Origin of the sequence: Bacillus sp. L_1B0_5 (assembly GCF_000836715.1) — a bacterium.
Taxonomy (GTDB): domain Bacteria; phylum Bacillota; class Bacilli; order Bacillales; family Bacillaceae_G; genus Bacillus_A; species Bacillus_A thuringiensis_S.
Window position 1 is genome coordinate 1 of record NZ_JXIS01000084.1, and the last position, 41,040, is coordinate 41,040.

The window sequence follows — 41,040 nt, forward strand, 5'->3', positions numbered from 1 at the left end:
AGGCTTCTAACCGCAAGGACTGCGGGGATAGCCTAATTAAGGAGGCCAATAGAACTTTTTAATTAGGAATCCCTCACTTCTAAATGAAGTGAAAGTGGGGGGAGTTCAAGGAATATGCAAATTACAAAGTGGTGATTTAACATATTTAATTCTAGGAGAACATGAAAATATGTCATCATGGTATCCAGCAGAATTATTTAAAAGATCAGATGCGCTATATCCTAGAACACAGACAAGTTAAAAGATATAACTATAGAATATATATGGGCATATAAAGAGTTAATTTTGGATGATATACATGCTCTTGCTTTAATAGCAAGAGAAAATAAAGATATGGAAAAATTTTTAAAGCGTAAAGATGAGGTTGATGAATTTGAGGAGTTGTAATAGTTAATGAATTGATTAACAGAGAAAACCCGTCAAATTTAGCTGTTTCTACGTTTTTTTGTACATAATATTCAAATAAATATCTTGTTTTTTGAAAAAGTTAAAGTATCATAAATTTATTCTCAATTGGGAAAGGATAAACAATCTAAAGAAAGGGTATATAATTTATTTGAAAAATATTACACCCAATCATTTCCAGTATGGCATAATTAAGAAAGTTATAGGATATATCCATATGGATATAGAGGTTTTAATAAAATCTCTTCAATCATAACAAACATGTGAAATATCCATTGCAATGTAAATGACAGATAAATTCTCAATTTGTGTAATGGTTCAAGGACTAATCAAAGAATAAAATGATTATAAGATCAAAATGTAAGAGAAAAAGAAGGAAATAAAGTATTTGCCCTTAGTAAAGAGACTTAGCAGTATAAATATCTGATGGAATAAAAATATAAGAACAAAACCTCATCTTTGATTGGTATAAACAGTTATTATAAAGTATGGGCTTAATAAAAAAGCAGGCAAGTTCATAAGGCAGATAGGGTGCACCTATGACTGCGCCCCTATGATTGACCTTTAACGATTATATTAAACAATTTTACTATCTCTATGCTGTGTAACTCAATCCTAAAAAAACTATTTTTTCATAAATTTTGACAATTTGTGTTGAATTTTTCTTAAAATTACATTATTATGAATTTATTCCATATATAAGGGGGTGGAAAAAATGAAAAGTATTCAAGATAAAATAGAAACATTAACTCCACGTTTAGATCATATGGTGCCAGATGAAAGAACGTCTGACGCAAAAAAATCTGAAGCTAACAAGTAATTTAAAAACAATTTGGTGTGAATTTAATCACACCAAATTGTTTTTATTACCTAATAGGAGGGAATAAAAGATGACTATTTCGGGTCTTATTGATATAAAGGTTCCTAAAGACACGTTTTTTGACTATAAGAATAATTTTATGATTAAAAATTGTAACGTAAATTTAAGTTCACTAGTACTTTTTTTAAAAATGAAAAAAGTAGAGGAATCTGAAATTGATATTTTTAATTCTATTAAAGGTGATAACATCGAGATAGGAGAGGATACATATTATTGGATACATAAGATTCCTACAAATATTTTGTATCATTTTCCATTAGAATCCCATGAAATAATTGTTCCAACTGAGAGAGAAAAAAAACTACTAGTTGATGCACTTAAGCATTTAAAAAATAATTTTTCTGAAGGCTATGCCATTGTTAAAGAATTTATTAAAGTTTTTATATGGGTGAAAATAAAAGATGAGTATAAAGGGAAGGATTCACAAATAACCTCTTCTTCATTCCCGATAATGCCATTTGCAATTTTTCTTTCTAATAAAGCGGAACACCATATTCCACCAAATAATATTTCTAAGAATAGTTCTTATCTTTTTTTAGCTGAAAATATATATCATGAAGCAATACATCAAGCTGTGAACATGAATATTCTATTGAATGATATTTTCATTGATACTTATGATAGTAAAACATCCCCAAAAATTGAAATTCCTTGGCGTAGTGAACATATGAAACGAAATCAATTTTGGGAAATAGATAGAACCTTCCATGCGACTGTAGTCTACAGTCAACTTATTAAATATCGTATATCTCAATTAAATAATGTGAATATTTCTGAAGAGGATAAATTATTTTTAGAAGAAGCCTCTTTAACAGGCATTGAGGCAGCAAAATATTTAAGTGAATCTTTATTAGAAAAAGAAGCTATCTTTACAGAACAAGGGGCAGCATTAATTAAAGAATTATTTGAAGATATAAGAAAATAATTGATATCTTATCTTCTTAGAAGGAGAGATTATCCATAAATACTAAAACTAATAAACTTGGAAGAAACTTCTATCTGCTTTGGAGTAGTTCTGTAATTAGTTCATTTGGCAATCAAATTACTATCATAGGGTTGCCCTTGATAGCCTTATATGTATTAAAGGCAAGCGTTTTTGAAATTAGTCTTATTACAACCTTTACTTTTTTGCCTAATTTTTTATTAGGCTTTCAAGCAGGTGCATACGTTGATAGATTGAGTAACAAAAAAGTAATGATAGTATCCCAAATGTTAAGTGCGATATTTTTAACAATTTTATCTTGTTTGATAATTTTTGAATATTTGAATTTATTTTCTTTGTATATTCTGGCTTTTTTATTGGGCTCTTGTAGTGTCTTTTTTTCATTGGCTTACTATTCTTATATGCCAATGATAGTTGATAAAAAAAATCTTCAAGATGGTAATTCTCGCTTAGAAATTACAAATGGGGCTATACAAATAGCTGGTCCTGGATTTGGCGGATTATTAATTCAAATGCTAACTATTCCTTTTGCTATCCTATTTGATGTTTTAAGTTTTATTATATCTCTTGTGTTAATATCTCTTATTCCAGAAAGAAAGGATATTAAAACAAATAGCACTATTAAGCAAAAAAAATCTATTTGGATTGATGTTATAGAAGGAATCAAATTTACTTTTAGTCATTCATTATTACGTCCGCTATTAATAAGTTATTTTTTAAGTGTTATTTTTATAGGGCTTTATCAGGCAATATCAGTAATTTATATGGTAAATATATTAGGCTTTACAGCTGCTACAATTGGGTTAATTTTAGGAATAGGTAATGTTGGATATATTTTAGGGGCATTAATTAGCAAAAAAGTTGCATCTATAATAGGGTTAGGTAAATCTATTATTTTTTCTTTAGGTCTTTATTCTGTGGGCTTTTTGATTATCGGATTTGCTCCTGAGAAAACTCCCTTTTATTTTGTTATTATAGGTCAGTTAGTCATTAGTATGGGGACTCCTATTTACAACGTTAATGCAATAAGTCTTAGACAAGCTCTTACCCCAAAACCTTTACTAGCTAGAGTTAGTTCTATGTGGAGAGTATTAGGAAGAGGATTTGTTCCTATAGGCGCTTTTGTTGGGGGAGGGTTAGCTAATTTTATGGGATTACGTGAAGTAATATTTATAGCTGCCATAGGAGGTTTTTTAGCATTACTACCTTCTGTTTTTTCAAAAGTCACAAAAGTTACAACTACAGATATTGATCTTTAAGATATCTAATTAAGGAGGATTATAATGACAAGTGTTAAAAATGATCAAGTAACTAATACGTATTTTTCGCGAGAAGATTATAAACCTAATTTCACAGAAAACTATGAAGAAGTTTGTGTGCATCTAAAAGGGATCAGTCAAAAACTTTATGATTTATTACCTGATATTTCGTTATCTCCTGATGAACGATTAGAAAGATTGGCGCGTGTTATTCCAAAAAGTATTTTAATTAGCGAAAATCACAAAACAGCAAGAACTAAGTTAAACAAATTAAGAAATAGATTAGACGAATTGGTTCCTGATGAAAATCTGGATTACTATCAAAAAATAGATTATTTAGTAGGCATAGCTAATAATATGGTACCCGAGGATATAAAGTTATATAAAAAATTGGAGAAAATTGATGATTATAGACTTTCAGATATTGGACGTAATTAAAGGTAGAAAGTATTTTTGATCTAGTATGTGGAAATGATAAAGGTGTTTAATTTCAATATAAAAAATAATAATCTTACTACATACTGTATGTAGTAAGATTATTTAAAATCGTCTTCTATTGATCTTAAATATAAAGAGAGGCAGCTGAGATATGTGTATTAACTATATTAAATAAAACCATAGTTCTTATAGTTCTTTAAGTAAGGTATATGGTTTCTATTTAATTAGAATATTATTAAAAACCCTCACTACTCATCTTAATCTGAGTAGTGAGGGTTTTTAAGATTTTATGATGAATATCTTTCATTCGGCAGTATAAGAAATGAGTTTTTTAATTTGGCTAGGCCACTTTTTAATATCCAGACCATATTGGGATAGGAATGCAAAAATCCACCTTTCTAAGCCGAAAGCTAAACAACCAGTAGATACATAATTATTTCCCTTTTTTATTGAAAACGCTTGTCCAAATACATTACCGTGATAGTTGGAAGAGCTGACTGAAATTGTATTTTTGAGATAGGGGATTTTAAACTTCACTTCATATTTCATTTCCATATCTCTTTGGAAGAACGATTTCACTTGATAATCGTCTGTAAAGAAAGGATCATTTGCATTTTCAATCAACGCATCAATTTCCCATAGAGAAAGGAAATCTTTTAGTAGCTCAATTGATTTTGAACGCATTTTCTTTACAAATTCATCTTCACCTACAAAAATAATTTCTCTCATAGAAAAGTCAAGTAATCTACCAAAATCTGAGTGGTTGTTAGATTCATATCTGCTACATTTCCCCATAGATGTTACGACATAGCCTTCTCCTTGAACTTCAGTATTCTCTAAGGATTTATAACAGTGATAGCATACAGCAGGATTTTTAACTAAGCTGGTTGTTTTTACATCACTGGGTTGTATCATATCTTTGTGTAGACCATCGCTCTCTTGCACTTTACGGGTAAAAGAGTCAATTATGGAAAGGTCTTCTTTTAAGTGTTGAGTAAACAAGACATGATGAGGGAAAGATGTAAAGTGATTAGTTTTATTTAGTGTATCCATTGAAATGAGACTAGGATACTGCTCGTTTAATGCACCTAAAGGTTTAGCGATATTATCAATGATAAGTTGGTCTAGGAGCAGAAGTAAATCTGAAAAGGGAGGGCGAAAACTAAAAAGACCGTTACCATTATCTGTGATAATATTTTTCGCCAGTAGCTCGTCTAAGATGTTATTATTTAAAGGAGTTTCTACAGAAGTTTCATAATAAGTTTCGTTTTTAAATGGTAAGCTTCTGGTTCCAGATACTCTTTTTAAAATATCCAAAATTTGTGTTTTTAGGCTATCCTCTTCATTTATATTATGTTTAATAATAATTTCATTGTTGTTAAGAGAACAAGAGTTAACTTTTTTATTTATAAATCGTAATAGATATTGAAATTGCTGAAATTCCTCTTCAGTTTTTAAAGTATTTTCAATAATTAGTTGCTTCATGATAGGCTAACTCCCTTAGTTTTAATTTGGGTGAAATCTAAGATTTTTTTTACTGTATTGAAGTTATCTAGTGTTAATTCTTCATCTAATACCTCAATCTCAAATCTCATTTCTAAATCAACAATAAAGTGCATAAATAAAATAGAGTTTAAACCTAAAAAGAATAAATTCTCATTCTCATCAATATCATCAGAAATATTAATTTGATTTCTTAATAATTCAATAACAGATTCTCGCATCTATAATCACCTCTTATGTTAAAGTCATTCATTTCTTTTTTGTTTAGAATGCTTTGTACAATTTTTATACCGTGAAAACGGCCATCAGAAATCGTAACAGTATTAACGTCAGATCCACCAGCTACTACACCACAGCAGTAAACGCCTTTAACATTTGTTTCAAAGCTGTTTTTGTCAAATTTTGGAATATTATTTACTGAGTCAAAGTTTACCCCTAATGCTTTAAGAGGTTCGTAGTTTGGTTGGAATCCAATTAATCTTAATACAAAGTCATTTTCAATTTCTTTTACACCATCTAGGGTTTCGATTGTTACTTTTTTGGATGTAATTTCACGTACAGTTGAATTAAAATGGGCAGTGATTTTCCCTTCATCAATAGCTTTACGAACATTAGCCATCATCCATCTTTTCGGAGTGTAACTTAGATTACTACCACGATGTACTAATGTAACTTGTGCATTAACTTTTACTAGATCACAAATCGCCTCTAACCCTGAATGCCCCGTACCTACAACTATTACTTTTTGGTTTGCGTAATAATGAGCTTCTGTAAACATAGGTTTGACTTTATCTAACTCCTCTCCTGGAACATTAAATTTTCTAGGGTTATCCACAAATCCAGTAGCAAAGACTACATTTTTCGTTTCATATTCGCCTTTATTTGTAGAAACCTTAAAACCAGTTTGTTGTTTTGGATTTAACTTAGAGACATTAAGGACTTCTTCATATTGATGGACACTTAAACCGAAATATTCTGTTATCTTATAGTAATATTTCATCATATCATTTTTATCTGGGAGTCCATATGGTAAAGAGAAAGGGATAGAGTCTATTTCAAAATCTTCAATTTCACCAAAAAGTCGAACGTAAGTTGGGAATTTTGTAATATTGTTAACGATACAACCTTTTTCAATTACAATATAATCCAAATTATTTTTTTGGGCTTCTACTGCTGCAGCAAGACCACAAGGTCCAGCTCCAATTATAATTAGGTCTTTCATAATCGATGAACTCCTTTGAATAGGTTTTTGTAAAGCGGTAATAAATCAGTCTCCATTTTAATAATTTCTTGTAAGTGATTTAAAGAATTATCAATTAGTTTTTCTTTTTTTGTAAGGTGAGCTTTTAATAAATAATTTGCAACCATTTTCCATTTTATGTCTAAATCGTTAAAAGCTTGTTTTAATATAGGTTGAGAAAAGTGTCTATTAATAAAATGTGCATGTTGTTGTCTATACGTTCCCATGTGCTTTAATTTGGAAAAAATATTAATAACTTTAATGTAATCGTCCAAATAAGAATCTCTATTTTCAATATCTGAATATAAACTATTTATCCCAGCTATACCAGAAGATAAGGAAGTACCTAATGTCATATGAATAACGTTTTGTTGGAGAATTTCTGAAAGAACACTGTCATCAAAATGATGTTGAATCTTCCCTAATTTTCCTATGATCATAGGGTGTTCTTTGCAAAAAGAATCTCTCATTGATTTTTCAAGAATTGTTCGTTTAACTGTTGCAAAAGAAGGAGTAGTAAAAAAGTCTACAATATGATATTCATCTTTAATTTCGTCGTAACCTTGAATAAGTACATAGTGATTTTCGTGAAATTTCTGAAAACAAATATTGTCGTAGGGCATATCATATCTATCAATAAAGATCATAGGAAGTTCTAGTTTTGTTATCGAGTTAATAATATGTTCATGATAACTTGAAACTGAATCCTCAATGGGATTTAATTGGATATCGAAATATTTTTTAAGCAGAAAATTTCTTTCTTGGGGCGAATTAAAAAGACTTAAAGAAAAGAATATTAACGGATCTTTTCTGTAATTAAAACGCCAGAAAGCTCCTGTAATTTCATCAAAATTTTTTTTACCACTTGCTTTTAAAGCGGCCATACAGTATACGGTAATACAGTCTGCTAGTTGTTCGTCCATTTGTGCTACTGTTAAAGTGTCCATTTGATGCCTCCTTATTAAATAGCTTTTATAACAGAAATATTAAGGTCATAAAAGCTATTTAGATTTTATAATTAGAACCTATTTATGATTGTTATGATTCTTATTAGAGAACGTTAGATAAATTCATTAAATATTTAACATGTATTTCTTCTTTTTCTTTTAATTTAGGTAGACGATTTAAAATTTTTTCTGCAGAGTATTGTTTACGGACCACATTTCGAAGCGCTAAGTTAGCACAAATCCTATATTCTTGAGCTGTTTCGGCAAGTGCTTTTCTTAGCTCAGTTGTTTGACCATTAGTATCATATTTCTCTAGAAATTCAGAGAAAATATTACGAGAATTTCCAATTGCAAGAAAATCATCATGTAAATCATCAAATATTTTTTCTTTAATCTTTTCATCAGATTCTTTTGAAACAGACTCTAGAGTTGAATAGATATCTTTAAACACATCTAACCCTTGCGATGAAATAAAAGAATCATCAAATATTGTATATGGGACGGGTTTTCCAATCTCTTTATTTGACAAAAATGAATTTAAATTAATATGGATAGCTTTTTTAAAATTTTCTGAGGCAAGAGATTTATAGTTTTTAGTATCGAGAGAATAAAATTGATAAGGAGCCAATGTTAAAATCTCTCTACATCCTTCAATAGCATTTTTCAGAATTTCTTCATTAATATCTCCAATGAAGTGGTAGTAATGATCAATTATTTTATATACTTTATCTTCTCTGTGAAAAACATGCGCCCAATGAAAATTGTGTTCCCTTTGATATTGAGGACAATAAGGGAGATAAAAGGTATCAATAGGTACCATTAATTGAATTGAGTTATCAAGTGTTTCATCTAAATTAGCTTTAAATGATTTATAGTCTGCAGAAGTATAGTGGTTAATTTCTAAGGTTGAAAATCTACAAGCTTCATCATTAAAAAAATTAATTTTTGGGGCAAATCGTATTTTGTTATCTGCCAGTCTAATACTATAAAGTTGGCTAAGGAACCACATGCCCTCAACTTCAACTTCTTGGTGAACTACCCCTGTAACTGTGACAGTCAAACAATTATGGTAGGGATGAGTATATAATTTTGGTTTATGCATAGTTATCACCTCTTAATGTAATTGAAAATATATGGATGAAGGGGTTGTCCCCTAATTTAATTTCATCAAATTCAATGTTAGAAGGTAAGGTTTCTTTATGACAATATAAACTCGCGGTATACTGATGTAAATCATGATTAATATTTCTTACAAATGGACACTCTAATACAGTAACATCATTAAAACGAGTGTTTTTTTCAATGAAATCTGTTAAGGCTAGTTCAAAGGAATAAACAATTTCTTTATTTAAATGAAGTTCAACTTTGTCATAGAAACTACCATTATTTGATGCTCCTAGTATATAAATTTCCTTAGTGTTACCTGAAGGAGCTTTAATAATTTGGTTATCTAGGACTAAGTTGTCGAAATTATTTTTATTTCTTTCGGGAAATAAAAATGAAGTATCATTCCATTTTAAAATTTTTCCATAATTAGGTAGATATTCTGATGGAAAATAGGATTCTACTAAACTAAAGCTGGTATTTTGATGATTAGGCTCTTTTTTTGCAAGTGAACCTTGATTATTGAATAGTGTATTCAAATTTAAATGGTAATCTTTTAATTGGTTCAAAATAACCCCTCACTTTACTTAGATTTACTGTAAGCTTATATTAACTTAACCTATCAAGACATAAACTATTTGTTAAGGAGATGTTAGTTAACAGACTTGCAAGTGTTTTTATGGAATATAAGGAAGAATATCGTAAATAAAAAAATGAAGGTTATTCCAAAATATATACTTCTTCAGTGTATTTACGTAGTCTATTTTTGTATAAGTTGATCTGTTGATGAAATTCGCTTGTATCTTGTTGGTTAAAAAGGCTTAAAGGAAATTTTAGATTGAGCAATCTGTTCGGTATTAATAGTCGTGTTAAACCTGGTGGAGTAATATAATGCTGGTTTTTTAATTCATTAAACTCTTCCAGGGTAAAAGGTTGGAATGTAATATATTGTTTGCCTGGATCTAGGAAGTCAGGGGATTCAGGCAATCTTTCTATTTCATCTTCTTTCAAATATTTAGAGGAGATATTATGCATAACTGCGAGCCTTTTTCTTAGGCATTTAGGTCCTAAAAAGGTTTTTACTTGATTTGATCGGTATAACGTGAACATCGGGACTTCTTTTGGGAAATCTTCATCGCTTATAATATTAATGTGATCAGGAATAACATGAGTCCAGGATAAAATTTTTAATTTAGGGTGATTTAAGTCCACTTGTTGAATAATAATTTTATTCATACCTAATTTATCTAAGGCCTTTGCGCGATGTAAACCATCTAAAATTAAATAAGTTCCATCATTACAGAGAGTCGCCATAGGAGGATTATTTAAATGTTTTGACTCATTAATATCTGCCACAATACGCTGAAGCCTGCAAGGGTCATGTTCTTCATGAAAACGCAGTAAGTTCATTGGAATTATTTCTAAATTATTTAAGATAGACAAAATCATCATCCTTTTCTTTTTTTAGTAGTACTAGTCCTATATGCGAAAGAGGACCTGCTTGTAGTAGTAAAATATTATCGTTAATTTTAAAGGCTTGTTTAGTCTCAGCATCTTTTAAAGAAACTAAACAGTCACTAGTCAAAAGATTGGATTCTCTTGCAATAAGCCTTTTAAATAAAGTACATTGTTTATTTAAAAGAAAATTCTCTAAGTTATTGACGAAATGTTCACTTAAGTTTTGTATAATTACCCATTGAATATTTTGTTTTAAAATCCAGTCAGTTAATAAATTATAAGTGTATGATAGAAGTTGTGTTTCAAAATTCATATAATCCAAATGAGTCCATTCTAGGGGGTTCCCTCTTATTGGAAATGAAAGTTTGGAATATTTTAGAATTTTGTATTTCCCAGTATCATGACTGAAAATACTAGAAGTGGAACAATCGCCTTTTGGATAAGTACCTGGAAAAAATCTGGTTTGAGGCATATAAACTTGATCAGTAGTTGTAATAATTGAATAGTTATTCGAATCTGTATTATGATAAAGATTTTCCAATAAACTGAGCGCTCCTGTGAAAGCGGCTGAACCTTGATAGCCTATAGAAAATGGAATAGTGCCTTTTAGTTTTAATAGTTTTTTTAACTTGAGTGCTGGAGTTAAATAAATGCTAGGTTCATTAGTTTCCTGACAGTAAGCTAAATATGTAGGTTTATTAATAGGCGTGATTTCTAATAGTTTTTTTAATGAATCAACTCCTAAATCGGATGACGTTTTTTCAAAAGATGCGGGTATCTTTTTTGAAAGAAGATCTAAGTCAATCCCTATAGAGGAATCTTTATTTATCCTATATTCTCTATTAAGGGCAAATAAAGGATACAATCGCTTTTGTTTCTCTGGATGCAAAGGTTGATTGAGTTTATCATGCAAAATAATTTTTGATACCTCTTGATCAGAAGGGATTGAAATAGAAATATTTGAAATAAACTTGATTGATTTCATAAATTTTACACCTCTTATCTAATGTTGAAAGAGAGTACAACCAAATGTACCGCCAATTCCAGCCGTCAGTGTTACAAAATAATCACCTTTCGATAATTTTTTTCTTCGAAGTGCGTACTGTAGATTTAGAATAGGATCAGAATTATGAGCATGTCCAACTTCTTTTAAAGTTGGGAAATAGATCTTTTCAATAGGTATTTTCAGTATTTTTCCTATATTATTCCAAGTCGGTACGTTTACATTGCTGGCCATAATTAAGCTAATATCGTTAATATTCATATTGGTTCTTTTTAATAAAGCACGAAAGTTTTTTATAATGCCTGTAGAAACACTTTTTAAAAACCAATCAAATTCCTTTGGACTAGATGCCTCACCATTAAAAATTGTAGCGTCTACATTAATTTGAGATTCAATTATTTTATTTTCCTTCGCAGATTTAGATATTAAAATAGCAGAAGCTGCATCTCCCATAACAGAACTTTCTTTTAAATATCTAAAGTCCTCAACAAACGTTTTATCACTCGTTAAAAGTAATACGCTTTTTTCATTTGGATTATTAGATAGCCATTTATGAGAAACGGAGAACAAAAAATCCATACCAGAACAATTTAAATTGGATATAGACATGCTTTGAGCGTTACAAAAACCGAATTTTTCTTTAATATGTAAAAAAGGATCTGATAAAAATGGAGAAAATTGTAATATGGTGTTAGTAAATAGTATTAATCCAACCTCATCTGGATTAATATCCTCATATAATAATAAATTTTCAATGGCTGTTACTAGCATTTCTTCAGCATTCTTTTCATCCTCAATAGCAATTTTACTGAGTTGATGCGTATGTAACAGTAGATCTAAGTCTGAATCCGATAATTGCAGTGTATTTGCTAATTGTTTTAAATGGACACGTTTTTTAGGCACATAAGTGCCAATTCCTTGAATACCAATATGCATCTATAACCTCCTGAAATACTTCATATTAAAAATAAATTACAATAGATTCTATTTGGTACTACATAATTTAGAAGTTAAACCTACGTTAAAAAGAAAGAAAATTCTAAAACAAACAATCACTTTCATGTATTATAAATGTAACTTTACATAGAGGTGGGGATTAAAGTGCATTTGAAAACAATTTCAACTTTTAGACCAGCTAATAGGGTAGATATAAAAGACATTCAAGAATCAATAGGATTAAATACTAAAGAATATGAACGTGTTACTGATTTTCATCAATTAAGATATATTATGGATTCAGGTGCAGAAACTTCATATGACATGGTTAGAAAAGCATTACAGGATTTATTTCAAAAGAATAGCATCAATTCCGATAATTTGGGTGGAATTATATATGGACATGCTATGCAAAGTCATCCTGATGGAAACGGATTTTTAGAAAAGTTAAAAGTTGAATTTTCTTTAGAAAAGGTTCCGTCTTTTACAATTTCAGATTTGAATTGTGTAACACCTATTACTGCAATTGAAATAGCTACAAAATTACTATCTAATTCTAGTAAAAAATATGTTTTACTATTGTTTGCAGAGAAAATGTATATTGACTCTATGCGGAAAATTGAAGATATGACAGTATTTTCAGATGGAGCTGTAGCGTGTTTAATTTCAGTAGAAGGAGAAAGTAATGAAATAATAAGTATTAACCAATTTGTTGATTCAAAAGTTTCTAATATTGGAAACTGGGATGAACAGTCGTACAGGTGGTTTCAAATGTCTTACTTTTTAGGTATTAAAAAATTATTAAAATTAACTCAACGGAAAACAGGAATTGATTTGAGGGATATTAAGCTAATTGTTCCGCATAATGTAAATTATGATACATGGGAATTGGCATCTCGTTCCCTGAATATCCCCATAGAGGATATTTATACAGAAAATATAGCAGAACTTGGGCATGTTAGTGGATGTGATATTTTCTTGAACCTTCAAGATGCTTTAAGTAATGGTAAATTGAAAAAAGGATCGTATTATCTATTATTAAGTGTAGGGTTAGGAGGCGCATATGGTTGTATTCTTATGAAACATTAAAAATAGTCTACTTTTAAAGAGCGTCTTTACCTAAATATGCTTTTTATGTAAAAGGTAGATATACTTTGTATTTATAGAGTATTTTATGCATAGATAGAAAGTGTAGTTATTTTAATATAACTGATATACTTTGAAAAAGACAAAGGTGAGAGATACCTTTGTCTTTTTTTTGTTGATGAATTTATTAGTGTCAATATTATTTGAAATTATTAATATAAATTTCACGTATAGTTAACAAATATTTTATGTATTTTAGGAAAATATTTACTTAAAATAATTTAGAATAGATCAAAAATAATAAATTTTCTATAAATTAAAAAAGGAGGGATCTTGTGGATTCAAAAGTTTCTAATAGAATCTTAAATTTACCTAACTATTTATTTGCAGATCTTGAAAATTTAAAACAAGAAAAAGAAAAAAATGGGTGTAGGGTAATTGATTTAAGTGTAGGTGATCCTAATTTCCCTACGGATGCTTATATTGTAGAGAAGATGAAGAACTCATTATCAGATTTTGAGACACATCGTTATCCGCCCTTTCGAGGGTATAAAGAATTAAAAGAAAGTGTTTCTAATTGGTACAAGCGCCGTTTTAATGTAGAAATTGATTCAGAAAAAGAAGTTTTGATTTTATTAGGATCTAAAGAAGGGTTATCACATATCTCACTATCGTATTTAGATCCGGGAGATATTGCTTTAGCGCCTAATCCGGGTTACCCAGCCTATGCAGGAGGGATAGCACTTGCTGGAGGAGTTTTAAAGGAACTACCTTTATTAGAAAAAAATAATTTTTTTCCCGATTTTTCTAATGTTTCTTCATCAATTGCTAAAAAGGCAAAGTTAATGTTTTTGAACTATCCGAATAACCCAACTGGAGCTGTAATTGACATTGAAAAATTTGAAGAAACGGTTAATTTTGCAAGAGAAAACAATATTATTGTGGCTCATGATGCTGCGTATTCAGAAGTTTCTTTTGGTGATTATGTTTCTCCAAGTTTTCTTCAGGTAAAAGGAGCGAAAGATGTTGGAGTAGAATTCCATTCATTTTCTAAAACTTTTTGTATGACTGGATGGCGTATTGGAATGGTTGTGGGAAATGCCGAAATAATTAACAATATCGCTAAAACAAAAGCCTTTGTGGATTCAGGTGTGTTTGGAGCAATTCAAAAAGCTGCGAGTTTTGCGCTTGATTCATATGGTGAAGTATCGAAAGAAATAAAAGAACGTTATACAGAAAGAATAAAGATTTTAAAAAATGGATTAAACCCTTTAGGATGGGAAATAAAAGAACCTAAAGCAGGATATTTTATTTGGACAAAGGTTCCAAATAATCTTTCTTCTATGGATTTTTGTGAAATGCTATTAGATAAGGCTGGAGTGTTAGTGACTCCAGGAGTTGGATTTGGTAGTCATGGAGAAGGCTATATAAGAATTTCTTTAAATGTAGAAGAAGAGGAATTGCATGCGGCAGTTCAAGCTATAAGTAAAAATTTTTATGTATATTAATCCCTAATATTGAAGCGGGAGATTGTAACTATAACTACAAATTAAAGGAGAAAAGATTATGAATATGATTGAAATTAATGAGATTTATCAGAAGTTATTTGGGTTTATTCCAGGTCCTACAAAAGCTAGGCATGAAATCACAAGTCAAGTTAGACCTGAAGAATTAGAATTACATGAGCTGTTCAGAAAAAATAGTATGGAATCTAAGCATATTCCAGAAAAGTATACACAATTAATGTTGTTTGGAATGCTTCTTATGCTTACAGCGCCAGGAGCAAAGGTTCATTTAATTGCTTCAAGGCGAGCTGGAGCAAGTTGGGATGAACTATTTGATGTAGCAAAATTAGCATTCTTATTTAGGGGTTTATCAGCGTTTAATTTTGGAATGACTTTAATTAAAGAAGTAATGGAAGAAGAAAATTAATTAGGAGCGACTAGAAGATGGATCTATTTATCTCAAATTTAGAGGCTCTTTATATAGAAGAGTATCAAACGGTAACTGAACATTTACAAGATTTGAAATGTGGAGCGGTGAATTCGGAGTTTAATTCAATGTTTGAAGCATATGGCCATGTGTCTAGTGTTGTAACTAAAAGTAAAGCCTTGGATTCATTTAAAAAGCACATGTACATTATCCCAATAAGTCAGAAAAATGTTGTAGAAATGTCTGGAGAAGTTGTCAATAAATCTTTAGAGGGAGTATCTACTGAGGATATTACGCATTTAATTTACTGTCATGAATTATTGAATCTCCCTCAACCTATTACGGTAGCAATGAATATTAAAAAACAAGGGAATTTATCTAGAGCATTGCCATATGCTATCAAAGATCAGGGTGCGTGTGTATCTTTAACAGGTATAAATATTGCTAATATGTTTATAGAAGGACATCAAAAGTTTCAAATTATTTGTGCGGATAAATGTAATTTACCGCAAAATAGACTAAATAACGAGGGCTTTCCATATGGGGATGGAGCAGTATCTTTTACTATTTCAAAAGATCATGGAAATTTTAAAATTATTTCATGGAAGTTACATACATGGTATCTGGAAGAATATGATAATTTTGAAGAGAGTATAAAAAGTAATATTGAGAAATATCTTTTTGATGTTGTAAAGGGGGATTCTAATAAAATCCCTGAGTATGTAATTCTACAAAATTACTCTCTAGGGATTATAAATTATTTAAAGGATAAATTTAATAATATTCATTTTTATCAACGCTCTTATCGGAATACTGCAAATTTAAGTACTTCTGATCCCTATTATTCCTTAAAAGAATTATACCAGGAGAATAAAATGTCTAAGGGGAAACAAGTACTGTTGATATTTGCTGGTTCTAAAGGAACAATAGGTGCTCTTCTTTTAGAATGTACCTAATCAAACTTTGATAAAGGAAAGAGAGGAAATGGGTAGATGCAATTATTAGATTACATATATGAATCTGCAGGCCGTTTTGGTAAAAAAGCCGCTTTAGTATACGAAGGAGATAAATTAACTTATCAAGAATTAGTTAATTGTTTTGATGATATAGGGGTTAAAATATCTAAAGATTTAATGAACTTTGATTACCCAATTGGTATTTATATTAAAAATCACCCTGATTTTATTATTGCCTATTATTCATTAATAAAAGCACAAAAAATAGCCCATTTAGTTGATCGAAAATGGGGAGCATTTGAGCTTGAAGGTTTAATCAATCATACCCATCTTGGTGGATTTATAATTCGAACAGAAGAATTTACTGATTTTCCGTTAAAAGAGAAGATTAAAAAGACGTTTAATTATGGAGATTTGTCACTAATTATTATTAAAGATGAATTTCTTTCTCCAGATATAAATCAAAAGAGATTAGAAGGTGTAATATCTTGTAGATATTCTTCAGGAACTACAGGAGTCCCAAAATGTATTATGTACAAGGAGCAAAATGTAATTGCAGCTTCTACGAATTGGTTAGAATCAATTGACCTTCAATCAAAAGATTTAGTTTATTGTGCAGCATATTTAACTCACGGCTTAGCATTTAATACCTCTATTCTAGCTCCATTACGAGTCGGGGCTACAATTTTACTTCATGGTGATCTCACTCCAAGAATAGTAATTGAAACCATATTAGATAATCAACCTACAATATTTGTTGCATTCCCTGTACTTTATGACTTAATGACAAAGGCAAAAAATGTACAGCTATTAGATGGTATTAGAATGTGTGTGTCATCCGGAACGGTTCTTCATGAGAGTATAAAAAGAAAGTTTAAACATTCTTTTGGAATACATATATCTGATTTATATGGCGTAGCAGAAACTGGTTTATCTATTTTAAACCAAGAGGAAGATTATAAAAGTGTCGGTTATCCATTAAAAAATGTTGATGTTAGAATTTTAGATCATAATTACCAACAGCTACAAGAAGGTCAAGTAGGTGAAGTGGCTTTGCTTACTGAGTCTAGGACGGTAGGTTATTATAATTATCCTGGTGAGTTAGAAAATAGAATCGTGGAAGGGTTTTATTTAACAGGGGATTTAGGTTCTATAGAAACAGATGGAAAGTTATATATTAGAGGTAGAAAAAGTGATGTTGTTGATATTTCTGGGAAAAAAGTTGATCCGGTTGAAGTAGAGGATGTTTTAAGAGCACATCCAGAAGTATATGATGTAGCTGTTTTTGGAAAAAAGAATATGGAAAATGGAACGGAAATTTTAGCTGCAGTTGTAGTGGCTAATGATTATATGAAGAGGGAACATGTAGTGAAATTTTGTAATGAGAGATTAGTTAGTTATAAGATTCCACAAATTGTGAAATTTGTTGTTGATATTCCTCGTAATAACAACGGTAAAGTACTTAGAAGAGAGTTACAGAATTTAATTTAGGAGGAGCATATATGGCTTTTTATGATGAATTAAAAAAATGTATCAGTAGACAAGACGAAAATTTTATCTGGTTAGGAAATGTTGAGGTAGAACAACACTGGGGTAAAGAGGACATTATCTCTTTACCTGGAAGTAACATTTCAAAATCACAACCACTAGTAAATAAAATTGGTGAGATGGGGCTTTTTTTGGCAGGTCAAAATGATATTGTTTGTTTAAAGGATAATATAGATGAAGATTATGCACAATATATTGAAGACATTCGAGGGTTTATTCCCGAAATTTTAAGTTTCCATGTAGATAATTCAGATATTAATATTTCTGAAACAATTTTATGTAATAAGGAAAGTACAAATTTGTTACAAAAAATAAATGTAGAAAATGAATATAGTTTATTACCTTACGGAACATCACGACTTGAAGAAGAGATATCTATTAAAACTTCAATACCGCTTAGTACCCCGAAGGTAAATGTATGCCAAGAAGTTAATAGTAAGCTATATAGTTGGGATCTTAGTGAAAAATTTGAACTTAGACAAGTGACAGGAAATACAAATCGAAGTATTGATGAGTTAGAAGAAAATTATAAAAAAATCAGAAAAAAAACAGGTGACAAACCCCTAGTATTAAAGGATTCTATGGGGGTTTCTGGAAAAGGGATGGTCTTAATAGATTCTGAGAACAAGTTCATTAACATTATGAACTTGTTGAGAAGATCTTCAAGGAAAAAAGGTCATACTAATATAGAAATGTTACTAGAAAGTTGGATTGAAAAAGAAAGAGATCTTAATTATCAATTTTTAATAGATAGAAGAGGAAATGTAAAATTTACCTCGGTTCGTGAGGCTCTAGTTTACAAAGGGGTGCACCTTGGTCATAAATTACCGGTTAATTTAACTCCTGTACAAGAATTTGAATTAGAAAGAGCATACAAGATTATTGGGAAACAATTAGCTGAAAGTGGATATTATGGGGTTGTAGGAGTAGACGCAATGATCGATACAAAAGGGTTATTGTATCCATGTGTCGAAATAAATGCTAGATTCAATATGGCAACTTATCAAAATGAAATTGTTGAAAAATTTGTCGAACCAGAGATGGTTTTTACTGCTATCCCTTTAGAAATTACACTGAAAAAATTAGTACCTTTTAATAAAATTAAGAAGGAACTAAAGGATATCTTGTACACTAAAGAAAAAGGATACGGTGTCATTATTAATGGTTTTTCCACGTTGAATCTAGGAATAAATAAAAAAGGGAGGTTATATACAATTATTTTAGGCCATTCAACGCAGCATTGTAAGGAAATGAATGAGAAATTAAAAGGTTTTTTAAGAGATTTCGGTGTTGAAAGATAAACATAAAAGGGGATTCACAATGAGGACAGTAATTGACTTTGAGTTGCAATCTTCGTATAAACCGATGGGGGATCAACCGCAAGCAATAAAAAAATTAATTAATGGAATTGAATCTGGTGAAGATAGGTTATTGCTAAAAGGAGCGACTGGTACTGGAAAAACTTTTACTATAGCAAATATAATTCAAAAACTTAACCGGCAGACTTTAATCATTGCGCATAATAAGACATTAGTAGCTCAGTTATGGAGTGAGCTGAAAGAATTATTTCCTAATAATGCCGTAGAATATTTTGTTAGTTACTATGATTATTATCAGCCAGAAGCGTATATACCTCATAAAGATTTGTTTATTGAAAAAGATTCTAAAATTAATGAGGAAATCGAACGGATGAGGCATTCTGTTATGAATAGTCTATTAAAACGTACAGACGTCATTGTAGTCGCAAGTATTTCATGTCTATATCCTATGAGTTCACCAGAAGATTTTAGTACCAGCTCTTTTGTCCTTTCCATTGAACCGGAAGGCTATTTTTCCTATAAGTATGAACAAGTTATTAAAATGCTTATTGATAATCAATATACAAGAAATGATATTGAGTTAAAACCAGGAAATTTTAGGTTAAGCGGCGGTGTCATAGATATATACCCGATGGGGAAAACAGAAGCAATTAGATTGACCTTTTTTGGAGATGAATTAGAAGAAATTTTAGCTATTCATCCTATTACTGAGGAAATTTTAGAAACTTTGGAAGAAGTGCATATTTTTGCTGCAAGTAGCTTTGTAGCTACATCAAAACAAATCGAGAATGCGGTCCCACTTATTGAAAAGGATTTACGAGAACAAATTAGCCATTTAAGAAATTTAGGTCATGTTATAGAAGCGGAAAGATTAGAGAAAAGAACACTTTATGATATAGAGATGTTAAAAAATACAGGATATTGTGTAGGGATTGAAAATTATTCTAGGTATATGCAGAACAGAGAGCAGGGCTCACGATGCTTTAATTTGACAGACTATTTCGATTCGAATTATTTAACAGTTATTGATGAATCTCACGTGTTATTACCACAACTGCGAGCTATGTATGCAGGGGATCAATCTCGAAAAAAAAGTCTAATAGATTATGGGTATCGATTACCATCTACTTTAGATAATAGGCCACCTACCTTTAATGAGTTCATGGAGCATACTAAAAGTTTGATATTTATGTCTGCCACTCCAGGGAACTATGAGTTAGAAACTAGTCGGATATTTGCCGAACAAATTATTCGTCCAACTGGTTTGGTCGATCCAAAAATAGAGTTGAAGAGTAGCGAAAATTATTTTCAGTATCTACTTCAAGAAATTAAAAAAACTATTAATAAAAACGAAAGAGTATTAGTCATTGCTCTAACAAAAAGACAGGCCGAAGAAATAACACAGGAGTTAAATGCTTTAAAGGTTAAATCCGCCTATCTACATTCTGAAATAGAAAATATTGAAAGGTCAGAGATTATACGTTCTTTTAGAATGGGAGAATTTGATGTGCTTGTAGGAATTAATCTTTTAAGAGAAGGATTAGATTTACCAGAAGTATCTTTGGTTAGTGTAATAGGATCTGATAAGAGAGGATTTTTAAGATCGAAAAGTGCCTTATTACAAATAATTGGGAGAGCATCGAGAAATATAAATGGTCGTGTCATTTTGTTTGCTGATAATAGAACAGAGAATATTAAAGAAGCAATGGAAGAAACAGAGAGAAGAAGAGAGATACAGAATACTTATAATAAAGAAAATGGTATTAAACCCAAAACAATCATAAAGAAAAATACAGGGACTTTACGAAGTTTATTAGGATTTAAAGAAAATATCTAACAATTAAATAAGGCGGTAACACTATGAAAAAAAGAAAAATAAAAGTAAGAGGTGCAAGAGCAAATAATCTTAAAAATGTTAGTTTAGACTTAGATTTTGATAGTTTTACTGTATTTTCGGGTGTAAGTGGATCGGGTAAATCATCTTTAGCTTTTGATACGATTTTTGCTGAAGGGCATCGGAGGTATGTGGATTCATTATCATCTTACGCAAGGCAGTTTTTAGGTCAGATAGAGAAGCCTGATGTTGATTCCATTGAAGGCCTTACTCCATCGGTATCTATAGAACAAAAAGTGATTCATAAAAATCCGAGGTCAACAGTAGGTACCGTCACTGAAATTTATGATTATATTAGAATACTATATTCCACAATAGGAATACCACATTGTCCTGAACATCATATTCCTATTCAACCACAATCAATTGATCAAATGATCGATAAATTAAAAGATTTAGAGGATGGGGTTGAATTATTTATTTATGCACCGCTCATTAAAGGAGAAAAAGGTGAGTTTAAAAGTTTAATTAATGATATATCTCAAAAAAGGTTTATAAGGGTACGAATTGATGAAGAACTTATTAAGCCAAGTGCAACAATTACTTTAGAAAAAAATAAGAAACACACTATTGAAGCTTTAATAGATAAAGTAACCTTTTTAAAAGAAAACAAAAGAAGGATTACAGATTCTATAAAAAAAGCAGCAAGAGAGGCCAAGGGTCAGGTGTTAGTGGAAGCTTTTAAAGGAAATGAAAAAAAAGAAAGTTATTTCTTTAATAGTTTACAGGCGTGTCCGACATGTGGCTACTCTATTGATAATTTATCACCTAGAAACTTTTCCTTTAATAGTCCATATGGTGCATGTAATGAGTGTCACGGCTTAGGGGCTACCTTACAAGTTAACCCGCGTTTACTAATAACGGATTGGAATAAATCCATTAATGATGGAGTATTTGATAATTGGGCTACAAGTACAGCTAAGTGGTATCACAATATAATTGATAGTGTTTGTCAACATTATGGGATTTTGAAAGATACGCCATTTAAAGATTTACCTCTAGAGCATAGAAATATTCTTTTGTATGGAAGTGGTAATGAAGAGATTCTATTTGATTATCAATCTGACCGGAAGCAACGCACTCATACTTCTCCGTTTGAAGGTGTAATTCCTAACATTAATAGAAGGTATAGTGCCAGTAATTCAACAACTGTTAAGGAAAAGCTTGAGGAAGTAATGTCGAGTATAAAATGTCAGGTATGTCAAGGGAAACGTTTAAAGATATCGAGTTTGTCTGTATTTATTGGTAATAAAAATATCTCACAATTATCTGAGATGTCGATAGAAGAGTTGTATGAATACTTTAAAGAAATTGAAAATCTGTTAGACAATAAACAATTAGAAATTTCGAGTAAGGTTTTGGAGGAAATTTCGAGTAGACTGCAATTCTTACTCGATGTGGGATTAGAATATTTAACCTTAGATAGGGAGGCTAAGACATTATCTGGAGGCGAAGCGCAAAGGATTAGATTAGCTACTCAAATAGGGTCTGCTTTATCTGGAGTTATTTATGTGTTAGATGAACCTAGCATCGGGCTACATCAAAGGGACAACTTACGATTAATAGATACATTAAAACGTTTAAAAGAACTTGGAAACATGGTTATAGTCGTAGAACATGATATAGATACCATGTTAGCGGCAGATTATATTGTAGAGTTAGGAAAAGGTGCTGGGAAAGAAGGCGGGGAAATTGTTGCTGCTGACACGCCAAAAGGGTTTATAAAAGGCAATTCCTCTTTAACAAGTCAATATTTATCTGGTGTTAAGAAGATAGAAATACCTAAAGTAAGAAGAAAACCGAATGGGAATTATTTGTCAATCGTTGGTGCTAGGGAAAATAATTTAAAAAATGTTAATGTTGATATTCCATTGGGAGTATTGACCTGTATTACGGGTGTCTCTGGTTCAGGGAAAAGTACCTTAATTAATGAGATCCTATATAAACATTTAGCGAGGGAAATTAATAGAGCATATAAATTATTGCCAGGACTGTTTGATGATATAAAAGGCTTGAATCATATTGATAGAGTAATTAATATTGATCAGTCTCCCATCGGGAAATCACCAAGATCTAATCCAGCAACTTATACTGGAATGTTTGATGAGATTCGAGATTTATTTGCCAAAACAACAGATGCAAAGGTAAGAGGTTTACTAAAAAAGGCATTTAGCTTTAATGTACCAGGTGGTAGATGTGATACATGTAAAGGTGATGGGGTTGTTAAAATTGAAATGCACTACTTGCCGGATGTTTATGTTGTTTGTGATGATTGCGAAGGAAATAGATATACACAAGAAACATTGAGTGTACAATTCAAAAACAAGAATATTTCTGATGTGCTAAATATGACGGTTTCTGATGCTATAGAATTCTTCAAAGATCATCCTAAAATAATGAAATATTTACAAAGCCTAAGTAATGTGGGATTAGGTTACATGAAAATTGGACAACCCGCAACTACATTATCTGGCGGGGAAGCACAACGTATTAAATTAGCTACTGAGTTAGCGAGGTCCGCTACAAATAAGACATTGTATATATTAGATGAACCCACTACAGGATTGCATTTGGAGGATATAAATAGGATATTAAAGGTTCTGCAACGTTTGGTAGATAAGGGATCGTCTGTATTGGTAATAGAACATAACTTAGACGTTATTAAAACTGCTGATTATATAATTGATTTAGGGCCAAATGGTGGTGAAAACGGTGGTGAGGTAGTTGCTGTAGGAACACCAGAAGATATATGCCAAGTAAATAGTTCAATAACCGGTATATTTTTAAAGAGCGTCTTAGATTTAACGTATAACTAATTTAATTGTATTTAATGAAGGGAGGTGATTGCTTGATTGATTTTCATGTTCATATAGGTAGATTACATGATGAGTATACAGAAGATTTTGCAAATCAGATGATGACTCCGTGTAATAAAAAAACTGAAAATATGGAAGTTGATATAGGAAGACTAATTCAGGAAATGAATAAAAATAATGTTCAAAAAGCGGTATTGTTAGGGTTCAATGCACAACGTACTTTAGGTGTTCACGTTACCAATGAATATGTATCCAGCATATGCAAAGAACATCCGAGACGTTTTATAGGGTTTGCTTCTTTTGATGGTATGGATAATACCTTATGTAAAGCAGAGTTAAAAAAAGAATTGGTAAACTATAATCTCCAAGGGTATAAATTAGCATATGGTTATTTGAATATTTCCCCTAATGATCAGGGGTGGAATCCAATTTACGAAGACGCCCTAGAGCGTGAGGTTCCAATTTTGGTACATATGGGATATACACCCATAAAACAAGCTAATCTACGTTACTGTCATCCTGCTTTACTAGATCAAGTACTTAGTAAGTACCCTAAATTAAAAATTGTAATTGCTCATATGGGATGGCCATGGATCGATGATACATTTGCTTTGTTAAAACGTTATGAAAATGTTTACACTGATTTATCAATAGTTTCCTCTTATCAGCCTATTAACACTATTGCTAACATACTTAGGTCGGCTAAAGAACATGGGGTCGTTAATAAACTGATTTGGGGTACGGATTATCCTATGTGTTCTATGACGGATAGCCTAAATCGTTTTAAGGACATTAAAAAATATCTAGATGATAATAAGGTTGTAATTGAGTCGGAAACTTGGAAGAGGATATTTCAAGGGAACGCTAATTATTTATTGGGTATTAAGGAGGTATTGATTTAGTTGAATAAAAATAAAAGAGTATTGAAAATAGGAAATATAGAATGTGACGATTTAGTTGAAAAAGTTGGTACACCTGCATATATATATGATGCAGATATTATTAAAAATCAGGTAGAGAGACTCAATAATCTACATAAAGATGTTCAATTATTTTATTCATTAAAAGCAAACCCCAATCCATCGATTGTAAATTTCATTTATAGTCTTGGAGCCAACTTGGAAATTTGTTCGTTGAAGGAATTGGAAATTGTGGAGAAAATAAATGCTTCACCAGAACGCGTTCTATATTTAGGTCCTGGAAAAACTGAAATAGAAATTAGAAGGGTACTAGAATACGGGGTGAAATATTTTATTGTTGAGTCGCTACAAGAAATGCAGAAAATTAATGAAATTGGAGAAGAAAAAGGTAGAGAAATTAAGGTAGGGGTACGACTAAATCCGAGTGTGTCGGCAAAAGGATCTAAATTAACTATGGGTGGAAAGCCTAGACAGTTTGGTATTGATGAGGAACAATTGTCAGAAATTTTCGCCCTGGAAACATCTTTAAGAAATATAAAAATAGTAGGGATACATGTATATAATGGTACCCGAATTCTCTCTAGTGATGTTTTTATAGAAAATACTTCTCATGTTTTAAAGCTAGCAAAGAAAGTTATTGAAGAGTATCGTGTAGATTTAGAGTTCATTGATATTGGCGGAGGTATGGGTATTCCATATTTTCCAAATGAAAATACACTTGATTTGGAAGATGTATCTAAGAAGTTATCAGAGTTAATTTCAACATTTTATGAAGCCGTTGGAGCCAAAATTTCCATATTTTTAGAATCAGGTAGATATGTGGTCGGTGAGAGCGGAGTATATGTAACAGAAGTGTTATATAAAAAGATATCTAAAAATTCCGAATTTTTAACCGTAGATGGTGGAACACATCATCATATGGCTGCAGGAGGTATGGGAAATGCATTAAAAAAGAATTTTCCAATAAAAGTTTTAAATAAATTTGATGAAGAGCCAGAAGTAGAATATTACATCTCAGGCCCTTTATGTACACCTAACGACCTAATTGCAAAAAAAATTAAACTTCCTCAAACAAAGACAGGTGACCTGATTGGTATCTTAAATGCTGGTGCATATGGATTAACGGCTAGTCCAGTTTTATTTTTAAGTCACTATCTCCCAGTAGAAGTCTTGGTACAGAGGGATAAGTATATGGTCATTCGAGAGAATACAGAATATGATTCTCCAGATATACGAACATTTGAGGAGGCGATGAATACATGAGTTTTACGTTAAGTATCAAGAGGTTTTCTGACAAAATTAATCAAATTATTGATAACGAACACGATAAAAGCCTTTATGATGAACTACTTGCTGTAGAACAAGAGTTGTCAAAAAAATTAGATATTTCTAATGTTAGTTTAGGTATAAAGGTAGATGATACGTTTTTGTTTCTAGACGGCTTAGCAGAGGATGTCATCTTTTATTTAGATAATAACGTTTGGTATAAGGTGCTTTATCATGAAAGTATACCAATTTTTAATAAGTGTTCTTACAGTCTAACATTAAGAAAAGTAGAAAATTATACAAAAATAGCACAAGCTTCAACACAAGAACAAAAAAATTTATGGCTATACGGATTGCATTATAAATTGATATTAGCATCCTATGTTTTGAAATCAATTAAAAATGTCTTACAATTATGTAAAGAATATGTAAAGGAAAGAAAGACATTTGGAGTTTCCATTGCTAAACATCAAATGGTCTATGATACATTTGTTACAGTTAGTAGCGAGTTTGAGGGTAATGTACTTTTCTTAAGAGAATTGTCAGATCAGATTGATTCAAATGGACTAGAGTATCAGAAGTATTTTAAACAAATTAACTTTATGTTGGAAAATAATAGTGAGTTGGTGGATAGGGTTCTACCATTATTTGGTGCTTATGGTTTGGAGAATAATTCGATTATTGATAGTTTCCTAAATATTCACCATTTATCTATACTTAAGGGGGTTTAAGGTATTGTTGGATTCACTTAGAAATGGATTAAAAGAGTACGCATTAGAGTTAAGGGGTTACGCTTTAGAAGCCGATAAGAATAGGGACTTACCTAAGAAATATCTTCAGCAATCTTCAATTTTTCAGCCACTATGGTGCTTAGGTGTCCCAAAAGAGTATGGGTACGGTGGAATTAAGACTCAAGATGGAACTCATTATGGAAGTTCATCTATTGAGCTAGCGGTATGTACAGAAGAACTAGCATATGGAGACCCTGCTATGATGTTATCAATGCCAGGGCCACAATTATTAGGTCCAATATTACAAGAGCTAGGTACGAAGGAACAACAAGATAAATTCTTCTCATCTTTTATGACTGCAGAACCAATTTGGACAGCATTTAATTTAACTGAGCCAAATGCTGGATCAGACATTGCGGCTCTAGAAACGGTTTCTGTTAAAAAAGATGATGAAACATATGTAATGAATGGAGAAAAGAAATATATAGCAAACGCAGAGAGAGCTCAATGGGCACTTACATTTACAAAAATGGGATCTAAAAATAATCAATTTGCTATTCAAAGCTTTTTAATCCATGAAGATCAATTCAAAGGCCATAATACTGTTGAGAGAGAATATGGACGAACGTTAGGTATGAGAGTTGCTAGACTAGGTCATACCATCTATCGTGGGTTAGAAGTAAATCGATCACAAATTATTGGTTTAACTAAACCGCCTCTCCAAAGAGGATTAAGAAGTGCAATGAAAGTGTTTTTTAGAATGCGTCCTTCCACATCTTCAATTGCAGTAGGAACATGTAGGGCAATATTAGATTATGTGAGGGATAATGTGAAAGTAAATGTAAGGCAAGAGCTTATTCTAGATGAGCTACAATGGAAAGTTGAAAGAACCAGAAGGCTAATTTACCGTGCAGCAAATGAAGTTGATCAGAATATTTTTAACCCAAAGACTTCTTCAATGGCGAAGTGGATGGCTAATAGTCTAGTTTATGAGGTATCTAGAAGAGTAACTCAATTGTTAGGCCCAATTGTTATTACTGAGCATCCATTATTAGAAAAATGGATGCGAGATGGACGGATGATTGAGTTTATGGAGGGATCAACTAATATTCATAAACGAGAAGTTGCACAGGAATTATTAGGGATAAACTAAAAAGGTATTAGGAGGTAATAACTATGAATACAATTAAAAACTTGAAGGATTTAGTGACAGGAATTGTAGCGAAGCAACTAGAGTTACAGAAACATGAGATTAAAGAGGATGCAAATATTTTTGAAGATTTAGGGTTAGATTCAACGGGTGTAATTGAGTTGTTATTAGCACTAGAAGAAGAATGTGAAATAGAATTTGATATGGAAGAGCTAGACCCTGCAAATTTAGAAAGTATCAATGCAATCACAGAATACATTCTAGAATTAAGATAGGTGTTGAATTTATAACAAGAATAGAAGATTTAGGAGTCGAGATTAAAGATGAATCAAAATACTGTAGCTCCATTTGTAACTAATTTATACGGTACAGGAATAGATATTCAAAGCATTAATGAATTAGAAGCTTCTATTGATAAATATGGTTTGAAATTTTTAAATAAAATTTTCACTTCAGAGGAAATTGCATACTGTAGCAATAAACACAAACCATCTCAGCATTTTGCCGCAAGATTTTCAGCAAAAGAAGCCTTTTTAAAAGCACTAGGTACCGGAATAGGGTCTGGATTTTGTTTAAAGGATGTTGTGGTATTAAATAAAGATTCTGGAGAACCATATCTCACATATTGTAACCAAGTTAATAGAGTGGTAATCGAGAAAAAATTGAAAGCTTTTGTATCGCTTTCACATTCTCTGGAATACTCAATAGCACAAGTGATATTGTTACGCGATTTAACATAATATAAAATTCGTAGGGGTGAGGATATGAAAGTTGCAGTTATTAGTACTGAACTATTTGTACTTAAATCAGCTAGAAAGATTGCATATCATGAAAATTGGGAAATAGTTCATGTAGGCGATATAACTTCTTTAAATTATATATTAAAAGACCAGCAGAGTTATTTTAATGGGATAGTATGGCATCTCAAAGATCTAGACTTTGAAGAAGTAAAGCAGTTTCGTAATTTTAAAAAGGGCTTAAAAAACATCCCTACGATGGTCCTTTTTGAACATAGTATTAATAAACAGCAAACAGAGGTAGAATTTTTGAAAAAAAATTCTACCATGTTCTTTGATATTTATATGGATCAACAGGTGAGCGAATACTTTGACTGTTTTTATAATTATATGATTCAGTTAAACAGACATGATACAAACTCTAAAAATATAATTAATATTTATCCTAATATATCCTTAAATATTGATATGAGATATTTAAATAATAACGGGAAAATATTACCTTTAGCTGGAAAAGAATTTGAGATGCTTATGTTCTTCATCGATACTAGAGATCGTTTTGTTACCACAGAAGAAATTTTACTTGCAATTTGGGATGAATATACTACAAATGAAACAGTTAGACAATATATATATAAGCTTCGTAAGAAACTGTATACTAACCAGAAAAACTTCAATTTGTTAATTCACCGAAAAAGTATTGGATACACTTTAATTGGTGAAGGTAATGAGTTCTTGGTAGGTCTTTAATGAAAATTAAATATACAATTTTCATAAACTGTATTTAATTAACGTTCTTTTATGATGTTAATAATTTTGATTTAGTAAAAAACGCATTTCTTCTTTTTACTATTTGGTGATGTTTAAGAAAATAACAGAGTTTTGTAATATGAATAGTGTTGAAAAGCATTAAATCCTTCTTAATATAAAAATTAAAATACTAAAAACACTATGTGTAATATTTTATTATCATATATTAAGCAATATGTTAAATTATTTGTTAGAGCAGGAACACGAAATTTGAATATATTTCAATTTCCATAGTGATGCCTTGTTGGAAAGCAATAAAGTGTAAATGCTCTTGTTTTTTTACAGATTATTCTATCAATTAATTAAATTCGACTTTATTATGAGTAATCCTTCTAATTTTATTTTATTTTATTTTTTAGTGTAACTAATTCAAGATTTTTTCTTGTAATTAAAAATTAGATGTTAAATATTAAAGTTATAAAAGAAAGTTCTCGGTTTTTAAAATATTGAAACAGTTTTAATATTTTAAGAATTCTAATTTATTATTCCTTATATAAGGAATAATAGATTAAAAATGTAGATAGTAAAGTATTAATAAAAGTTTTAATAAGTCTGTAGGAGAACAACCCAATTTTGTACTTTATATTTTATAAGTAAAAGTACAAAATTGGGTTGTTAATTTTAGCTATATAAGATACTGGAATTTTTTATAGAGAATTTATTATTCAGGAACTATACAATCTGCTTCAATTTCTACGAGCCATTCTTCTTTAATAAATCTGTTAACTTCAAAGACTGTGCATGCGGGTTTGATTTGATCAAAGTATTCTTTATGTGCTTTTGCAGCTTCATCTACATTTTTCATATCTGTTAGATAAATTTTTGTACGTACAATATTATCAAGGGAAAGGCCAATTTTCTCGACAGCATTTTTAATAATTTCAATACAACTTTTTGTTTGATCATAAACATTAGTAGCTACTTCTTTATTGTCAGGATCTATGGGGGCAGTACCAGCAATTGCAATAATATTTCCTACTTTAACAGCTCGAGATGAACCTAAATAATTTTCAAAAGGGGAATTTGAACTTACCACAGTTTTATTAGACATTGGATAACAGCTCCTTTTTTCTTTTATAATAGATCGAAATTACGATTTTTTACATGAGCTTTAAATTAAATTCAATGTTATTTGTGCGTTAACTACCAAGGGATTTTCAAGAGTTAGGTACTGTTAATTATTAATTAATGTTACTGTAACACCAAATTGATTTAAAAGAGGCGATATAAATGTAAAACTATAATAAAAAACAAAGGACGGGGTAAAGTGGGAAACAATCTACAGTTTTTTTTAGAAGATGCAATCTTTCAGTATGGAAATAGAACAGCCTATCAATTTCAGAAAAAGAGATACAGGTATAAAGATATTGATTTGTTATCAAATCAGCTAGCCAATGCTTTGAATTCTCATGATATCTTTTTGGGAGATAGAATAGGTGTTTTAACAAATAATCCTATTCATAATATAATAACGTATTTAGCGGCACTAAAGATTGGGGCAGTATGTGTGCCATTAAATCCAGGACAAGATCAAATGATAGTTAACGACATAAAAAAAGATTCAAAAATCAAAAGTTTTATAGTAGATGAAAAAATGTATGAATTTTATCAACCAAGCACATTTCAAGAGCAATCTGTTTTTTCATTAGAGTCCCTTCAAGATTCAAGTTCAGTTTGTGACTTGAAAGATATACAATGCTTTTCTACAGACTATATAAGTCTAGATATAGAAGATAATAATGAGTCTTTTATTTTCTTTACTTCAGGCTCAACAGGTGTTAAAAAAGGTGTTGTTTTACAAAGAAAAAGTTTATTGGAATTTATTAAATGGGGAGGTGATTTCTTAGAAGTTAAACCTAATGATAAATTTTTATGCCATGCGCCATTATATTTTGACATGTCTTTATTTTCACTGTTTATCCCATTTTTTTCAGGTGGAATGTGTGTACTTACATCTAATGATCAAAGAAATAATCCACGATATTTAAACCAACTAATTAAGGAGGAACAGGTAAGTATTTTACATTTGGTTCCCTCGTCATTGAAATTACTTCTAAATGAAAAAAATCAGGATTATAAATCTGTTCGCTTCTTAGGATTAGCTGGAGAGGCATTACCATCTGGTGATATACAAGGGGTTAGAGATTTATTTAAACATGCGGATATTGTGAATTTTTATGGGAGTACAGAGGTAAATGAAGCGTTAGCATTCTCTCTTCCAAAAGATGTGGAAGGCATGGAAAGCCTGCCAATTGGTAAACCATTAAAGCATGTAGAAGTGAGAGTATTAAATCAAGATTTATTTCCTTGTAAAGATGGTGAGGTAGGTGAATTATATGTAAATTCATCTACAATGTTAAAGTGTTATGTTAACAAATCAATAGATACGACCTTTAAATTTTTAGATGATAATTTAAAGTTGAAATATTTCCCAACTGGTGATTTAGTGAAGTTTGAAAATGATCTGTTTTATTATATGGGTAGAAAAGATGACATGGTAAAGATTCAAGGGAAAAGAGTGTATCTTTCAGAGGTACGGGATATAGTATCTAACCATAAAGCAATTAATGAGGTCTTTGTATGTATGTACGAAGGAAGTCTTATTTCAATTGTTAGTAGTAATACGGCCATTAACTCTTTAGAAATGAGAGTATATTGTTCTATATATTTAGAGCCTCATGCTATACCATCCAAGTTTATTTTTATGGAGGATCACTTGCCTAAAACTAGCACTGGTAAGATTGATAGAAAACTATTGCAGGAATGTTTAGGGGGATAATTATGTTAGCAAAATGTATAGAAGAGTTTATTAAAGATGAAATATTTATGGATGGGTCTATAGATTCTATCCCTGGAGATCTAGATTTAATAACTACAGGAGTGCTTAATTCGCTGGGGATTATGAAATTAATTGATTATATTGAGAATCTAAAGAAAGTTAAATTTAAAGGGGAAGATATTGTAATAGATAATTTTTCATCCATTAATAAAATTGTAAAATTTATTGATGGGTAAATAAATTTTATTGGTATTAATTTGGATACATCATAAATATTTTTATAAACGTTCGGAGGTATATATGGGTAATATTTATGGAGAATGGAAAGATTTAACGAGATTTAAAAGGAATACTGCTACATTATTGTTTTCAGGGGGATTAGATAGTTTATATACTGCATATCAATTGAAAATGAATGATATTGAAACACATGCAATTTTAATTGATGTTGGCCAAGAGATTCCCAAGAATTTATTTAATTTGTCTGAATTATTGAATATTAAACTTGTAATTATAGATGCAAAAGATAAATTGTGCGAAGAATATATTAAACTAGGGATAATGTCAAACGCTCTATATAATAATCATTTTCCTATTTCTTCAAGCTATACTCGACCATTGTTCTCAAAAATAGTATGTGAATATGCTAAAAAGGCTAATAGTTCATTGATTGTCCATAACTCAACACCTTATCAAAACTCAGCTATGCGTTTTAACCTTTCTATTATGGCAAAATATCCTCAGGCAAATATTTTTTGTCCAGCGATTGGGGAGTATGTAACACGAGAAGAAAAGAAGAGAATTATTGAAAAGGAGTTAGGAATATACGTAAGTGAGTATTCGAAGTACTCTGTCGATGAAAATTTGTGGTGCAGAGTAATTGAGAACGATACATTAGAATGCACTGAAATAGAAATAGCAAATGATGTATTTAAATGGACAAGCAATAAAAACAATATGGAGGATTATTACTTGGAGTTAACTTTTAAAAATGGTCTACCATATAAAATTAATAATCAAGTTCTAAGTTTAAAGGAGATTATTAATACTTTAAATAGTAGTCTCTCCGGTTACGGGATTGGAAGATATGCGGGTCTGGAAGATAGTAGTTTTGGGGTTAAGAATCCTGAAATAAGAGAAGCACCTGCAGCGATGTTGATTCACCAGTCACATTTATTGTTAGAAGAAATGATTTTAACAGATGAAGAATTAAGAGTTAAATCATTGCTTGATAGAGAATGGACAAATCTGGTCGTACAAGGCGGGTGGTTTAGTCCGTTAAAGTCATGCATGGAAGAAAGTATTAAATGCTTTAATAAATACATTAATGGACAAATTAAGTGGAAAATATCTGAAAATAATATTTTTTGTGTTGCTAAGGATTCTAAGAATAGTATGAGTTTCTCTAAATTCGATAATTTTATTAATGAATTTAGTCCTTACTCTATTAATAGTTTCTTTCAGCAAAGAGCACGTGAAATGAGAATAGGATTAGAAAGGGAGGAAGATTAATGAAAGATTACAATGAATGTTGGGAGTTTAAATTAGAAGAAAATGAGAAAAATCAGTTAAAAAAAATAATTGATGAGCTTCCACGTTTAAATAGGTTTGATGAAATAGATGATGCATTCTTAAATGAATTAGAAGTGGTGAAAAGTAAATTGCCAGTTAGGATTTTAAAAGAGCTGGTTTCATTTAAGCGGTCATCAAATTTATATGGAACAATTAAATTTTCTAATTTACCTACTGATGCTAGCTTGCCAATTACGCCTGAGAAAGGTGAGTTTGCTAAGGGAAAGGTGACAAATGTAAGTGAGTATATATTATTGTTATTTATGCTTTGCTTAGGGGAACCCCTAGCATATGAAGATGAAAAAGGTGGATTATTAATTCAAAATATCTGTCCAGTAAAGGGAGAGGAAAAGAAACAAGAAAATACAGGATCTGATTTATTAGAGTTTCACACAGAGGATGGCTTTCATCCATATAAACCAGATTTTTTAGCTTTGTATTGTGTTAAATCGGACAGAGATAATAAAGCTAAAACCATTACTTCTTCTATCAGAAGAGTTTTAAAGCATTTACCCAATGATGCAATAGAAATATTAAGAGAACCACTATATGCAATTAAACCTCCGTCTTCATTTGGAAATGACAATCAAGACGATTTGCTTCAAACAATACCAGTACTAAGTGGAACATTATTAGATCCGGAGATTTGTATGGATTTTTATTTGATGAAGCCTCAAAATGAATTAGCTGCTTGGGCATTAGATTGCTTAAAGAAAGAACTTTTAAATGCATCTATAGGCGTAATTCTTCAGAAAGGTGAATTATTAATAGTTGACAATAAAAAAGCAATACATGCTAGAACAGAATTTGTACCTAAATACGATGGAGAGGATCGTTGGCTACAAAGAATGTTTGTGGTTAGAGACATTCATGCTTCTGTGGCATCCCGGAGTTTTGGTAAACGCATATGTTCTCCAGTCAATGTGATACTTGGTCAAAAAAATCAAAGGTATAAGGAGTTAGTATTAAATGGTGAATAATTCCTATGAGCATTATAGAAGGGGAGTAAATTGTTATTGGAATAGCATGTCTCTTTTGTTAGAGCAGCATGGATTAGAGCATATGATTTTAAAGCATTTATCATTTGGGTATATTTATAGTAATTCTAAATTAGATATAACATTTGAACTTGAAGCTGAATCTTCAAACTCGCTTGGGTGGTTGGACCAATATATAAACATTAAAAGGTATAGATTGAGTGAAGAAGAATTATATGAGTTTTTAAAGCAAAATAAAGATCCATTTTTATTATGTGTTAATATTAAAGCCCTTGCAAGTGAATATCGATCTTTCCCTAATATTCATGATTATCATTATTTAAATGTTGTAAGTATAGAGGATGAAAGTGTAAGAGTTAAAGATCAATATTTTGGATATAGGGGTTTAATCCCTATAAATCTTATTTTAAAAGCTATCCAACCCGATACTATTGTACAAATTGGAGAAGTCATTCAATTGGAAGTAAATTATGATTACTTAAAGGAAAAATCTAAAGATATAATTAACCTTATAAGGAATGAACTATTGATGAGGTTTGATCAATATTTAGAGGGAACTTTTAAATTTGATGGTGTTTTAAATTATGTTGGAAAAAAAGCACTTGAAAAATTATCTGAAGAATTAGATACTGTGATTTTTTCAGCAATAGAGCGTGCAGAAAGTATACAAGATAATTGGAATTACTTATTAAGAAGGTTTAACACTTCCTTTATTTATAGTAGGGAAGGAATGATATTCTACTTAACTAAGTATAAAAATTTGTTTCCATTTGATATTAGTATTTTGGTTAATTGTATGGAGGAATCCCTTGCAATTACAAGACATATGTCTTTCCTTATTATACAAGCTAATTTAAAGAAAAAAGGTCCCGAGGATTTAATAAGATCTTTTAAACAAAAGTTAGAAGAAGTTATTAAAATTGAAGAGAAAATTTATGAACAAATTAACTTGTTACGTAGTGAATTAGATAAAATTTCTATTTAACACCTTTTATGGGGATTTTACGTAAATGTTATTTGGAAAGTCAATAATTTTATTACCTTGCTCAATTGGACTTACGATTAGTAAAAAACAAATTTTATTTTTTAGGTAATATATAAGTATTAATTATATAAATATACATGTTCTAAATAGCCAAGGGAGAGGATTAATATGCTAAATAATTGTATAGAACCGCAAATGCTTTATTTGAATAGAGATGATATTTTGAAATTGGGTAATAATAGTTCTAAAATTTATGTAGATGCAATTAGAAAGGCTTTAGTTTTGCATTCAGAAAAAAATTTTAGTCAGCCATTAAAACCGTATTTAAAAACGTATCAAAAAGATGAGCATATTGCAGATAGGATTATTGCAATGCCTGCATATTTGGGGGAACCGGCAGTTTCAGGGATTAAATGGATTGGAAGTAAATATAACAACCCAATAAAAAGAAACATGGAACGTGCTAGTGCACTAATTATTTTAAATAATCCTGAAACAAACTTCCCGGTTGCTATTCTAGAAGGTAGTGTAATTAGTTCAATGAGGACAGCAGCAGTTACTGTAGTAGCTTCACAACATTTAGCTAAGAAAAATTTTGGGGAATTATCAATTATAGGATGTGGGTTGATTGCTAAAAAACATTTGCAATCAATGCTGGAAAATTTCAATAATATAAAAAACGTATACTTATATGATTTATCTGTAGATAAAGCAAATGAGCTTGCAGATGTATTCAAACAAAATTACACTAATGTACATTTTGAAGTGTGCACAAACTTGAAAAATGTTGTTGAAGAAGCAGAAGTTTTAGTAACATGTACAGTTACAGATAAGCCTTATATTCAAGCGGAATGGTTAAAAAAAGGTGTATTTGTTAGTAATATTTCGATTATGGATTTAGAGAAAGATACTTTTTTAAAGGCTGATAAAGTAGTTGTAGATGATTGGGACCAAGCCAATCGGGAAAAGAAAATAATTAATCAATTAGTTGAAGAAGGTAAGTTTTCAAGAGATATGTTATATGCTGAATTAGGAGAGGTCGTTTCAGGAAAAAAAGTAGGAAGAGAAAGTGAAGATGAAATAATTATTTTAAATCCAATGGGAATGGCAATAGAAGATATTTCATGTGCATATGAATTATATGAAAAGGCACGTAATCAAAACATTGGGACAAAGTTAAGTCTGTATTAAAGGATACTTAAAGTATTGTTGCTTTGAGTAATATAATAATTGGTTATTATAGCATATTAAAGTATTTATACCTCCTTTTCTCTCAATTAACTTAATAGGAGAGAAAGGGAGGTGAACGATTTAATATTCTGATTTTATTAATTGTACATATTTAAAAGATTAATAGCATGTCTTTTTATTAAATCAACCATCTCGACAGGTTCTTGAACTTTCGCATTAGCACCGAGTCCAAAGAAGAATTCACTCATGTAAGGGATTTCTTCTTTATTTAAATGTGTATTAATGGTACCAGATCCATCTTTAGACATTTTAATATTTTCTCTAACCCAAGGATTAAAGTCACATTTTAATACACCTTCTCTAGTCAATGAAACCCGTAAATTCACTAATTCGGATGGTTTAGAGTCAATGGTGTTAAACCATCGATCTAATGATAAGTTAGTAAAGTCTTTTTTTTGATGGTATTCGTGTTTTATTTCAAAAGATACGATTCTATCTACTCTAAATAGTCTATTTTGTTTTCGCATAAAGCAATATGCTGGTAAATACCAATAACCATTACAACTATACACTCCTATTGGCTGAATAATTCTTTTTGATGTCCCTTTTTTCGATTCGTACTCAATTTTTATTACTTCTTGGTTTATTGCAGCATTCATTGTTTCTTTTAAAAATAAGTTTCTTTCTTTTCTTTTAGGAGTTAAAAAAATAATTCGTTTACTCATTGAATCTATTTGTTTTTTTAACTCCATTGGAAGGTAATGATAAAATTTATCCAATGCTGATTTTACGTCATTTTCAAAGGGTAAAGAATTATGATACTGTAAGGATTGACATGCAAAAAATATAGAGATTGCTTCATTATGAGAGAATGCAATAGAGGGTAATAGATTATTTTGGTTAATTAAACGAAACCCGCCATGCGGCCCTCTTTCTGAATAAAGGGGGATACCGAAGCTGCATAATTCATTTAGATCCCTAGAAATTGTACGAGTTGAGACATTAAATTCATCTGAGAGTTCTTTTATAGTAAACTGTTTCTTTGTGTTAATCTTTAATAATATATTAAAGAGTCGTTCTATTTTAGCCATATTTTTAACCTTCTTTTCTTAAAATATTTTTTGTATATATGACAAAAGGTGTCTTGTTCCCATGTTACGATTGAAATGTTCAAATAACGAAATGGAGGCGAAAGAATGTACGGTAAATTAATGATAACCACCCTAAAGAATGCCACGGTATATAAATTTAATGTACTAACTAAGGTGATTGCAACAATCATCGCAGTGTTTGCAGTAAGGCAAGTTTGGACAGTGTTATATGAAAATCCTCCTGCTAACGGAGTAAACGTTTCTTTAAGTAACATGCTAACCTATATGACTATTGCAATTATATTACAATCTTTATATACACCCACAATAGTTTGGGAAGTAAGTGAAAAAATTCAAAATGGTCAGATTGCACATGAATTTCAACGTCCTTGGAGCTTTGAATTTGCAATGCTATTTCGTTCTTTAGGAATGATCCTCGCTAATATACTTACGGTTGTTTTACCAATTGCAGTAATAACCTTGTTTATTTTTCCTATTCAAGTAAGCGGTTCGTGGCTTATGTGGTTATTTTTTATCATTAGTATTACATTTGGTATTATTATAAATTTTTGTATCCAGCTTTTTATTGCATTATTATCTTTTATTTTTGTAGAGGTTTGGGGATTTGAAATAGTTGTCAGCCTAGCAACCTCATTTTTGTCGGGACAGTTAATCCCTCTTTGGTTTTTTCCGGAATTTTTGCAAAAAATAGCAGAAATTTTACCTTTTAGGGGGATGTATGATATTCCTCTATCAATTATAACAGATAGGATAAATATTCAAAATACTCTGGAATTACTGGCTTTTCAGGGAGTTTGGGTTGCTGTTTTAGTACTTATGATTCGTGTTGTTGTTAAATATTTCCAGAAACTTCTGGTAGTAGCAGGAGGATAAGGAAGGGGAGCACAGATATGGAATATTTAAAATTATATTTTAAAATGCAAGGAGCAAATATTCGTTCAAGAATGGCGTATCCGTTTAACTTTTTTTTAGGGATTTTTTGTGTTACGTGTTTCGGAATTTTTTCCACGTTGTTTATTTGGGTACTTACAAGAAACTTCCCTAGTGTAGCAGGATGGAACTTTTATGAGATCCTATTCGTTTCATCTTTTAATATGCTTTCTTATTCTTTAGGGCTCCTTTTCTTTATTCATATTATGGAAATTGATCATTTTGTACGTAATGCAGAATTTGATAGGATACTTATTCGTCCGATGAACTCATTACTGCAATTTGCAAGTAAACAATTTAATATAAATAGTTTGGGGACGGTAATCTATGCCATTGGTGCTTTAATATACGCAGGGTTTCATATTGAAGGATGGACAATAGTAACAATTTTGTATACAGTACTATTAATTATATGTGGATCAATAGTATCTGTATCTATCCATCTTATTCTAGGATCCACATCATTTATTACCTTACAAAGTGGTGGTTTGTTCCAAATGTTGGATACGATTTATACTAATGTTGATAATTATCCTATTATTATCTTTCCGAAATGGATACAAGTATTTTTAACTTTTATATTACCAATCGGATTTATAGGTTATTATCCTAGTGCTGGTTTGCTAGGAAAGGGTTCATATTTGTTTAATGACTATATTATATTAGTTTGCATCGGTGTAACTGCTATATTAGCTATTTTAAGTTATATGTTCTGGAATTTTTGTATTAAATTTTATTCAGGAGCGGGTTCTTAATTATTTATATTTTGGAGGTGTATATTTTGATTATTCAAGCAAAAAACTTATCTAGAGAGTTTACTGTATATTCTAAAAATAACGATTCCTTTTTTATGCTAAATCAAATTATTGGTCGAAAAGGTACAAAGAAAAAAGTGGTAGATAATATAAATATGTATATAGAAGAAGGGGAAATAGTAGGATATCTAGGGCCTAATGGAGCAGGAAAATCAACAACTATAAAAATGCTTTCTGGTGTACTTACTCCAACATCGGGTGAACTTACTGTTTTAGGTAAAGAACCTAGTAAGAACAGAAAAGAACACGCGAAGAATATAGGAGTACTTTATGGACAAAGAACACAGTTATGGTGGGACTTACCATTAAAGGATTCTTTTGAATTATTGAAGGCGATTTATAAAATTGATTCTCAGTTATATAAGAAAAGATTATCTAATTTTATTGAAATTTTGGATATGGAGGATTTCTTAAATAGACCTGTACGTCAGTTATCTTTGGGACAAAGGATGAGAGGCGAAATGGTTGCAACCCTTCTACATTCACCTCCTATTCTTTTTTTAGACGAGCCTACAATAGGTTTAGACGTTTTAGCTAAGCTTAAAATACAAGAATTTCTTAAATTTTTAAATAAAGAAGAGGGAACTACAATCCTTATTACATCTCATAACATGGATGATATAGAAAAGTTATGTAACAGAATCGTACTAATAGATCAAGGGAAAATCATGTTTGATGGATCGAAAGAGAGTTTGAAAAGAAAAACAACTAGAAAAGATTTATTGATAATTGAAGTATCACCAGAAGATATGAATAAGACTTCTAGTATCATCCCAATAAGACGCGAAGAAAATACACTATATTTTGAAGTTAGTACACATGAAGAGGTTCCACAACTTATCAATGAATTATCCAAACAGTTTAGGATTTTAAAAATAGAGGTTGAAACTCCAGGAATCGAACAAGTATTAAGAGAGTTGTATGAAAAAAAACAATATGAGGTAATGCTTTAACAGTAAATTAACATTAAAATGAGTAAAGAATAATGGGAATATCATAGTAGTTATGAGATGATAATAGAGCCAAAAGGAAAGATAGAAGGTCCACTTTAAGCTAAGAGGAATTGTATATCTACTATAAAATATAGTGTCAATTTTGGTCTATAACAAATAATAAAATGACGTGTTGTTTCTTGCATCAGTTTTTCTTTTTACATTTGATAGCCTATCATTTGAATGTAAACCCCTGTAATATTTTTATTTAGTAGGTTACCTTTTAAGGATAAATTCCAAAAAGGTAACTTTTTTTTGGAAATATTCCATAATTTATTTTTAGGAAGGTAATGTTACGGTATTCATTTAGCATTATCTTTACATTGCATAAACCATGAAATTGAAAAAATTTGTGGTTTATTTTATCATTTTAGCCAAGAAGACT

Annotated in this window: 38 protein-coding genes and 1 pseudogene; 28 read left to right on the forward strand and 11 right to left on the reverse strand. The window is 30.6% G+C overall.

Annotated features, from left to right (window positions below):
- Nucleotides 1-103 precede the first annotated feature (103 nt).
- The 4 genes and pseudogenes from RT27_RS23770 to RT27_RS23785 all read left to right on the forward strand — a co-directional run.
- A pseudogene (locus RT27_RS23770) lies at nt 104-387 on the forward strand (hypothetical protein); the annotation flags it as partial.
- Nucleotides 388-1,295: 908 nt separating this feature from the next.
- The gene (locus tag RT27_RS23775; protein ID WP_043937760.1) at nt 1,296-2,210 is read left to right on the forward strand and encodes a hypothetical protein; all 915 of its coding nucleotides are present in this window, start codon (nt 1,296-1,298) and stop codon (nt 2,208-2,210) included.
- A 74-nt stretch (nt 2,211-2,284) separates the two neighbouring features.
- Complete coding sequence (locus RT27_RS23780) at nt 2,285-3,487, forward strand: MFS transporter (protein ID WP_082045000.1); 1,203 nt, start codon at nt 2,285-2,287, stop codon at nt 3,485-3,487.
- Between the two features lie 24 nt (nt 3,488-3,511).
- Nucleotides 3,512-3,925 (forward strand): hypothetical protein, encoded by a 414-nt coding sequence (locus RT27_RS23785; RefSeq protein ID WP_000204969.1) that lies wholly within the window; start codon nt 3,512-3,514, stop codon nt 3,923-3,925.
- A gap of 303 nt (nt 3,926-4,228) precedes the next feature.
- Here RT27_RS23785 and RT27_RS23790 read toward each other — a convergent pair whose 3' ends face one another.
- From RT27_RS23790 to RT27_RS23830, 9 genes are all read right to left on the reverse strand, one after another.
- Nucleotides 4,229-5,410 carry a hypothetical protein gene (locus tag RT27_RS23790; RefSeq protein WP_043937763.1) on the reverse strand — a complete coding sequence of 394 codons (1,182 nt, stop codon included), beginning with the start codon at nt 5,408-5,410 and terminating at the stop codon, nt 4,229-4,231.
- Nucleotides 5,407-5,649, reverse strand: a complete 243-nt coding sequence (locus RT27_RS23795; RefSeq protein WP_043937765.1) for an acyl carrier protein — start codon at nt 5,647-5,649, stop codon at nt 5,407-5,409. The genes RT27_RS23790 and RT27_RS23795 overlap by 4 nt, the downstream gene beginning before the upstream one ends.
- Nucleotides 5,622-6,650: a YpdA family putative bacillithiol disulfide reductase gene (locus RT27_RS23800; RefSeq protein ID WP_052497738.1), complete on the reverse strand. Its 1,029-nt coding sequence runs from the start codon at nt 6,648-6,650 to the stop codon at nt 5,622-5,624. Before RT27_RS23800 ends, RT27_RS23795 begins: the two co-directional genes overlap by 28 nt.
- A complete protein-coding gene (locus tag RT27_RS23805) occupies nt 6,647-7,615 on the reverse strand; it encodes a hypothetical protein (protein ID WP_043937767.1) in 969 nt (322 codons plus the stop codon). Before RT27_RS23805 ends, RT27_RS23800 begins: the two co-directional genes overlap by 4 nt.
- A gap of 103 nt (nt 7,616-7,718) precedes the next feature.
- Nucleotides 7,719-8,717: a BtrH N-terminal domain-containing protein gene (locus RT27_RS23810; protein WP_043937769.1), complete on the reverse strand. Its 999-nt coding sequence runs from the start codon at nt 8,715-8,717 to the stop codon at nt 7,719-7,721.
- A complete protein-coding gene (locus RT27_RS23815) occupies nt 8,710-9,288 on the reverse strand; it encodes a hypothetical protein (RefSeq protein WP_043937771.1) in 579 nt (192 codons plus the stop codon). The genes RT27_RS23810 and RT27_RS23815 overlap by 8 nt, the downstream gene beginning before the upstream one ends.
- A 151-nt stretch (nt 9,289-9,439) precedes the next feature.
- Entirely contained in the window at nt 9,440-10,162 is a 723-nt protein-coding gene (locus tag RT27_RS23820) for a ParB N-terminal domain-containing protein (protein WP_043937773.1), read from the reverse strand.
- Nucleotides 10,146-11,162, reverse strand: a complete 1,017-nt coding sequence (locus tag RT27_RS23825; protein WP_043937774.1) for a hypothetical protein — start codon at nt 11,160-11,162, stop codon at nt 10,146-10,148. Before RT27_RS23825 ends, RT27_RS23820 begins: the two co-directional genes overlap by 17 nt.
- Nucleotides 11,163-11,180: 18 nt before the next feature.
- A complete protein-coding gene (locus tag RT27_RS23830; protein ID WP_043937775.1) occupies nt 11,181-12,116 on the reverse strand; it encodes a 3-oxoacyl-[acyl-carrier-protein] synthase III C-terminal domain-containing protein in 936 nt (311 codons plus the stop codon).
- A gap of 165 nt (nt 12,117-12,281) precedes the next feature.
- Here RT27_RS23830 and RT27_RS23835 point away from each other — a divergent pair, with 165 nt between their 5' ends.
- The 15 genes from RT27_RS23835 (at nt 12,282) to RT27_RS32500 (ending at nt 29,221) form a co-directional block, all read left to right on the forward strand.
- On the forward strand, nt 12,282-13,205 hold the full coding sequence (locus RT27_RS23835; protein WP_043937777.1) for a 3-oxoacyl-[acyl-carrier-protein] synthase III C-terminal domain-containing protein: 924 nt from the start codon (nt 12,282-12,284) through the stop codon (nt 13,203-13,205).
- Between the two features lie 332 nt (nt 13,206-13,537).
- Nucleotides 13,538-14,710 (forward strand): LL-diaminopimelate aminotransferase, encoded by a 1,173-nt coding sequence (locus tag RT27_RS23840; RefSeq protein ID WP_043937779.1) that lies wholly within the window; start codon nt 13,538-13,540, stop codon nt 14,708-14,710.
- A 58-nt stretch (nt 14,711-14,768) separates the two neighbouring features.
- Nucleotides 14,769-15,134 (forward strand): hypothetical protein, encoded by a 366-nt coding sequence (locus tag RT27_RS23845; protein ID WP_001055954.1) that lies wholly within the window; start codon nt 14,769-14,771, stop codon nt 15,132-15,134.
- A gap of 17 nt (nt 15,135-15,151) precedes the next feature.
- On the forward strand, nt 15,152-16,090 hold the full coding sequence (locus tag RT27_RS23850; protein WP_000362898.1) for a hypothetical protein: 939 nt from the start codon (nt 15,152-15,154) through the stop codon (nt 16,088-16,090).
- A gap of 36 nt (nt 16,091-16,126) precedes the next feature.
- The gene (locus RT27_RS23855; protein ID WP_043937781.1) at nt 16,127-17,581 is read left to right on the forward strand and encodes a class I adenylate-forming enzyme family protein; all 1,455 of its coding nucleotides are present in this window, start codon (nt 16,127-16,129) and stop codon (nt 17,579-17,581) included.
- An 11-nt stretch (nt 17,582-17,592) separates the two neighbouring features.
- On the forward strand, nt 17,593-18,939 hold the full coding sequence (locus RT27_RS23860) for an ATP-grasp domain-containing protein (protein ID WP_043937783.1): 1,347 nt from the start codon (nt 17,593-17,595) through the stop codon (nt 18,937-18,939).
- A 19-nt stretch (nt 18,940-18,958) separates the two neighbouring features.
- Entirely contained in the window at nt 18,959-20,794 is a 1,836-nt protein-coding gene (uvrB, locus tag RT27_RS23865; RefSeq protein WP_043937785.1) for an excinuclease ABC subunit UvrB, read from the forward strand.
- Between the two features lie 23 nt (nt 20,795-20,817).
- Nucleotides 20,818-23,667, forward strand: coding sequence for an excinuclease ABC subunit UvrA (gene uvrA / locus RT27_RS23870; protein ID WP_043937787.1), 2,850 nt, complete (start codon nt 20,818-20,820; stop codon nt 23,665-23,667).
- 32 nt (nt 23,668-23,699) lie between these two features.
- A complete protein-coding gene (locus RT27_RS23875; RefSeq protein ID WP_043937788.1) occupies nt 23,700-24,569 on the forward strand; it encodes an amidohydrolase family protein in 870 nt (289 codons plus the stop codon).
- Complete coding sequence (lysA, locus tag RT27_RS23880) at nt 24,570-25,850, forward strand: diaminopimelate decarboxylase (RefSeq protein WP_052497739.1); 1,281 nt, start codon at nt 24,570-24,572, stop codon at nt 25,848-25,850. It abuts the gene before it with no gap.
- Nucleotides 25,847-26,584 carry an acyl-CoA dehydrogenase family protein gene (locus RT27_RS23885; protein ID WP_043937790.1) on the forward strand — a complete coding sequence of 246 codons (738 nt, stop codon included), beginning with the start codon at nt 25,847-25,849 and terminating at the stop codon, nt 26,582-26,584. The genes lysA and RT27_RS23885 overlap by 4 nt, the downstream gene beginning before the upstream one ends.
- A gap of 4 nt (nt 26,585-26,588) precedes the next feature.
- Entirely contained in the window at nt 26,589-27,737 is a 1,149-nt protein-coding gene (locus RT27_RS23890) for an acyl-CoA dehydrogenase family protein (RefSeq protein ID WP_043937792.1), read from the forward strand.
- 23 nt (nt 27,738-27,760) lie between these two features.
- Entirely contained in the window at nt 27,761-28,009 is a 249-nt protein-coding gene (locus RT27_RS23895) for a phosphopantetheine-binding protein (protein WP_001092165.1), read from the forward strand.
- A gap of 48 nt (nt 28,010-28,057) precedes the next feature.
- The gene (gene acpS, locus RT27_RS23900; protein ID WP_043937794.1) at nt 28,058-28,474 is read left to right on the forward strand and encodes a holo-ACP synthase; all 417 of its coding nucleotides are present in this window, start codon (nt 28,058-28,060) and stop codon (nt 28,472-28,474) included.
- Between the two features lie 24 nt (nt 28,475-28,498).
- Complete coding sequence (locus RT27_RS32500; RefSeq protein WP_052497740.1) at nt 28,499-29,221, forward strand: helix-turn-helix domain-containing protein; 723 nt, start codon at nt 28,499-28,501, stop codon at nt 29,219-29,221.
- Nucleotides 29,222-29,942: 721 nt separating this feature from the next.
- On the opposite strand, the gene RT27_RS23910 is transcribed toward RT27_RS32500, so the two are convergent.
- Entirely contained in the window at nt 29,943-30,332 is a 390-nt protein-coding gene (locus tag RT27_RS23910; protein ID WP_000066844.1) for a RidA family protein, read from the reverse strand.
- A gap of 216 nt (nt 30,333-30,548) precedes the next feature.
- Between RT27_RS23910 and RT27_RS23915 the strand changes: the two genes are divergently transcribed.
- From RT27_RS23915 to sbnB, 6 genes are all read left to right on the forward strand, one after another.
- The gene (locus RT27_RS23915; RefSeq protein ID WP_043937795.1) at nt 30,549-32,060 is read left to right on the forward strand and encodes an AMP-binding protein; all 1,512 of its coding nucleotides are present in this window, start codon (nt 30,549-30,551) and stop codon (nt 32,058-32,060) included.
- A 2-nt stretch (nt 32,061-32,062) separates the two neighbouring features.
- Nucleotides 32,063-32,296 (forward strand): hypothetical protein, encoded by a 234-nt coding sequence (locus RT27_RS23920; RefSeq protein ID WP_043937796.1) that lies wholly within the window; start codon nt 32,063-32,065, stop codon nt 32,294-32,296.
- Between the two features lie 64 nt (nt 32,297-32,360).
- On the forward strand, nt 32,361-33,572 hold the full coding sequence (locus RT27_RS23925) for an argininosuccinate synthase domain-containing protein (RefSeq protein ID WP_052497741.1): 1,212 nt from the start codon (nt 32,361-32,363) through the stop codon (nt 33,570-33,572).
- Nucleotides 33,572-34,612 carry a TauD/TfdA family dioxygenase gene (locus RT27_RS23930; protein WP_000656414.1) on the forward strand — a complete coding sequence of 347 codons (1,041 nt, stop codon included), beginning with the start codon at nt 33,572-33,574 and terminating at the stop codon, nt 34,610-34,612. The genes RT27_RS23925 and RT27_RS23930 overlap by 1 nt, the downstream gene beginning before the upstream one ends.
- Nucleotides 34,602-35,615 (forward strand): hypothetical protein, encoded by a 1,014-nt coding sequence (locus RT27_RS23935; RefSeq protein ID WP_043937798.1) that lies wholly within the window; start codon nt 34,602-34,604, stop codon nt 35,613-35,615. The genes RT27_RS23930 and RT27_RS23935 overlap by 11 nt, the downstream gene beginning before the upstream one ends.
- Nucleotides 35,616-35,783: 168 nt before the next feature.
- A complete protein-coding gene (gene sbnB, locus RT27_RS23940; RefSeq protein ID WP_043937799.1) occupies nt 35,784-36,806 on the forward strand; it encodes a 2,3-diaminopropionate biosynthesis protein SbnB in 1,023 nt (340 codons plus the stop codon).
- 137 nt (nt 36,807-36,943) lie between these two features.
- Here the strand turns inward: sbnB and RT27_RS23945 are convergent, their stop codons facing one another.
- Nucleotides 36,944-37,897, reverse strand: coding sequence for a YafY family protein (locus tag RT27_RS23945; protein ID WP_001062510.1), 954 nt, complete (start codon nt 37,895-37,897; stop codon nt 36,944-36,946).
- A 105-nt stretch (nt 37,898-38,002) separates the two neighbouring features.
- On the opposite strand from RT27_RS23945, the gene RT27_RS23950 reads away from it, so the two are divergent.
- From RT27_RS23950 to RT27_RS23960, 3 genes are read left to right on the forward strand one after another with little or no spacing between them, the layout of a single operon-like run.
- Entirely contained in the window at nt 38,003-38,791 is a 789-nt protein-coding gene (locus tag RT27_RS23950) for an ABC-2 family transporter protein (RefSeq protein WP_000274279.1), read from the forward strand.
- 17 nt (nt 38,792-38,808) lie between these two features.
- Nucleotides 38,809-39,603: an ABC-2 family transporter protein gene (locus RT27_RS23955; protein ID WP_043937800.1), complete on the forward strand. Its 795-nt coding sequence runs from the start codon at nt 38,809-38,811 to the stop codon at nt 39,601-39,603.
- A 26-nt stretch (nt 39,604-39,629) separates the two neighbouring features.
- Nucleotides 39,630-40,616: an ATP-binding cassette domain-containing protein gene (locus RT27_RS23960; protein ID WP_000586578.1), complete on the forward strand. Its 987-nt coding sequence runs from the start codon at nt 39,630-39,632 to the stop codon at nt 40,614-40,616.
- The last annotated feature ends 424 nt before the right edge of the window (nt 40,617-41,040 follow it).

What these genes read in the sequence shown, in the direction of transcription:
- RT27_RS23775 (WP_043937760.1), top strand. Translation starts at nt 1,296, where the DNA reads ATGACTATTTCGGGTCTTATTGATATAAAGGTTCCTAAAGACACGTTT.
- RT27_RS23785 (WP_000204969.1), top strand. Translation starts at nt 3,512, where the DNA reads ATGACAAGTGTTAAAAATGATCAAGTAACTAATACGTATTTTTCGCGA.
- RT27_RS23790 (WP_043937763.1), bottom strand. Translation starts at nt 5,410, where the DNA reads ATGAAGCAACTAATTATTGAAAATACTTTAAAAACTGAAGAGGAATTT.
- RT27_RS23795 (WP_043937765.1), bottom strand. Translation starts at nt 5,649, where the DNA reads ATGCGAGAATCTGTTATTGAATTATTAAGAAATCAAATTAATATTTCT.
- RT27_RS23800 (WP_052497738.1), bottom strand. Translation starts at nt 6,650, where the DNA reads ATGAAAGACCTAATTATAATTGGAGCTGGACCTTGTGGTCTTGCTGCA.
- RT27_RS23805 (WP_043937767.1), bottom strand. Translation starts at nt 7,615, where the DNA reads ATGGACACTTTAACAGTAGCACAAATGGACGAACAACTAGCAGACTGT.
- RT27_RS23810 (WP_043937769.1), bottom strand. Translation starts at nt 8,717, where the DNA reads ATGCATAAACCAAAATTATATACTCATCCCTACCATAATTGTTTGACT.
- RT27_RS23825 (WP_043937774.1), bottom strand. Translation starts at nt 11,162, where the DNA reads ATGAAATCAATCAAGTTTATTTCAAATATTTCTATTTCAATCCCTTCT.
- RT27_RS23830 (WP_043937775.1), bottom strand. Translation starts at nt 12,116, where the DNA reads ATGCATATTGGTATTCAAGGAATTGGCACTTATGTGCCTAAAAAACGT.
- RT27_RS23845 (WP_001055954.1), top strand. Translation starts at nt 14,769, where the DNA reads ATGAATATGATTGAAATTAATGAGATTTATCAGAAGTTATTTGGGTTT.
- RT27_RS23850 (WP_000362898.1), top strand. Translation starts at nt 15,152, where the DNA reads ATGGATCTATTTATCTCAAATTTAGAGGCTCTTTATATAGAAGAGTAT.
- RT27_RS23855 (WP_043937781.1), top strand. Translation starts at nt 16,127, where the DNA reads ATGCAATTATTAGATTACATATATGAATCTGCAGGCCGTTTTGGTAAA.
- RT27_RS23860 (WP_043937783.1), top strand. Translation starts at nt 17,593, where the DNA reads ATGGCTTTTTATGATGAATTAAAAAAATGTATCAGTAGACAAGACGAA.
- uvrB (WP_043937785.1), top strand. Translation starts at nt 18,959, where the DNA reads ATGAGGACAGTAATTGACTTTGAGTTGCAATCTTCGTATAAACCGATG.
- uvrA (WP_043937787.1), top strand. Translation starts at nt 20,818, where the DNA reads ATGAAAAAAAGAAAAATAAAAGTAAGAGGTGCAAGAGCAAATAATCTT.
- RT27_RS23885 (WP_043937790.1), top strand. Translation starts at nt 25,847, where the DNA reads ATGAGTTTTACGTTAAGTATCAAGAGGTTTTCTGACAAAATTAATCAA.
- RT27_RS23895 (WP_001092165.1), top strand. Translation starts at nt 27,761, where the DNA reads ATGAATACAATTAAAAACTTGAAGGATTTAGTGACAGGAATTGTAGCG.
- acpS (WP_043937794.1), top strand. Translation starts at nt 28,058, where the DNA reads ATGAATCAAAATACTGTAGCTCCATTTGTAACTAATTTATACGGTACA.
- RT27_RS32500 (WP_052497740.1), top strand. Translation starts at nt 28,499, where the DNA reads ATGAAAGTTGCAGTTATTAGTACTGAACTATTTGTACTTAAATCAGCT.
- RT27_RS23910 (WP_000066844.1), bottom strand. Translation starts at nt 30,332, where the DNA reads ATGTCTAATAAAACTGTGGTAAGTTCAAATTCCCCTTTTGAAAATTAT.
- RT27_RS23920 (WP_043937796.1), top strand. Translation starts at nt 32,063, where the DNA reads ATGTTAGCAAAATGTATAGAAGAGTTTATTAAAGATGAAATATTTATG.
- RT27_RS23925 (WP_052497741.1), top strand. Translation starts at nt 32,361, where the DNA reads ATGGGTAATATTTATGGAGAATGGAAAGATTTAACGAGATTTAAAAGG.
- RT27_RS23930 (WP_000656414.1), top strand. Translation starts at nt 33,572, where the DNA reads ATGAAAGATTACAATGAATGTTGGGAGTTTAAATTAGAAGAAAATGAG.
- RT27_RS23935 (WP_043937798.1), top strand. Translation starts at nt 34,602, where the DNA reads ATGGTGAATAATTCCTATGAGCATTATAGAAGGGGAGTAAATTGTTAT.
- sbnB (WP_043937799.1), top strand. Translation starts at nt 35,784, where the DNA reads ATGCTAAATAATTGTATAGAACCGCAAATGCTTTATTTGAATAGAGAT.
- RT27_RS23945 (WP_001062510.1), bottom strand. Translation starts at nt 37,897, where the DNA reads ATGGCTAAAATAGAACGACTCTTTAATATATTATTAAAGATTAACACA.
- RT27_RS23950 (WP_000274279.1), top strand. Translation starts at nt 38,003, where the DNA reads ATGTACGGTAAATTAATGATAACCACCCTAAAGAATGCCACGGTATAT.
- RT27_RS23955 (WP_043937800.1), top strand. Translation starts at nt 38,809, where the DNA reads ATGGAATATTTAAAATTATATTTTAAAATGCAAGGAGCAAATATTCGT.